At 38.7% G+C, this 57671-nt stretch carries 53 protein-coding genes (1 of these 53 running past the window's edge); 28 read left to right on the top strand and 25 right to left on the bottom strand.

The annotated features are described in order from the left end of the window. The 15 genes from EG2_RS13365 to EG2_RS13300 form a co-directional block, all read right to left on the bottom strand. A protein-coding gene (locus EG2_RS13365) for an LPXTG cell wall anchor domain-containing protein (protein WP_060815096.1) crosses the window boundary here: on the bottom strand, positions 1 to 243 show its 5' portion. It extends 33 nt beyond the left edge of the window; the window shows 243 of its 276 coding nt (coding positions 1-243); its start codon is at positions 241 to 243; its stop codon lies off the left edge, out of view. Next, the gene (locus EG2_RS13360; protein WP_060815095.1) at positions 240 to 1997 is read right to left on the bottom strand and encodes a WxL domain-containing protein; all 1758 of its coding nucleotides are present in this window, start codon (positions 1995 to 1997) and stop codon (positions 240 to 242) included. The genes EG2_RS13365 and EG2_RS13360 overlap by 4 nt, the downstream gene beginning before the upstream one ends. Before the next feature lie 48 nt (positions 1998 to 2045). Continuing rightward, on the bottom strand, positions 2046 to 2786 hold the full coding sequence (locus EG2_RS13355) for a WxL domain-containing protein (protein WP_060815094.1): 741 nt from the start codon (positions 2784 to 2786) through the stop codon (positions 2046 to 2048). A 142-nt stretch (positions 2787 to 2928) separates the two neighbouring features. Continuing rightward, a complete protein-coding gene (locus EG2_RS13350; RefSeq protein ID WP_234981403.1) occupies positions 2929 to 3972 on the bottom strand; it encodes a DUF916 and DUF3324 domain-containing protein in 1044 nt (347 codons plus the stop codon). A gap of 518 nt (positions 3973 to 4490) precedes the next feature. Then, a complete protein-coding gene (locus EG2_RS13345) occupies positions 4491 to 6587 on the bottom strand; it encodes a BglG family transcription antiterminator (RefSeq protein WP_060815093.1) in 2097 nt (698 codons plus the stop codon). A gap of 20 nt (positions 6588 to 6607) precedes the next feature. Continuing rightward, on the bottom strand, positions 6608 to 7240 hold the full coding sequence (locus tag EG2_RS13340) for a beta/alpha barrel domain-containing protein (protein WP_060815092.1): 633 nt from the start codon (positions 7238 to 7240) through the stop codon (positions 6608 to 6610). After that, on the bottom strand, positions 7233 to 8126 hold the full coding sequence (gene dapA / locus EG2_RS13335) for a 4-hydroxy-tetrahydrodipicolinate synthase (protein ID WP_060815091.1): 894 nt from the start codon (positions 8124 to 8126) through the stop codon (positions 7233 to 7235). The genes EG2_RS13340 and dapA overlap by 8 nt, the downstream gene beginning before the upstream one ends. Continuing rightward, the gene (locus tag EG2_RS13330; protein ID WP_003127416.1) at positions 8123 to 8737 is read right to left on the bottom strand and encodes an SIS domain-containing protein; all 615 of its coding nucleotides are present in this window, start codon (positions 8735 to 8737) and stop codon (positions 8123 to 8125) included. Before EG2_RS13330 ends, dapA begins: the two co-directional genes overlap by 4 nt. A gap of 116 nt (positions 8738 to 8853) precedes the next feature. Continuing rightward, on the bottom strand, positions 8854 to 10116 hold the full coding sequence (locus EG2_RS13325) for a PTS ascorbate transporter subunit IIC (RefSeq protein WP_060815090.1): 1263 nt from the start codon (positions 10114 to 10116) through the stop codon (positions 8854 to 8856). 23 nt (positions 10117 to 10139) lie between these two features. Continuing rightward, positions 10140 to 10415: a PTS sugar transporter subunit IIB gene (locus EG2_RS13320; protein ID WP_005471675.1), complete on the bottom strand. Its 276-nt coding sequence runs from the start codon at positions 10413 to 10415 to the stop codon at positions 10140 to 10142. Then, positions 10408 to 10872 carry a PTS sugar transporter subunit IIA gene (locus EG2_RS13315; protein WP_060815089.1) on the bottom strand — a complete coding sequence of 155 codons (465 nt, stop codon included), beginning with the start codon at positions 10870 to 10872 and terminating at the stop codon, positions 10408 to 10410. Before EG2_RS13315 ends, EG2_RS13320 begins: the two co-directional genes overlap by 8 nt. Before the next feature lie 367 nt (positions 10873 to 11239). Further along, positions 11240 to 12496 (bottom strand): CapA family protein, encoded by a 1257-nt coding sequence (locus EG2_RS13310; protein WP_060815088.1) that lies wholly within the window; start codon positions 12494 to 12496, stop codon positions 11240 to 11242. Between the two features lie 299 nt (positions 12497 to 12795). Continuing rightward, a complete protein-coding gene (locus EG2_RS18515) occupies positions 12796 to 12927 on the bottom strand; it encodes a FeoB-associated Cys-rich membrane protein (protein ID WP_071870149.1) in 132 nt (43 codons plus the stop codon). Beyond that, positions 12924 to 15071, bottom strand: coding sequence for a ferrous iron transport protein B (gene feoB / locus EG2_RS13305; RefSeq protein WP_060815087.1), 2148 nt, complete (start codon positions 15069 to 15071; stop codon positions 12924 to 12926). Before feoB ends, EG2_RS18515 begins: the two co-directional genes overlap by 4 nt. Continuing rightward, the gene (locus EG2_RS13300; protein ID WP_003127410.1) at positions 15068 to 15535 is read right to left on the bottom strand and encodes a ferrous iron transport protein A; all 468 of its coding nucleotides are present in this window, start codon (positions 15533 to 15535) and stop codon (positions 15068 to 15070) included. Before EG2_RS13300 ends, feoB begins: the two co-directional genes overlap by 4 nt. Positions 15536 to 15892: 357 nt before the next feature. On the opposite strand from EG2_RS13300, the gene nrdH reads away from it, so the two are divergent. From nrdH to nrdF, 3 genes are all read left to right on the top strand, one after another. Beyond that, the gene (nrdH, locus tag EG2_RS13295) at positions 15893 to 16117 is read left to right on the top strand and encodes a glutaredoxin-like protein NrdH (RefSeq protein WP_003127409.1); all 225 of its coding nucleotides are present in this window, start codon (positions 15893 to 15895) and stop codon (positions 16115 to 16117) included. Positions 16118 to 16215: 98 nt separating this feature from the next. Further along, entirely contained in the window at positions 16216 to 18375 is a 2160-nt protein-coding gene (nrdE, locus tag EG2_RS13290; protein ID WP_003127407.1) for a class 1b ribonucleoside-diphosphate reductase subunit alpha, read from the top strand. 190 nt (positions 18376 to 18565) lie between these two features. Continuing rightward, a complete protein-coding gene (gene nrdF, locus EG2_RS13285) occupies positions 18566 to 19534 on the top strand; it encodes a class 1b ribonucleoside-diphosphate reductase subunit beta (RefSeq protein ID WP_003127406.1) in 969 nt (322 codons plus the stop codon). Between the two features lie 48 nt (positions 19535 to 19582). Here nrdF and EG2_RS13280 read toward each other — a convergent pair whose 3' ends face one another. The 6 genes from EG2_RS13280 to EG2_RS13255 form a co-directional block, all read right to left on the bottom strand. Next, positions 19583 to 20599 carry an alpha/beta hydrolase gene (locus EG2_RS13280; RefSeq protein WP_029487237.1) on the bottom strand — a complete coding sequence of 339 codons (1017 nt, stop codon included), beginning with the start codon at positions 20597 to 20599 and terminating at the stop codon, positions 19583 to 19585. 136 nt (positions 20600 to 20735) lie between these two features. Then, complete coding sequence (locus EG2_RS13275) at positions 20736 to 21452, bottom strand: MIP/aquaporin family protein (RefSeq protein ID WP_003127404.1); 717 nt, start codon at positions 21450 to 21452, stop codon at positions 20736 to 20738. Position 21453: 1 nt separating this feature from the next. After that, on the bottom strand, positions 21454 to 23274 hold the full coding sequence (gene glpO / locus EG2_RS13270) for a type 1 glycerol-3-phosphate oxidase (protein WP_003127403.1): 1821 nt from the start codon (positions 23272 to 23274) through the stop codon (positions 21454 to 21456). A 3-nt stretch (positions 23275 to 23277) separates the two neighbouring features. After that, positions 23278 to 24798, bottom strand: a complete 1521-nt coding sequence (glpK, locus tag EG2_RS13265; RefSeq protein WP_003127402.1) for a glycerol kinase GlpK — start codon at positions 24796 to 24798, stop codon at positions 23278 to 23280. Positions 24799 to 24936: 138 nt separating this feature from the next. Further along, positions 24937 to 26376: a helix-turn-helix domain-containing protein gene (locus tag EG2_RS13260; RefSeq protein WP_005471654.1), complete on the bottom strand. Its 1440-nt coding sequence runs from the start codon at positions 26374 to 26376 to the stop codon at positions 24937 to 24939. Continuing rightward, positions 26366 to 27676, bottom strand: coding sequence for an NAD(P)/FAD-dependent oxidoreductase (locus tag EG2_RS13255; protein ID WP_003127400.1), 1311 nt, complete (start codon positions 27674 to 27676; stop codon positions 26366 to 26368). The genes EG2_RS13260 and EG2_RS13255 overlap by 11 nt, the downstream gene beginning before the upstream one ends. A gap of 129 nt (positions 27677 to 27805) precedes the next feature. Between EG2_RS13255 and EG2_RS13250 the strand changes: the two genes are divergently transcribed. Next, a complete protein-coding gene (locus tag EG2_RS13250; RefSeq protein ID WP_003127399.1) occupies positions 27806 to 28603 on the top strand; it encodes a DUF92 domain-containing protein in 798 nt (265 codons plus the stop codon). A gap of 39 nt (positions 28604 to 28642) precedes the next feature. Here the strand turns inward: EG2_RS13250 and EG2_RS13245 are convergent, their stop codons facing one another. The 3 genes from EG2_RS13245 to EG2_RS13235 all read right to left on the bottom strand — a co-directional run bounded on the left by EG2_RS13245 (position 28643) and on the right by EG2_RS13235 (position 31019). Then, the gene (locus EG2_RS13245; protein WP_005471648.1) at positions 28643 to 29353 is read right to left on the bottom strand and encodes an MgtC/SapB family protein; all 711 of its coding nucleotides are present in this window, start codon (positions 29351 to 29353) and stop codon (positions 28643 to 28645) included. 227 nt (positions 29354 to 29580) lie between these two features. Beyond that, positions 29581 to 30282 (bottom strand): glucosamine-6-phosphate deaminase, encoded by a 702-nt coding sequence (nagB, locus tag EG2_RS13240; RefSeq protein WP_003127396.1) that lies wholly within the window; start codon positions 30280 to 30282, stop codon positions 29581 to 29583. Positions 30283 to 30404: 122 nt separating this feature from the next. Further along, the gene (locus tag EG2_RS13235; RefSeq protein ID WP_060815086.1) at positions 30405 to 31019 is read right to left on the bottom strand and encodes a LysM peptidoglycan-binding domain-containing protein; all 615 of its coding nucleotides are present in this window, start codon (positions 31017 to 31019) and stop codon (positions 30405 to 30407) included. 242 nt (positions 31020 to 31261) lie between these two features. On the opposite strand from EG2_RS13235, the gene EG2_RS13230 reads away from it, so the two are divergent. The 6 genes from EG2_RS13230 to dcm all read left to right on the top strand — a co-directional run bounded on the left by EG2_RS13230 (position 31262) and on the right by dcm (position 37633). Then, on the top strand, positions 31262 to 31648 hold the full coding sequence (locus EG2_RS13230) for a YxeA family protein (protein WP_005471644.1): 387 nt from the start codon (positions 31262 to 31264) through the stop codon (positions 31646 to 31648). A gap of 353 nt (positions 31649 to 32001) precedes the next feature. Then, on the top strand, positions 32002 to 32373 hold the full coding sequence (locus EG2_RS19725) for a hypothetical protein (RefSeq protein ID WP_060815085.1): 372 nt from the start codon (positions 32002 to 32004) through the stop codon (positions 32371 to 32373). A 438-nt stretch (positions 32374 to 32811) separates the two neighbouring features. Then, complete coding sequence (locus EG2_RS13220; RefSeq protein ID WP_029487242.1) at positions 32812 to 32994, top strand: hypothetical protein; 183 nt, start codon at positions 32812 to 32814, stop codon at positions 32992 to 32994. Positions 32995 to 33582: 588 nt separating this feature from the next. Then, complete coding sequence (locus tag EG2_RS13215; RefSeq protein ID WP_050762665.1) at positions 33583 to 34152, top strand: hypothetical protein; 570 nt, start codon at positions 33583 to 33585, stop codon at positions 34150 to 34152. Positions 34153 to 34298: 146 nt separating this feature from the next. Then, positions 34299 to 35450, top strand: coding sequence for a tyrosine-type recombinase/integrase (locus EG2_RS13210; RefSeq protein WP_060815084.1), 1152 nt, complete (start codon positions 34299 to 34301; stop codon positions 35448 to 35450). A gap of 824 nt (positions 35451 to 36274) precedes the next feature. Next, positions 36275 to 37633 carry a DNA (cytosine-5-)-methyltransferase gene (gene dcm / locus EG2_RS13205; RefSeq protein WP_010783152.1) on the top strand — a complete coding sequence of 453 codons (1359 nt, stop codon included), beginning with the start codon at positions 36275 to 36277 and terminating at the stop codon, positions 37631 to 37633. Between the two features lie 43 nt (positions 37634 to 37676). On the opposite strand, the gene EG2_RS13200 is transcribed toward dcm, so the two are convergent. Next, complete coding sequence (locus EG2_RS13200; protein ID WP_002405415.1) at positions 37677 to 38396, bottom strand: PmeII family type II restriction endonuclease; 720 nt, start codon at positions 38394 to 38396, stop codon at positions 37677 to 37679. 262 nt (positions 38397 to 38658) lie between these two features. On the opposite strand from EG2_RS13200, the gene EG2_RS13195 reads away from it, so the two are divergent. The 18 genes from EG2_RS13195 to EG2_RS13110 form a co-directional block, all read left to right on the top strand. Beyond that, complete coding sequence (locus EG2_RS13195) at positions 38659 to 40455, top strand: DUF4209 domain-containing protein (RefSeq protein ID WP_002405416.1); 1797 nt, start codon at positions 38659 to 38661, stop codon at positions 40453 to 40455. Positions 40456 to 40545: 90 nt separating this feature from the next. After that, on the top strand, positions 40546 to 41625 hold the full coding sequence (locus EG2_RS13190) for a DNA cytosine methyltransferase (protein ID WP_172461411.1): 1080 nt from the start codon (positions 40546 to 40548) through the stop codon (positions 41623 to 41625). Positions 41626 to 41694: 69 nt separating this feature from the next. Continuing rightward, on the top strand, positions 41695 to 41844 hold the full coding sequence (locus tag EG2_RS19175; RefSeq protein WP_002405418.1) for a hypothetical protein: 150 nt from the start codon (positions 41695 to 41697) through the stop codon (positions 41842 to 41844). A 2-nt stretch (positions 41845 to 41846) separates the two neighbouring features. After that, positions 41847 to 42254: an antirestriction protein ArdA gene (locus EG2_RS18510; protein ID WP_002405419.1), complete on the top strand. Its 408-nt coding sequence runs from the start codon at positions 41847 to 41849 to the stop codon at positions 42252 to 42254. A gap of 147 nt (positions 42255 to 42401) precedes the next feature. Continuing rightward, on the top strand, positions 42402 to 42716 hold the full coding sequence (locus tag EG2_RS13180; protein WP_005228395.1) for a YdcP family protein: 315 nt from the start codon (positions 42402 to 42404) through the stop codon (positions 42714 to 42716). A 15-nt stretch (positions 42717 to 42731) separates the two neighbouring features. Beyond that, a complete protein-coding gene (locus EG2_RS13175; protein ID WP_060815083.1) occupies positions 42732 to 43097 on the top strand; it encodes a YdcP family protein in 366 nt (121 codons plus the stop codon). Positions 43098 to 43100: 3 nt separating this feature from the next. Further along, on the top strand, positions 43101 to 44477 hold the full coding sequence (locus EG2_RS13170; protein ID WP_002405423.1) for an FtsK/SpoIIIE domain-containing protein: 1377 nt from the start codon (positions 43101 to 43103) through the stop codon (positions 44475 to 44477). Then, entirely contained in the window at positions 44467 to 44751 is a 285-nt protein-coding gene (locus tag EG2_RS13165; RefSeq protein WP_002405424.1) for a hypothetical protein, read from the top strand. Before EG2_RS13170 ends, EG2_RS13165 begins: the two co-directional genes overlap by 11 nt. A gap of 68 nt (positions 44752 to 44819) precedes the next feature. Further along, the gene (locus EG2_RS13160) at positions 44820 to 45158 is read left to right on the top strand and encodes a hypothetical protein (protein WP_010774565.1); all 339 of its coding nucleotides are present in this window, start codon (positions 44820 to 44822) and stop codon (positions 45156 to 45158) included. Between the two features lie 424 nt (positions 45159 to 45582). Further along, positions 45583 to 46773 carry a MobT family relaxase gene (gene mobT / locus EG2_RS13150; RefSeq protein WP_060815082.1) on the top strand — a complete coding sequence of 397 codons (1191 nt, stop codon included), beginning with the start codon at positions 45583 to 45585 and terminating at the stop codon, positions 46771 to 46773. Between the two features lie 13 nt (positions 46774 to 46786). After that, positions 46787 to 47008, top strand: a complete 222-nt coding sequence (locus tag EG2_RS13145) for a hypothetical protein (RefSeq protein WP_002405428.1) — start codon at positions 46787 to 46789, stop codon at positions 47006 to 47008. Between the two features lie 16 nt (positions 47009 to 47024). Continuing rightward, a complete protein-coding gene (locus EG2_RS13140; RefSeq protein WP_002405429.1) occupies positions 47025 to 47525 on the top strand; it encodes an antirestriction protein ArdA in 501 nt (166 codons plus the stop codon). Between the two features lie 133 nt (positions 47526 to 47658). Beyond that, the gene (locus EG2_RS13135) at positions 47659 to 48468 is read left to right on the top strand and encodes a Hachiman antiphage defense system protein HamA (RefSeq protein ID WP_010774564.1); all 810 of its coding nucleotides are present in this window, start codon (positions 47659 to 47661) and stop codon (positions 48466 to 48468) included. Continuing rightward, positions 48458 to 51595 carry a DEAD/DEAH box helicase gene (locus tag EG2_RS13130; protein WP_005231832.1) on the top strand — a complete coding sequence of 1046 codons (3138 nt, stop codon included), beginning with the start codon at positions 48458 to 48460 and terminating at the stop codon, positions 51593 to 51595. Before EG2_RS13135 ends, EG2_RS13130 begins: the two co-directional genes overlap by 11 nt. Before the next feature lie 47 nt (positions 51596 to 51642). Beyond that, positions 51643 to 52035, top strand: a complete 393-nt coding sequence (locus EG2_RS13125; RefSeq protein WP_025188218.1) for a conjugal transfer protein — start codon at positions 51643 to 51645, stop codon at positions 52033 to 52035. Further along, positions 52019 to 54466: a conjugal transfer ATPase TcpF gene (tcpF, locus tag EG2_RS13120; RefSeq protein WP_010774562.1), complete on the top strand. Its 2448-nt coding sequence runs from the start codon at positions 52019 to 52021 to the stop codon at positions 54464 to 54466. Before EG2_RS13125 ends, tcpF begins: the two co-directional genes overlap by 17 nt. A 31-nt stretch (positions 54467 to 54497) precedes the next feature. Further along, positions 54498 to 56714 (top strand): CD3337/EF1877 family mobilome membrane protein, encoded by a 2217-nt coding sequence (locus EG2_RS13115; protein ID WP_002405434.1) that lies wholly within the window; start codon positions 54498 to 54500, stop codon positions 56712 to 56714. 10 nt (positions 56715 to 56724) lie between these two features. Further along, positions 56725 to 57671 (top strand): bifunctional lytic transglycosylase/C40 family peptidase (locus EG2_RS13110; RefSeq protein WP_060815101.1); only part of this gene is annotated, 947 nt, incomplete at its 3' end.

Raw genomic sequence — 57671 nt, 5'->3', positions numbered from 1 at the left:
TTTTAAGTACCACATCACAAAGACAATGACTACGCCTAGCATTCCTATATAAGAAAAGGTGCTTCCAGTTTGTGGGAGTGTTCTTGGATCATTCAGGTCTGGTTGGGTGGGTTCTTCCTCTTGGTAAAAGCTCACAACCGCACGATTCTCATTTGTTGTCGCATGTCCAATCACTGTGCTCCTTGAAAAGACGGGGATAAAAAAGCATAGACCGACCAAAAACACGACCACTCTCTTTCTCATCGAATGCCTCCTATCGTCGGATCCCCGACTAGTTCCCAAGTAATTGTTGCTTGATACTCTCCCTTGTCCACAGGTGTATTGGCAGGCAAATGAAGTGACACACCGGTTAATGTCTGGTCTTTTACTTCTCCAATTTGAATGATTGTTCTTCCGTATTCATCTCTTGTTCCTGATCCATCTCTTGCCGCAATCATTTGAGGGGTGGTTCCCAACAGGATAGTATTTTGGGGAATGGAAGTACCTGTATGAACAGATTCGATCACTTTCAACTCCTTCAAAGCAATGACTGCTTCTCTTAACTCCTGATTTCTTTCATTTATAAAAGGGCTCATCGACGCATAAAGGCTCCACTGGGCAGTATCACTGTAATCACTGACCATAATCGTTGGAGCAGACTCTCCTTGCGCTGGAATATTTTGTCTACGGCTCGTTTTTAGGACGTCGCCAAAATCAAAATTGCCATGAGCAATTCCCGCAAATTCCAGTCGTCCAAGTCCAACTGCAAAGGATACCTCGTACGTCATTGAAAAACGGTACCCATTTTCTTTTGTTTGTGTCACTTGTACAACTGCTTTGCCTTCTTTGCCTGGTAATAGTGCATCAGAACGGATCAAATCAAACGAAAGCTCTTCTTTTTCCTGTTCCGTAAATTCTTCATGGAAATTGAAAAATTCTGTCATTCTCTGAAGGATTTCTTCTGTTGAACCACTAGCTGCAAAAGTTAATTTATTCGTCGTTAATTGATTCACTCGCAACAATTGGAAGCCGCTTGGTGTCATCATATACAGAGCCTCTGGCCAGCCAATCGCCTCTCGAACAGGTTCTTCATTTCTCGTGACCCATGTATTGGCTCCATTGTAATTCTGATTGGCTACTGCGAACCTATTTACGCTTAATCCGATCACATCACCAAAGTCAATCGGACTATTGTTTAACACATTGTTCCAAGCTTGTACGACACTGCTTCTTGATTGGTTTACTGTAAAAAAAGGAAGCAGCGTTTGGTTGGTGTAATCGTTGCGATAAATCGTATAACGTGGTCTTGATGTAACTTGATTCGGCCAAGAATTGCCAAATCCTTCTGATGCAACAAGAGATGGTCCGTTATCATTGATATGAAGACTGATTACTCCAGTGCTAGCACTGATTGCTGCTTCTCGTGAAAATATCGAGTGGCCCCATATCACTTCCACCGGTACATTTATCTGAGTCGCTGCTTGTGTTTCTACATGTACGACGGTGATTGGAACTTGCAGATTTCCCAGGAAAGTGGTATTCGGTTGATTCAAAAGAGTAACTTTAAAGTCCTCACCTGCGACTTCATCTCCATTCAGCCTGACGTTTGTCACTAACTCATTCAGTCGTTCCTCGACAAATTTCCCACCTAGTCCTATCTTTTGAGGGACTGCTTCGGCTGTGAGCACAGTTTCGTCAGAATAACCGCTATGTTCACTTGGTTGAATCGTTTTAGACTCTTCCGTTCTGTCTGGAATCGTGCTTAATTCAGGATCAATGTTCTCTTCATCCAACCCTGAATCAAGCAAATCTAAGTTTCCCTCTGATTCATCAGCCGCATGATCTTCTGCATCTACAGGTTCAAAAAATTGATGTTCATCTGAATCAAGAGTGGAACTTTGGTCTTCTGCCCTTTGCCTCTCTGACGCATCAACGGTTTCCGCAAATAGGATTGTCGAGGGAAGCAAGTGCCCTGTAACGAGTAAACTTGCTATGGTGATAAGGACATTTCTTTTCATTTGATCGCGCCTTTCCCTTCAAATTAATCCAGAAGAATTTAGGGTGATTTATCCACCTATTCCTGTAGTCGGATCCGCAACCAGCTCCCAAACAATCGCAGTAGAATATTCAGTATTGTTTGCTGTGGTATTGGCTGGTATACGCAATACAACACCGTCAGTATGCCCTTCTCCATTTGATTGTCCTAATGCTAATGCCCAAGCACCTGACCCTTGCGCGGCATCTGCTGTGGCTAGTGTTTGTGCCGCTGCTCCGAGGACGATCTCATTTTGATTGACTATTGGTGTAGCAGCCGTTGCATTCACATAACGCAGCCCGGATAAAGTAATCGTTGCCCCAATCAATTCATGACCACTCGCATCTGCCAATTGATTCGGCTGTGATACTTGTAATTCCCATCCTAGCCGTTCACTTCCTCGGCGATCTTCTGTCGCGACAAAAGGCACACGCGAGACTTCTTCACCGTTTACCCACACATGATCGAGCCGCGCTTTTTGTTCAATCGCACGCGAGACATTTTGAATCTGACCAAAATCAAAGTTTGAAACATAGTTGATCCGTAAAAGTCCCGGATAAGGATTGGTTGGTTCTTCGGGAGTAACCTCATTTCCTGGATTCTCCGGGTCAGGAACGACTGGGTTTGAAGAGTCATTTTCCAAGATTTTCACTTTTCCTTCAGTCGTAATATTCGCTGCGTCATCATAAGTTGCCGCATCCCCCATTTTGCTACCCAATCCAAGACTAGCTGCTAAAAGTACAATTGATAATGTTCGTGTCGTTTTTTTCATTTTCTTTCCTCCGTTATCCTTTTGAAGTTCATTTTACAGGGTGTTCCTTCATAGTTTCACAAGATCCTGCTCATTCATTTCATTACGATTAAGCATTTTATGCTCTTTAATTTGCTGGATGACTCCGATAAGCCAGTCCTTTTTATATCATGGGTCGTTTTCTTCTCTTTTTTCTCCGAGTCCGTCTTCGAGTCCACCACATCACCAAAAGAACGAGGATCACGCCAATTCCGACAAATATCCCATATGACATGTAGGATGTCGTCCGCTCTAGATTGACCGCACTTTGATTTAATTGCCGGGCATCTGCATTCGTAATGGAAAAAGATTGTTCAAAGCGATACTCTTTTTCATCAGCTGTTACTTGCATCTTTAGAACATAATTCCCTGCTTCAATTGGCTGATTTCCAGCAGGGATGCCAAAGTTGAAATTAGAATTTGGTGCCATTCGCAACTCGTATGCGTCATATGTATAGATAGGGGTTCCACTTCCTTCTCTATAAATACTTGACTGAATAGACATGTTGCGAACAATCACAGCAGCTCTATTTTGTAGATTTGCTTCAATGTGATTCCGATAATTACGCTGACTCGCGGTCACCTCATTTAAAGACAATTCATTTTCAACTGCTGACCCGCCTACTCGATTTAAAAGAATGCCTACCGTATAGGCGACTTCATGAGTCACAGTTTGTTCACTCTGCTGATTCTTTTTTTCAGTAAAACGAATGCCTCCAAGGATATCCCCTTCCCATTCTTCTTGTGGTAAGGAGATAATCAGTGTTGTGAGTACCGAAGAACCTGCAGGAATCAGGAGTTCACTCTCTTCAATTGCGACCAGTTGATCCATTCGATGAATGAGAGAAGCATCATACGATTCTTCCCCTAAATAACTGGGGATTCCATTTTGATTCGTAGAAGCTGGATTTACGGTCACATTCACGCTGATTTCTTCTTCAGAAAGGTTATACACTCGAATTGAAACAGTGCGTTGCTTTCCTGGCTCGTCAATGATATGGTAATAGCCATTCTCATTCACATTTCCATTCTCATCTAGTGGTTGGATTGAGAACGTATTGACGTTTTCTGCAAAAACTTCTTTTTGGAAGAGACCAATAGTCAATAGCGCCAAAACTGCTATCATGACAAATCGTCTAATTTTTTTTCTTAAATTGTTGTTTTCCACCACACCCCTCCTCAGTCTAATCTTTTGATAGTATAACTTGACGGTAAAGGCTGTCCCAAATTCATATCGACCTTCATTATGACTAAAAAAAGGATTGAATCTAAAAAAAAGCAAGAGCAATCAATAATACGCAATGATTGCTCTCGCTCTTTTTATATGAAAAATGTTAATTTAATTATTAAAAATGCTCCTTCTGGATGTTATAAGCGGGTTTACTGCATGATTCAGCGGAATAACTTAAATAGTGCCTCATTCAATAAGGATAGGATTCCCATGTCCTTATTAGATGTAAATAACCTACCTCAAGCGTATACGTCTGATTAAAAGCACGATCGATTTATTGCATGATCTCTCATCAAGTAACCTAAATGCTCTTTGACTGTTCAGTGGTATTATCTTATCTACATCTTCGTGTGTCAGTTGTAGTGGAAAGAGTCACAAATAACACTGATTATTGAAGCAACCCAATAAGTTAGATTTTGGGGGGTTGATCACTCTGGTGTAGTTATTCAGTCCAATTACATCGGAACCATATGCTTATTTTTCAAGAGAAAAGATGCGATCCAGTCAAAGATTTGTTGAGGATCGGCTTCTTGTTCGAGTAAGTTGAAAAAACTTTCTTGTTCCAACAAAGCGACGAGCTCGGCAATGGCAGATAGATGTTTGCTGTGATCAATTGCTGAGAGGGTGAAGATGTATTTAATCGACGCTTTTTTGTTGATTATCACTGGTTCTTGTAAGACTGTGATGCCTAGGCCTAGCTTTAACGCGCCTTCTTCTGGCCGTGCGTGAGGCAATGCTACTTGATCCATGATAATGAAAAAAGGTCCTTCTTTGCGAACGTTTTGGATGATCGTATCAATATAACCACGTGAGATCACTTGATCCTTGATCAGTGGCGTTGCTGCCAAATAGAATGCCTCTTCCCAAGAGCGTACTTTTATATTAGTCAAAATGTACTGTGGGTTAAGCATATCAATCAACGCAACGGGCTTTCTCTCCTCGCCTAGGGTTGCTGAATAAGCTGGATTGACTTCTCTTCTGGTAAGGAGCAATTGCAATTCTTTCTTCAAACTTTTATCGTCTTCGATTGTCGCATGCTTTTTGATAACAGCCATAAGTTCTTCCACCCCAATCAGAGAAATAGCTTCGCTGGGCTGATGGTAAACTTCTTGAATCAATTGGTTTCTTTCTTCATTGGTCATTATTGGATTTACCACATAAACTGGCTTTTTCAGTGTATAAAGACTGACATTGGGTACCGTAGTAAAGATCAGGTCACATTCAGGGCGCTCAAGCAATAGTTCTTTGGTCTCAATGGGTCCAATAAAAATAATGTCCGGAAAGATCATTTTTAATTCATTATAGATCATGGCAGAGCTGCCGATTCCATTCGGACAAACAATCACACCAATTTTTTGATTGACTTGATATTCATCAAAGTCATTAATCAAAGAAGCAAAGTGAATGGTTAAAAAAGAGATTTCATCTTCTGGGATTCCGCGTTCAAAAAGATTTCCGATGGGACGTAATGTTTCTTGAACAATCTGATACAAATCTTCATATTCTTTAATAATCTTTTTATGTAAGGGATTGATGATCGGCAATTGAAAAAACAAGCGATAATAGGCTGGTCGAAAGTGACTATACAATTGATTGATGACCTTTTGCTGGTCTTTAAAGCGGATACCAGACAACAGTTCAAAGCGTTTGATGATGCGCTCGACCAATTCATGAATAATCGAAAAATCCGCTGATGGGTAGGTAGTATCCCCTAGCGCCATCCCCAGCAGCCACCCACAGACATACAATTGGGCTGATTTATTTGTGATGGAAAATTCTGCTAATAATTCTTTTGCAAACAAATATTCTTTCATCTGAAAAAATGTTTGGTAATTATAGGTTTCATAAAAAACTAACCACTGCTTGTTTAAGCGAGGAAGCATCATCGTAAATAAATAAGAAAACTCATTCAAGCGATTTTCTACTAACTCTAACGAAAAAGTTTTTAGTTTTTCCCTTGCAGCAGCTTCAATCTGCGAGAAGCCATCAATTTTTTCATTGACCAAGAAATAGTGATAGACAAACTCCTCCTGATTATCCCCAAAATCATGAAACATCATCTTCATAAAAAAATTGCGCAGATTTTCTTCATTCCCCATCAACCCATAGCCGTTTTTTCGCGTATAACCAATGGTGATCATTGACAGAGCCAGTTCTTTTTCTAATTTTTTTATATCTGCCATAAAGGTGGTCTTGCCGACACGCAGCGCAGATAAGAAATGATTCACAGAGAGATAGTCTGATTCATAATAAAACAACATCAGAAAAATATATTTTTTCCGTTCTTCACTATTCATCTCATACTGAGTATAAACAGCACTGTTTAGGAAATCATTCAGAAAAAAAGCTTTTGCTTTTGGTGCTAATTGAATAAAATAAGGATCTGATCGAATCAACGGTTGTTTGTTGGCTTTTAATAGTTCATTGATTTTTCTAATTGCATAATCCAGTTGATTTTTTGACAGAGAAAAGAAGCGCATCATCTCCTCTTGCTCCATCAATGGTTTTTGAATCATTTTCTGTATCAGCTGTAATGTGCGTTGATCGATCATGATCCTCACTCCCCTCTTTGTTAATCCATAAATGTGTCAATCTCCTTGCGCAAACGTGTCGCATTCTTCGCGATTTCTGCTTGCGAGCCTTTTGTCAATAATGTTCCAACTCCCATACATTCTACACCAGCATTCAACCACTCTGTAACATTTGTCAAAGAAACGCCACCTGAAGATAAGATCGGGACAAACGGCAATGGTGTTTTGATCGTTGAGACGATCCCAGGCCCATGTAAAGAAGACGTTGGAAATGCTTTGATCATATCCGCCCCTGCTTCAAGAGCTTCTAAAACCTCAGAAATCGAGCTACAGCCTGGCATATAGCTGATCTGATAGCGATTGCTTATCTGTGCGACTTCCTTGGAAAAAGCTGGTGAGATAATGAATTCAGCATCATGTATAATCGCATCCCGGGCGGTTTCGCTATCCAATACGGTTCCAGCACCGACAACGATTTCATCTTGATAGATTTCCTTTAACTGCTTGATGATTTCTCCGGCATTGTTATTCGTATAACTGATTTCCAAGCAAGTTATACCACCGGCTTTACAGCCTTCAACAATTTCAACGGCTCGTTCCACTGTTTCGACCCGTACGATGGCCATGATTTTTTCTTTATGGATCCGGTTGAGGATCGCGAGCTTCTTATTCATTGAATCCCTCCACTTTTCGATATTCCGCTAAAACTTGATGAATCTCTGGATAGTCCTGTTCACCTACTGGCAGCACCGGCAGCTTAGGATCACCAACAGGAATCCCCATCCAACCTACGCTGTATTTGAGGACACTGGGTACTGTACCGAACTTTAAGATACGGCGAAAGTCTTCAATACTTAATTGATAGTTTCTTGCCTGCTGGATCTTCCCCATTTTAAATGCGTGATAAATAGATAAGTCAGTTGTCGTTAAGACATTTGAAGTCGCTGCGACTGCCCCATCAGCTCCACATTCCAATGCTTGCAAGATCAAAGAGTCAGAACCTACTAAAATAGAAAAGTCATCTCGTCCATTCAAGTTGAGATAGCTTTTGAGGTTTTCAATATCCCCGCTGCTATCTTTGATACCAATAATAGTGGGTATTTTCAGCAATGCTTTAAAAATGGTTTCATTGATCGAAATGCCAGTATTCTTAGGAATGTTGTAGAGAATCAATGGGAGCTTTGTCTTTGCAGCAATCATTTTGTAATGTTGGATCACTTCTTGATCCGTAAGCTTGATCAAATAAGGAGTGATAATGGAAGCCGCTGTGACTCCAATGGTTTGAAATTCATTCACTAAATCAATGACAGCTTCTGTCGAAATCCCGCCTGCTCCTGCAAATACTGGTACCCGACCTGCAGTCTCTTCCACAACGATCGTTGCCAATTCGAGCTTTTCAGCATGAGACAATGCATAAAACTCCCCGTTGGTCCCTAAAATAAATAACCCATGGATCCCTTTCGCAATCAATTGATTGACTAGCCTTCTAGTGGCTGCTCGATCGATTCCCTGCTCGTCTAAAGGAGTGACCATGGCTGTAATGATTCCTTCGATCTTCATTCTTCGACACTTCTTTCTTGCATGATAGCACTCCCTAAGCTTCCTCCAGGATGCCAGGCATAATAATCATCAATATCAATGGCAGCTTCTTGCTGCAGTAAAATCGACAAGCTTTGTAAAACGATGATTTCTGCCAATATCGAGATTCGTGGGGGCTTGTTCAACGGATCTCCTTCATTCGTGATGCCAGCAAACAAGAAGGCATCGGAATGTTTTTGCAGCCATGAGTCGATACCTCCACTCACTCCGATGACTTTTATTCCTAAAGCTTTCAGAGTAAGAAGCGATTTTTTCAATTCTTCTGTTTCGCCGCTATTGGAAATAGCAATCACGACATCCCCTTTTTCGGCTTGTCCGGCAGAGCCGTGGATCGTTTCAGTTCCATCTAAAAAATAGGTAGGAGTGCCTGTGGAAGAAAGCAAAGCTGCTATATATTCCGCAACATGACTTGGCTTACCGATGCCAGTCACATGCACACGCCCCTTCTTTTTTTTTGCAGCAACGATCAGTTCAGCTGCATCGATCAACTGTTGTTGATTGATCTCATTCAAATAAGCTGTAAGCTCATCTTTGGTTGTTTGCAAAAAATAAGCTAAATTCGTTGTTTCCATAGAAAATCCTTTCTGTCACTGATTCGTTTTCACTGAATCTTTGCACACTTTGAGCTAGTTCTTTTTGCGTGCAAAGATTCAGAAGTTCAGCTGATGACAAATGTCTTAGCGATCGATTACTGACCAAACAAACTTAATAGTTTATCTAATAAGATTCCCATGACGTTGTAGTCGATATTTGGGAATGTCGATCCCTCGATGCCTAAGCTACCATACACCGGGTAAAGAACTGTTGGTAAAAAGGCGAGTAACAGCCCGATGACAAAGGACCCTGCAATCGCTCCCCGCCAACCGCCAGTAGAGTTTCCAAAAACGCCGGCTGTTCCTCCGGAGAAAAAACAAATATGGGCTGCTGGAATGATCACGACTGGAAACTTGAAGACTACCATAACCAGCACCCCCAATAAGCCAGCGACATAAGAGGATAAGAACCCTACAATGACTGCTGTTGGTGCAAACGGGAAAACAGTTGGCACATCCAATGCCGGACGAGAATTTGGAATGAATTTTTCCGAGATCGAAACAAATGCCGCCGTAATTTCGGACAAGAACATGCGAACACCAGTCATCAAGATCGACATCCCCGCAGTAAAGGTAAATGCCTGCACGAAAGGAAAGACCAGCCAATGAGTCGTTCCTGCTAATTCTTGAGTGACATCTCGCCCCGCTTTCAATGCGGAGATATAGAATAGCACTAGCATAACTGCCGCAACGCCCATCAAGAAGTCTCTAAAAAAGGATAACCATTTCGGAAAATTGATGTGTTCCGTTGTTTTATCTTTGTGTTTACCAAATAGCATCCCAATGTAACCAGACAATGCATACCCCACCATGTTAAAGTGTCCAATGGCGGTCTCATCACTGCCAGTAATGCGCCGCATAAATGGTTGGCACAGCTGAGGTAACGCAGCAGAGAAAAAGCCGAGTAATGTTCCGCCAATTAATATCGCTGGAATATCAGCAAACTGATGAGCCTTTAGAATCAATGACAACACACAAGCGAAAAACAAACTATGTCCTGTGGTAAAGAAAATATTTTTAAATGGTGTGATTCGAGCAATGACTAAGTTCATCAAAAAGCCGAGAATCAATGTACAACTGGTCACAAATGCAAATTCTGTTTGGGCTAGTGCAGTGGCGGCCTCTGGCGATGCAACGACCCCTACGATGTTGAACCCTTTTTGGAATAGGGTATTGAAATTCTGTAGTGCGCCAGTCATGATCGAACCGCCGGAACTGAATACTAAGAAACCGATGATGGTTTTAAAGGTTCCAGTCAACACTTCGGTCATTGATTTTTTTTGGGCCAATAACCCAATCATTGCAACTAAACCTAAAAGTACGGCTGGCGTACTAAGAAAACTGATAATTAAATCCATGAGCGTTTCTCCTTCATTGATTTTTAGACTAATGCGGCTGCGATTTTTTCTTTGATTTCTTTCTTATCAACGATGTTGTTGATCCCAATAATGGTTTGCTGTAAATTTTTTTCTCTTAATTCATTGGCAACATCTGTCAAAGTAATGATCAAATCTCCCGTAAAGCCGGAGACAGCATCTAAAGACGCATGTTCCACCTCGATTGGAAAGTCGTTTTCCCGGATGACTTCATTCACTTTGATTTTTAACATCAGACTTGAGCCTACGCCTGCTCGACAGGCAATCAATGCTTTATGCATAGTTATTCTCTCCTTCAAATTTTTTTAGAAATGCGATTAGCTCTTTTTTTTCGGTCATCCTTCCTAATAATTCCAGAAAGTCTTTGTTGCCCAGCAACTCAGCCAGTTCGGATAACAATGAAATATGGGATTCATTGTCTGGTGCGCTAAGAGGAAACAAAAACTTGACGGGGTCATTTGATTCATGACCAGAAATGACGGGTCGTTCTAATCGAGTGAATCCTAATGCTAATTTCTTTGCACCCTTCTCTATGGGTGCATGAGGCAGCGCAATTTGTTTCGTAATAACAATGTAAGGCCCAATCTCATGATAAATGGAAAGGATGGATGAAATGTATTCATTCTCGATGACATCGGCAGTCAATAGCGGCTGTGCGGATGCTTTGATTGCTTCGTCAAAATTTTCTACTGAGATATCCAATTGGATATAGTCTTCTTTTAATAATTCGCTTAACAAAGTTAACCACCTCTCGTACAAAGAATTCTCGAGTCTTCTTGTATGCGTTTACTATAAGCAATATCACTGGTACCGGCAATAGTGATTGCGTTCATCTCTTCTAGAAAAAAGCTTGAAAAACTGAACTGTAGCCAATGAAATTTGCTGAATTTTGCTGTTTTACCAACTTACAACAGCTATCCCTCTCTCAGTTTTTGTCATTCTGTTCAACTTATAGGTGCCATTACTAGAAAAATTGGACTAAATGCTTCTTAAGATCTGCTGCACATTGATCTAAACACTGAATAAAACAGAAAAAAGCAGACATCTTGATTCAAAAGATGTCTGCTTAATACATGTCATAGGTTAGTGAGACAGATTCAGCTGCTTATTTCCATTTTAAATTTAGCAGCTCCATCATTTCATGATACGCGGTTTCGATTCGCTGGCGTTTGTCTTCGGGTACTTTATCCGCATACTTCCCCCCAGGAAGATATTCTTCTGCCAGTACAACTTGAAAATCATAGGCTTCGGTAGTGCCAAACTCTGGATCGTCATATCTACGATCAGGGATCGGCTCTTTAGAGACCCATGTTGGATGCAGCTTGATATCACTCAAAAATGTACGATCACCTTCTTTTGTGAGCTCGACTTCTGGAATGACCCCTCGCTCGGTCCAATAGTTGTTGACTGTTTCGTAGCGTTGATTGGATAGCAAATTTCCCATTGAATAGAGAATAAATTTTTTCTCGCCGTCTTTTTCGATGATTTCTGTTGGTTCAGCGACATGTGGATGACCGCCAAAAATGATGTCCGCTCCGAGGTCGATCATTTGTCGATAAATCTTCTGCTGTTCTTCTGTAGGTTCTAAGGAATATTCTACACCGAGTTGCGGCATAACAACGGTGATGTCGGCTACTTTCTCTGCCTCTTTGATTTCAGCTGCTACTTTTTCCATGGATAAATCTTTTAAATAGGTCGTATATTCTTCCGGTGCCAAGCTAGCTTCATTGCCATTGAATCCGTAAGCATAAGCCAGCATCGCTACTTTGATGCCATTGGCTTCTTTGACGAATATCCCTTGATCATTTACATTGATACCAATCGGCTCCAATCCAATCTCCTGAAAAGCATTAGCAGTCGTTTTAAGCCCTTCGATTCCAGTATCCAAAATATGATTATGGGCTAGATCAATCACATCAAAACCAGCTGCTTTGATACTTTCTACTACATTCGGAGGCGCATTAAAGGTAGGATAACCGCCTAGTTCTTTGTTGGGATTGATGGTGCCTTCAAAGTCACCAAAAGCAATATCGGCAGAAGCGATCAACGGTTGCACCTGCTCAAAGTCATTGTCAAAATCATAGCGTTTCCCATCAAATGCACTCATATAAACTGGTCTGTGATAGAGCATATCGCCACTTGCTGTCAGAGTAATTTTCGACGATTGAGAGGCCGTTGTTGTTTCTTGGCTGGAAGTAGAAAGTGACACTTGGTTATCTGGGGAGCTTGTTGACGAATCAGTCCCAGTACGCATGGTGTGAATCAGCCAATAACTAACGGCAATCGTAACAAGCAGTAAACTTATGCTCAATGCCCATAGAAGCTGTCTTTTCCGTTGTTCAATCCTTCGTTGTTGCCTCATTGCTGCTCTCCGCCTTCCCAATATTAGCCTTCTTTGTCAACATTTTCTCATTACCTATCACGTTATGCATTGCACGGTTTCTTGCTTTTCTGCTTTGAATGAGCTAAAATCGCTAATTTCCTTTCGATAAAAGAACTATATATAGCAAATAAATATTATATATATAATTAATCATACTAAAGAAACAGTTCTTTTGATAGCCTTTTCTCATAAAAAGAGCAGCTAGGCATTTCTGCCTAACTGCTTTACTCATACTCGCTAGTTACCTAATAAAACTGGCGTTAGATTCATGGATGATTTTAGATTTTCTCTTCATGCTTTACCGGACAGCTTTGGTGGCAATCAGAACAACTGCCTTTTTTGACCATTCGATAAAGCACTTTTCCTGCATAGCCAAAGATCACTAGACTTAAAAGAATCGTTGCAATCATTTTTCGCCTCCTACTACTTCTCCGACTACTTGTAATAGTGGTGAATTTTTTTGTTGGGGTCTCTTTATCAGAGCAAACAGCAACAAACCAAGAACAATCAACGCTGCCAAGGTTCCTACTGTCAGTTGCCCTCCTTCAAAGAAGATATGCCCGAATTGGTAAACAATCAGACTTGCACAATAAGCCAGTCCACACTGGTAACTAATAGCCAACCAAGTCCACTTGCTATCCCCCATTTCACGATGGATCGCGCCGATGGCCGCAAAACAAGGGGCACACAATAAGTTAAAAATCAAAAAGGAGTAGGCGGCTACTGGGGTGTAATCGCCTCGCAGCACTTGCCAGATCTCTGTACCGGTTTCAGAAACCCCACTTTGGCCGTACAAAATCCCAAAAGTCCCGATGACATTTTCTTTTGCCACCAATCCTGTAATGGTCGCCACGGCACCTCGCCAAGTGCCCCAGCCTAGTGGCGCAAAAATCGGTGCTAACAAACGGCCGAAAAAGGCTAAGATGCTTTCTTCTTCCCCCACTCGATCAAAGGTAAAGTTGTAGCTAGAAGTAAACCAGATAAAGATACATGCAACGAAGATGATCGTTCCGGCTTTTTTGATGAAAGCTACGGCCCGATCAATCGCACTTTTCAACACGGTTCCTAGTTGCGGCAAATGATAGGCAGGCAATTCCATGATAAAAGGCGCTGGATCGCCGGCAAAGAGAGCGGTCTTTTTCAATGCAATGCCTGATAAAACAATGGCTCCCATCCCAATGAAGTAAGCCGATGGTGCGACCCATGAGCTTTCGGGAAAGAACGCCCCGGAAATCAGTGCAATGATTGGCAGTTTGGCAGAACAAGGCATAAAAGTCGTAACCATAACGGTCAAACGACGATCTTTTTCATTTTCGATGGTTCGGCTCGCCATGACTCCTGGAACCCCACAGCCAGTAGCGATCAGCATCGGAATGAAGGATTTCCCAGATAAGCCAAACTTCCGGAACAAACGATCCATCACAAAAGCGATTCGTGCCATGTAGCCACAATCTTCTAATAAAGCCAAACAAAAAAAGAGCACAAAAATTTGAGGGACAAATCCAAGGACAGCCCCGACACCTGCCACGATCCCATCTTGGATCAATTCCTGCAGCCATTGTGCCACCTGCCATTGGTTCATCAACTGCTGCAGAATATCCGGGACTAAGCTGCCAAACAGGACATCATTGACCCAGTCGGTGCCCATCGTACCGATCGATTGGATGGATAAGAAGTAGATTCCCCACATGAAAAGGGCAAAAATCGGTAGTGCCAGTAGGCGGTGGGTCAACACACGGTCGATTTTGTCGCTTAAGGACAAGCGGTACTCTTCTTCCTTGACTGTTGCTAAAGCTAACAATTGTTGAATGAATCCATACCGTTCGTTTACTATAATTGCATCGCTTTGCTCATCAAAAATCATTTCCGTGATTTTAATGATTTCCGCTAATTCTTTTTCATCGCTCGGAGTCAAAGCGACTTGTTGACGAATCAATTCGTCACCTTCAAACAGCTTGACAGCAATCCAGCGTCGTTTGCTCTCGGGAATTTCAGTTGGCAATAGACCAATGATCTCTGCTAAAGCCGCCTCTAAACGTGAATCGTAGATGACGCTTGACTGACCATTTCCTGCTCTTTTCTTTGCAGCATCGATCAGCTTATTCAGTCCCTGTTGTTTCAAGGCACTGATTCCCACAACCGGTACGCCTAAGCCATAGGCTAGCTTCTCAAAGTTGATCTGGATCCCTTTGCGCTTTAAAAGATCGATCATATTGATTCCCACTATTGTAGGCAGACCCATTTCCAACAATTGTAAAGTGAGGTAGAGATTCCGCTCCAAGTTCGTTCCATCAACGATATCTAAAACCGCATCGATGGGGGCTTCTGCCAAATAATTTCTCGAGATCACTTCTTCAGGAGTATAAGGAGACAATGAATAGATACCCGGCAAATCCTGGATCGTGATTTCTTTGGCTTTACGGAGCTTTCCTGATTTTCGTTCGACTGTCACTCCCGGCCAGTTCCCAACGGTTTGCTTGGCCCCCGTCAGTTGGTTGAAGGTGCTAGTTTTGCCGCTATTGGGATTGCCGACTAATGCGAATTGATAGGTCATTCCTCTACTCCTTTTTCAACAAAGACGAAAGCTGCTTCTTGTTTTCTCAGCGACAATTCATACCCTCTTAAGCGAATCTCGATCGGATCACCTAGTGGCGCTAGTTTCACGATATGAATCGGCACATTCTTGGTGATCCCCATATCCATCAATCGCCGCCGCAAAGCACCAGTCGTTGCAATTTTTACCACCTTGCCCTGCTCTCCTACATGTAATTGATCTAGAGAAGTCAAAACCGTCTGCTGTTGTCTTTCGGACACGTCAATCTGCTCCATGACGCTGGCATCCAATGCGATCCGGTTGTCCCGATGCAAGATGATGCCGCTTTTACAGTTTTTTTGAACCATGAGAATGTCAACGCCTACCCGAAGACCCAAATCATTTAAATGCGCCGTGACGTTCTTTGGTGTCGTGATCGCTTCGATTTGGTATATTCTGGAAGCCTCTGTTTGCGCCATTTTCATGATTTCTTCCTCCTCTTGTGAAAGATTCCTATTATTTATTCGTTCAATTGAGAATGATTATCATTATAATAGAGCGATTTAGGACTAAAGTCAATCTGTTTCACAGAGGAACTTGAAAGTTCGTTCACAATTCGATTTTTTTTTACTCACATCCATTGCATATTCTCGGATCTTTTTGGCTATAAATCGCGATTTTCTAGGAAAAATCAGCTTTTTTTGGCTGTATAAAAACTGGCTAAACACTATAAATTGTGTATGTAATTTTCACAAGCACTAGATATAGTGTTTTTCCGTTGACTTTCTCCAAGACTTATTTATACTAGATTTATAACTACTACTGACTCGGAGGAAATCATTATGAATATTAAACTATTTTCAAAAAACAACTGTATGCAATGTAAAATGGCAAAACGCTTTTTAAGCGATAATCATATTTCTTTTGAAGAAATCAATATTGACAACCAGCCTGAAGCAATTGAGTTTTTGAAAGAACAAGGATTCCAAAGCGTTCCGATCATCACTTCTGATGCACAAACAATCATTGGCTTCCGTCCGGATCAATTACGTCAATTGGCCAGCTAAGCAGTAACTTAACCAATGTGTTTTTGGAGGATTTGTCAGTCGTCAAGACCTGCAGATCCTTTTTTATACGATCAAAACAAGGAAAGAGGTTGCTTTTTATGAGCTTGAAAGAAATCAAAGATGTAAGCTATTTTAAATTGAACAATGAAATCAACCGCCCCGTTGATGGACAGATCCCTCTACACAAAGATAAAGAAGCCCTGGCGGCTTTTTTCAAAGAAAATGTTGAGCCAAATACGATGACTTTCGATTCAGTCACTGACAAAATCGATTACTTGATTGAACATGACTACTTAGAAGAAGCTTTCATTCGTAAGTATCGTCCTGCGTTTATCGAAGAACTTTATCAGTTTCTGTCGGAACAGCATTTTACCTTCAAGTCCTTCATGGCAGCGTACAAATTTTATTCTCAATATGCATTGAAAACTAATGATGGAACAGCCTATTTGGAAAGCTATGAGGACCGTGTAGCATTCAATGCCCTCTATTTTGCAGATGGAGATGAAGAATTAGCTTTGGCTTTGGCTGATGAAATGATCTATCAGCGTTATCAGCCGGCAACACCTTCTTTTTTGAATGCTGGCCGCAAACGTCGAGGCGAATTGGTTTCTTGTTTCCTGATCCAGTTGACCGACGATATGAACGCAATCGGTCGGGGGATCAATTCCGCATTGCAACTTTCTCGAATCGGCGGCGGCGTGGGAATCACGTTGTCTAACCTACGGGAAGCTGGTGCGCCAATCAAAGGCTACGAAGGCGCTGCCAGTGGTGTGATGCCGGTCATGAAATTGTTCGAAGATAGCTTTAGCTACTCCAATCAACTCGGGCAGCGGCAAGGTGCTGGTGTCGTTTATCTCAACGTGTTCCATCCAGACATCATCAGTTTCCTATCTGCCAAAAAAGAAAATGCGGATGAAAAAATCCGGGTCAAGACTCTTTCTCTTGGTGTGATCGTTCCTGATAAATTCTATGAATTGACCCGTAAAAATGAAGACATGTATTTATTCAGCCCATATAGTGTCGAAAAAGAATACGGTATTCCGTTCTCTTACATCGACATCACAAAAGAATACGACAATTTAGTCATGAATCCTAACATTCGTAAAACAAAAATCAAAGCTCGGGACCTTGAAAATGAAATTTCGAAATTGCAGCAAGAATCTGGCTATCCTTACATCATCAATATTGATACCGCCAATCGTTCCAACCCAATCGATGGCAAAATCATTATGAGTAACCTTTGTTCAGAGATCCTGCAAGTTCAAGAACCTTCTGTAATCAACGGCAAACAAGAATATGAAGTGCTTGGCACCGACATTAGTTGCAATCTTGGTTCAACAAACATCGTCAATTTGATGGACAGTCCTGATTTTGGAAAATCCGTCCGTGCCATGACTCGCGCATTGACTTTTGTTACAGATGCTTCTGACATCGACGTTGTTCCTTCTATTCAAAATGGAAATGCGTTGAACCATACGATTGGTTTAGGTGCAATGGGCTTGCATACCTATTTTGCGAAGAATCAAATGGAATATGGTTCTCCTGAATCATTAGAATTCACAGACTTATACTTTATGTTGCTCAACTACTGGACACTTGTAGAAAGCAATAACATCGCCAAAGAACGGGGCGAAGTGTTCCATAACTTTGAGAAATCAGCTTATGCGGATGGCAGCTATTTCACAGACTATATCACAGGGGATTACCAACCAAAATCAGACAAAATCAAAGCGTTGTTCGACGGTGTCTTTATTCCTTCTGGAGAAGATTGGGCCGCATTGGCAGAAGCAGTCAAAAAAGACGGCTTGTACCACCAAAACCGTTTAGCCGTTGCGCCAAATGGTTCTATCTCTTATATCAATGATACAAGTGCGAGTATCCATCCAATCACACGAATGATCGAAGAACGGCAAGAAAAGAAAATTGGGAAGATTTACTATCCTGCACCTTACTTGAGCAATGATACGATTGGTTACTATCGCTCAGCCTATGATATGGATATGCGTAAAGTTATCGATGTTTATGCAACTGCACAAAAACACGTGGATCAAGGAATGAGTATGACCCTCTTCATGCGCTCAGATATTCCAGAAGGGCTCTATGAATGGAAAGAAACCAGTAAACAGACAACCCGTGACTTGAACATTCTGCGTCATTATGCGTTCCATAAAGGGATCAAATCGATTTATTATGTACGGACCTTTACGGATGACGCAGAAGAAATCGGCAGCAATCAATGCGAAAGCTGTGTGATTTAATCACGCACGCTAAGCTAAGCACTGACTAAGAACAAAAAAACTACCTGATTGAATCAAATGTCTTCACCAAAGCATGATCGAGATGGATTAGAGATCCTCCCGAAAGGTTGAAGGCATTTGCGACTGACAATCAGGTAGGCTCCTTTTGTTCTTGTCTCTGGTATCAAGACTACTATTGGAGGAACCTAAGATGGGCAAAACTTATTATGAAGCAATCAACTGGAATGCGATTGAAGACATCATCGATAAATCAACTTGGGAAAAGCTGACAGAACAATTCTGGCTAGATACGCGTATTCCATTATCCAATGATTTAGATGATTGGCGGACACTTTCAGATCTAGAAAAAACAACGGTTGGTTATGTATTTGGCGGGCTAACACTGCTCGATACGGTTCAATCAGAAAGCGGAATGGATCAGCTGCGTAAAGACGTACGCACGCCCCATGAAGAAGCTGTTTTGAACAATATTCAATTCATGGAATCTGTCCATGCCAAAAGTTATTCTTCTATCTTTAGCACATTGAATACAAAAGCCGAGATCGATGAAATCTTTGAATGGACCAATACGAATCCCTATCTGCAAAAAAAAGCAGAACGTATCAATGAGATCTATAAGAACGGGACTCCCCTTGAAAAGAAAATTGCGAGTGTTTTTCTAGAAACGTTTCTTTTTTATTCCGGTTTTTATACACCGCTCTATTATTTAGGCAATAATAAATTGGCTAACGTTGCAGAGATCATTAAACTGATTATCCGTGATGAATCGGTACATGGAACGTATATCGGCTACAAATTCCAATTAGGTTTCAATGAGCTTCCTGAAGAAGAACAACAGCGTTTGAAGGACTGGATGTACGATTTGTTGTATGAATTGTATGAAAATGAAGAACGGTACACCGAAGAATTGTATGACGCGATCGGCTGGACGGAAGAAGTCAAAACCTTCTTGCGCTACAATGCAAACAAAGCATTGATGAACTTAGGCCAAGATCCCCTGTTTCCAGATACGGCCAATGATGTCAATCCGATCGTAATGAATGGTATCTCTACCGGAACCAGCAATCACGATTTCTTCTCTCAAGTGGGGAATGGCTATCTATTAGGAACGGTAGAAGCAATGAAAGATGATGACTATTTCATCGGTCTAGGAGATTAAAAAAAGTTGACCTTTTATTAGGTCAACTTTTTTTCGCGTTTTGAAGCCTTACAGCATCACATTTTTAAGGAAGTCGAGGGTTTCATCCAAACATTTCTTTGATTCTTCTAGCGAATAATCAAATTGGTATTCATGATTGACTGCCTCAGGAACATCTTTGTAAAAGAGAGATTTAACTGGCACATCTAGCTCTTGAAGCTTCTGATCAAAAGCGATTCCTTGATCCTGGAAAGAATAGGCATTGCCATCCGTGATATAGGTTGGCGGAAATTCTTTGGTCAATTTATTGACTAATGACACTTGCTGCAATTCCTTACTGTTTTTCCAATCTTTGGTTCCTAATAAAGACCACGCGACTGTTTTAACAAAGAATTTCATGAAGCGATCATCAGAAGTTTGATGAGCCATTTGCTTCAAGTCAACAGGTCCGCAATAAGAAATGAATCCTTTTATATCTCCTGATGGGATCACTTGCGTCATCTTCATATCTTTGGCGTAATCCGAATTGGTTTGGATCGCTAAGAATTGCCCAGCAATCTGTGAGCCGGCAGAGTCTCCACCAAAAATGACTTTTTTAAAGTCTAACATTGGATATTGCGCTGCCTCTTTCTTGATCGATTGATAGGCTTGATTGATTTGTTTGACTTGCCCTGGGTATTCTAGACTAGGAGCCCACTCATAGTTCAATGAAACCACTGCCACTTGTCCGCGATCTGCTAAGTAGGTCGCAAATTCTTTGGCCCCTTCCTTATCACCACCGACGTAACCACCACCATGCACCCAGAAAACAACTGGTACTTTCGAAGCACCTTGGGGATGATAGAGGTCAAATGTACTACGATCATAGTCAGAAGTATAGGTCAGATCATTTTTTACCGTCACATGAGGCAAACTTTTTTGATACGCGGTTTCATCTGTGATCTTCACCTCGTCATTAAACATTTTTCCAATCAGATAGGCCCCTGGACGAGGCGACACTTGAAAAGCAATCAGTACGACTAGTGCTAGTGTTACTAGAATACCGACAAGCCATAAACAAACACGCAAAATTTTTTTCACATACATGCTCCTTTGCTCTTTTTTCAGCTTCTTTATTTAACCACTTTCGCTGGAAGAATTCAATCAAACGAAGGAATTTATCAAAAAAAAGAAACGATAGCCATCTAGCAGATCGCTATCGTTTAAAAGATCAATGAGTCAATTAGAGCGGTAAAATCATGAATAGTCCGGCTGCCAATGCTGCACCGATAAAAGGTCCAATGATTGGTACAAACGCATATCCCCAGTCAGATGTTCCTTTATTTTTGATGGGCAAAATTTGATGGGCGATCCGCGGACCTAAATCTCGAGCTGGGTTGATGGCATATCCTGTCGGTCCGCCTAAAGAAAGACCGATCGCCAAAATCAAGATTCCGACTACGATTGGGTTCAAGCCATCCGTAAAGGTATTTGCACCAAATGCCAACAAGCCAAATACTAAAACAAACGTACCGATCACTTCGGTCATCGTATTCGCGGCTAAGTTACGAACGGCAGGTCCAGTGGCAAATGTCCCTAAAATAGCGCCTTGATCTTCTGTTTCATCCCATAACGGCAAGTAATTGAGCCAAACAAGAATTGCACCGACGATCCCGCCTGCTAACTGTGCTAACATGAAAGGTACCGCCAATCCCCAAGAAAAATTACCCGTCATTGCCATTCCCAACGTTACAGCAGGGTTCAAATGGGCAGGTCCCATGAAACCAGAGGCATAAACAGCAATCGTCACAGCTGTTGCCCAGCCTGTCGCGATCACGATCCAGCCGGAAGCTTCTGCTTTACTCTTTTTAAGGTTGACTGCCGCACAAACACCATCCCCCAGTAAAACTAAAATTGCCGTTCCCAGAAATTCACTAAAGATTTGTGTTGCATCACTCATATCATTCTCCTCCTTTTAAGGCACTCAAATCTGATTCCGCAATTACTTGATCCAATTCTTCGGCATACATTTGCTTGTCTGCAGCTGTCCATTCAAAATAATCCGCCATTGCATCGATCACACCAACTTTGATCTGATCCAACGTATCTCGCATAAAGAGAACATGATTGGTTCGTCGCAATAAATAATCCACAGGGGTCAGAACCAGTTCTTCTTGCAAGGCATAATTCAATGCCGTGCTTTCTTTTTCGTCCAGCCCCGCAAACGTGGTTTTATAGGTAAGGACTATCGGTAAGTTTGAACCGTAAAGATCGGCCAAGTATCGCGCATCTTCAGGGGAAAAACCGGCAGCTTCGGCGGTTTTCGCCAATTGCGCCAGTTCGTCCTCGACATTGGTCGGATCAATTTCGCCGCCAGACACCGGATAACGCGTGGAATCCACTAATTCAAACTGCTGCCCTTTTGCAGCCAGTAATTCATTGATTCGTTTGACGGCGCCTTCAGCCATTAACCGATAATCTGTAATCTTGCCCCCGGCCAGTGTCAACAGTCCGTCTTGAGACATTTCCAAGCTGCTGCCCCGAGAAACTTGTGAAGGATCCACACTGCTGGCTTCTAGACGTTCCTCTGCTTGTTTGATCGCCCTTTCGACTTGCGGGCGTTTGCGGTGATCGTCCAAATACGCTTCTACAGTTTGCACGATTTGATCAAAGCTTTCATCCGAAAGTTTGCTCTTAGCTCCGCCGTTGTAATCAGAACCGCCATTAGCCGTGATCAGCGGGCGTAACCCCGCCCAGCTAGCTTCAATATCATCCAGTTGGATCGCAGCTTCTGGAAAGCGATGGTTGATGATCTCTAAAAGATAATCGACGTCTTCTTGCGTAACAGTCGGATGGGAAAAATCGCCCGTGTAATCCGTATCTGTCGTACCAAAATACGTCTTGTTCTCCCTAGGAACCACAAAAACCATCCGACCATCATTCTTGCCAGTATCAAAATAAGTTGGCTGAGGTACTTTCAGCTTTTCACGATCCACCACTAAATGGACACCTTTGGTTGGGCGCATTTGCGGCGGTAAGTTATCATTGCTATCTAATTCTCTAACGATATCAGACCATGGTCCAGTGGTATTGATCACAACTTTCGCATGGATGGCGAATTGTTCTTTCGTTAATTGATCTTCTACTTGAACACCATTGATTTTTCCTTGTTCATCATGAAGCATACCGACAACTTTGGCTTTGCTGATCATTGCAGCACCATCTTGATGGGCCCGTTTGATATTTTCGATCACTAAACGGGCATCGTTGTTGCGGAAATCCAGATAGACTCCGCCTCCGGTCAAGTTCTCATGTTGCAGTTGCGGTTCTCGTTCCAATACTTCTTCTTTCGTCAACGTATAATTGGCATATTTACTATCTGTTACATTTGCCAGACGATCATACAAATCCATGGCAATCTTGACAGAAAAAAGATTGAAGGTTGCACCGGGCTCATCGTAGATAGGTAAAAGCATGGGATCTGGTTTAGGAATATGGGGAGCGATCTGTTGCACGATCGCTCGTTCCCTCACTGTATCTGCCACAACTTCGACATCAAATGTTTTCAAATAGCGGATGCCCCCATGAACCAGTTTCGTCGAACGAGAGGAGGTTCCTTCAGCAAAATCCTGCATTTCTACCAAAATCGTTTTCATGCCGGCAGCTGCCGTTTGCACGGCGACTCCAGCACCAGTGATTCCGCCACCAATGATCAATACATCATAGGTCGTATTTTTTGCTTCTGCTAGGGCGTGTTGCCGATCTTTATAAGAAAAAGTCATGGCTTACTCGCCTTCTTTCTTCACTTTGAATTTAAACATCTGAGTCGCTGCCACTGCTTGTTTCCATCCTTCATAAAGGTTCTCACGTTCATCAGCTGGCATTTCTGGTGTAAAGAGTTGACCATCTTCTGCCATTGCTTTCAATTCGTCGAGGTCTTTCCAGAAGCCGACGGCCAAGCCAGCTAAATAAGCCGCCCCCAGTGCTGTCGTTTCAAGATTGGCTGCCCGTTGTACTTCAATATCTAAGATATCTGCTTGGAATTGCATCAAAAGATCATTTTTAGCAGCCCCGCCATCCACTTTCAACAATGGGATATCGATCCCTGAATCTTTTTTCATGGTATCGATGACATCCTTCGATTGATAAGCGACAGCCTGCAAGGTCGCCCGCACGAAGTCTTCTTTCGTTGTCCCGCGGGTCAAGCCAAAAACTGCTCCCCGAGCATCAGAATCCCAATAAGGTGCACCTAATCCCGTAAAGGCTGGTACGACATAGACTTCATTGTCGCCAGTCGCTTTTGCCGCTAATTCTTCAGATTGCGGAGACGTCTCGATCATACGTAAGCCATCCCGCAACCATTGGATCGCTGAGCCGGCAACAAAAATACTACCTTCCAATGCGTAGTATACTTTACCATTGATTCCATAGCCGATCGTGGTCAACAGATCATTGTCGGATAATTGTGGTTCCTCTCCGGTATTCATAACGATAAACGCCCCTGTACCGTACGTATTTTTGATCATGCCTTTTTCAAAAGCCATTTGCCCAAAGAGAGCAGCCTGTTGGTCCCCTGCCATCCCAGCAATCGGTACTTCACTGCCATAAAAATGATAGCTGCGAGTATGGCCGTAAACTTCGGAGTTGCTTTTGACTTCCGGCAACATGGATGCTGGAATATTTAACAAATCCAAAATTTCTTGATCCCATTCTAAACGATGGATGTTATAAAGCATGGTCCGACTCGCATTGGAGTAATCCGTCACATGGACTTGCCCATCTGTCAGTTTCCAGACAAGCCACGAATCAATGGTACCGAATAGTAGATCCCCATTCTCTGCTTTTTCTTGTGCACCTTCCACATTATCAAGCAGCCAGCGGATTTTCGTAGCAGAGAAGTAAGCATCGATCACTAACCCTGTCTTTTCATGGATCATGTCTGTATGTCCGTCGGCTTTCAATTGGTCAGCAATCGGAGAAGATTGGCGCGATTGCCAAACGATCGCATTGGCGATCGGTTGACCGGTATTTTTATCCCAAACAACTGTTGTTTCCCGTTGGTTGGTAATCCCGATTCCGGCGATTGCTTCAGGTCGAATCCCAGATTCGATAAAGGCTCCCGCGATAACTGATTGAACAGAGTTCCAGATTTCATTGGCATTGTGTTCTACCCAACCAGATTTTGGAAAATATTGGGGAAATTCCTTTTGCGAACTACCGACATTTTGTCCGTTGCGGTCAAAAATAATTGCTCTTGAGCTTGTAGTTCCTTGATCGATTGCCATAATATAGTTTTTCTCTGCCATGTTTCTCTCTCCTTTTAAATGGTTGATTTATTCTTTTGATACCGTTTTCTTACATTTATCTTACTCGAATTACCTGTAGTGATCTCGTCAACTTTTTAGAGATTTTCTAAGAAATTGACGAAATCTGGAAAAACGCCATTAGTTGAAGCGTTCGCGAATCATCTTTTTGATTTTTTCTCGATCGTAAGTCGTCCCTAACTCACTGATCCGATATGTAGGAATCGATGTTTCAATCGGATAATTCGTCAAGATCAGATCATAGTCTTGTTCTTTAGCATAGCGCTCAACGACGACCCCATTCAAATTTTTTAAGTACAGCAGCCACATATAAAAGACTGCCTCTTTGAAAAGTGCATCCATATTCAACGCGATGCCTACCCGAAATTCCCGATTGATTTGGTAATCAATGATCGTCAGGACACTCAAATATTTGACCATGGTCATCATATACAATGTATTTTCTTCTGATGCTTCCAGCTTCATTTCTTGTACAGCAGTATTCAATAAACGTTCACTGATCTGGCGAATATTACGACTTGAGAGTTTTGCTTCTAATTGCCAAATATTTTCTCGATCAAAAACTTCGACATCTCCTTTGAAAAAATACAAACGACTATGGATCTGAGAAAGATGAAAATAACAATTGGCTTCGATTTCTTGCGGGACAGCCGGTCGATACAAATGCAGGATATGTTCCAAGATCAGCGTATCGGTAAGTGCTGTCGGCGTAAATCGGGAGCGTTGCAGCATGTACTGGCGAAAATCTTGTTCAGAGAAAACGGAAAAGGAAAGCAAGAAAACAAAATGGAGCATCGCCTCTTCTTCACGAACTTCCAGTGCATAATGCCCAAAACTGCGAAAGACAAGTTCCCGCAGTTGCTGATACAATGGATCTTTCTCATAAAATGCCATGTTTTCCCGTAGTCTTTGAAACGATTGTCCGGGCGCTTTTAAACGATACTTCATGATCTTCAGCCACAAACTGACCCGTTGCTGTGCTTCCTCGGTAAAGGTCAGATTGAGCCCACGAGCGATCAGTCCCACAAATTTTGTATCAATCGGTAATGGCTGACTCTTGAAAGAATTTAAGTACCAAAGCAGCTGAAAATAAAAATAGCGAATCTGAGCTTCTTCCCCCATGAGTTTCCCCTGCCAAATCTCTAATCCGAATTCTGCCAACACTTGATTCAATTCTTTGATTTTGCGAAACAGGGAGGATTCACTAATCATTAATTTTTGCGCTAACGGAATCGTGGCGATTTCTTGATTGATCAATACATGTTCCAGCACTTGAAATTTGATCGACGAGTGGTAGAACACATATTCAATCTGATTCAACGAGAACTCTGGGCTCGTTTCTAGAACTAATGATGAACCTTGATAAAAAAGATGGCATTGATCAGAATAAGGAGCTAAATATAGAAATAACTCATCAACATATTTTTCTAAGGATGGTTTGCTGATCCTAAGGTAAGCAGCCATCTCATGAAGCTCTAGTTCACCTCCAACTAGAAGCAGCTTTTTCAGTAGCTGTAATTGCTTGGCTTCTTTTTTTTCTAATAATTGTTCAAATTTCATTGGCAGCACTTCCTAAAGCAATCGCATTGGACAGTTCAAAGACATCAGTAAAATGAGGATGAAAAAAGAAATCTTTTTGCGCTAACTCTGACAATGTGCTCTCCTTTTCAATGGCAAATGCCAGCAGGTTGATTTTTTCTAAGAGATTGTACTTTGACAGTAACTGAGCGCCCAATACTTGCCCGCTTGTCTTGGCAATGATCAGTTTCCCGTGGATCGGTGTGTCATCTACTAATGAAGCTTTAGCGGTAAATTTTTTGACGGTAATTTCTTGTTCATAAAAGAAGCGATCTGATTCAGTCATTCCTGTACTAGCCAGATACCAGCCAAACAGATGGGTTCCCACTGTCCGTAAGCCGCCGCGAAAAGGTTCTTTTTTCTCTTGCAAATTATGCGCAGCAGCGATTCCGGAACGAACTGCATTGTTTACTAATGGCATATAAGCCGTATCCCGTGTAATTGGACTGTAGATCTGAATCAAGTCACCGACAGCAAAAATACCCTTTTCGGAAGTTTCCAAATAAGCATCCGTCCAAATCGTATGATCACTGTGCAAGCGCAGCTGCTGAAATGCTGGGTGCGGCCGCGGTCGGACATTGACGGTCGTCAATGCAAGCGCGCTGAGCAATGTCCGATTGGCGGTCTCCACTCGGAAGCCTGTTTCCGTGGATTCAATGGCAATGGTAGGTTCTGCCAGATAAAGCTGCAGATTTTTTATTTGTGCTAATTCATCTAAAAAAGGAGCCAGAAACGATTGATCAAAATATTTGAATAAAGGATACGTCATTGATTCCACTAGTTGGACTTGTTTTCCTAGCGTCGTTAATGTGTTGGCTGCTTCCATACCTGCTTGTCCAGCCCCAACGATCGTAATCGTTTCTGCCTGATCTAATTCCTGAATAAATTGCTTGGCAGCGCCGTAATCTTTATAGGTCAATGCGGCTTCATTCATCGGTAAGAGAATTTCTGATTCTTGTGCAGATCCTGCTGCTAAGATCAACCGATCATAAGCGATTCTGCGCTGATCTGTTTGAACGAAATGGTTCTTAGGATCAAGTTTCAACATTGTTTCTTGCAATGCTACTTGAATGTCCAACTGCTCAAGCTGTTCCTTGGAGCAAAAGAATGCGTCTTGCAACGAAGGAATCTTGCCTTCTAAATACAGGAGCATCCCGCTGGGAATAAACCCGATATGGGCTTTTTTTTCAATCAATACGATTTCAGATTCTGGATAGATTTTGCGTGCTTCGATGGCGCAGCTGATCCCTCCGAATGAACCGCCGATGATCACGATTTTCATACACTCACCTCTTAGTCTAAGCTTAAATGAAACGCTCTCATTTGACGAGCAAAATGCTGTCAGTAACGAAAAAAAGCTACATACAAGTTTGCTTTATGCTAAACTGATGAAAAAAGCGAGGTGGAAGCTGTGGTCTTTTTCTATCAATTTTTACTGGGACTGATCTGTAGTGCATTTGTAGCAGGATCCGCTTTTATTTTGCAGTGGTTGTCTTTATCCGGTGCTTTAGCAGCTGCCTTAAGTGGGACGATCATCATTGCTTTGGGACCTTGGTTCAGTATCTTTTTAGTTGGTTTCTTTTTTGCCAGCTCTGGGATCATCAATCACTTAAAGAAAAAAAACTCAGCCGATGATCTGGTGATCAAAGGTGCGCGCCGCGAAGCCATCCAAGTGCTGGCTAATTTATCGCCTAGTTTATTGGCATTGATCGGTTACGCCTCTTTCAACAATGAGAACTATCTCTGGGCATTTATTGTCGGGATCGCTAGCTGTACCGCCGACACTTGGGGATCAGAGATCGGTGTTTTGAGCAAAAAGGCACCCCGAAATCTCTTAACGGGAAAAAAATTACCTGCGGGTCTTTCTGGCGGTGTCAGCCTCCTAGGTACCATTGCTTCTTTTGCGGGCAGCGGCGGTATCGTTTTACTTCTGGCGATCTGTCTCTGGCTCAGCGGCCAACCGCTCTCTTTGACAGCATTGATTTGGGTACTCTTGTTAGGATTTAGCGGTAGTATAATCGATAGTTTATTGGGAGCAACGATTCAAGTACGTTACCAATGCACGGTTTGTCATCAATTTACCGAACAAAAAAGCCATCACCAGCAGCCAACGAAAAAAGTGCATGGCTATGCTTTGATCACAAATGAAGCAGTCAACTTTCTTAGCAATCTAGCGATTGTCGGGATCGCATGTTTCTTTCCTAACTAAAAAAGTACTGCCAAAGGTGTGACCTTTGGCAGTACTTTTTTAACTAACATCAACCAACCGCAGCTTAGTGATATTTTTATAAACTGATAATTCTTCGATAACATCAGAGAAACTCAGCCCCCACGGTAAGTTGATCGTATAAATATTGGTATAGATCCGATAGTCTTCCATGAACTTCACATCAAAGTTGACATCTTCGATCACGATTTTTCGATCAAGAAAATACTCTGTCAAAAATTCCTTTGTTTCCGCACGATGAATGTATTGAATCTCCAATTTTTTGGCTGTCGGGACTCGCACAATTCGCTTGATCACCGTCAGTGCAAAAAAGATCCCGGCAAAACTAGTAATCGAAATCGCATAAAATCCCATGCCGATCGCAATCCCTAAGCCAGCAATCGCCCATAATGAAGCAGCTGTCGTCAATCCAGTTACCGAGCGTTTTGTCACGATAATCGTCCCGGCACCCAAAAAACCAACCCCACTTACCACTTGTGCGATCAATCGAGCTTCATCTGAACGAATGACCCCTGCGAGATCTGGATGATTCAACGCATCACGCATCGCCCCACTAGCGATCTCTACTTGGATCAGTGCAATGACACATGCCCCCATACAGACTAAAATATGGGTCCGTAATCCCGCTGGCCGACTTTTGTACTGTCGCTCAAAACCGATAGCGCCTCCCATGACCATTGCTAAAACGAGTCTAAGAATAATTTCTGGAATCGATAAGACCATATCAACCATTGAAACACCCCTTTTCAACTATACCATCTATTTTTAAAAATGAAAAAAGGAAGGTCCAAATTCCGCAACCCATCTTTAAGCTGTATTCCATGAAAAATAAAAAAACCGAAGAATCATCGAAAATACCAACTTTTCATCCGACTGGATGAAATGGGGAAGTAGCTGGTTTTTCCGATGTTCATTCGGATTTTGTCGATTAGATTGGACGCTCTGCCAACTAATTGATGTTAAAGATTGGCTGCCGCTGCTTCATCCACGATGACTGTGACATCTGGATGATTTTGCAAAGCAGATGCAGGCAGATCCGTCGTTACCGGACCTTCAATCATCCCTTGGATTGCGTCCGCTTTAGCTGGTCCAAAGGCCATCAAAATAATTTTTTTACCTTTCAAAATTGAACCGATGCCCATTGAGATTGCAGTAGTGGGTACATCTTCTACCTTGTCAAAATAGCGTTTGTTGGCATTGATCGTTGATTCAGTCAAATCAACGACTGATGTTGTGCCATCAAAAGATGCCCCAGGTTCATTGAAGCCAATGTGACCGTTCTGACCAATTCCTAAGATTTGGATGTCAACTGGATGTTCCGCGATCACTTCATCGTATCGTTTGCATTCCGCTTGCAAATCTTCGGCTTTTCCATTCGGTACAAAGGTTTCCTTGAATGGTTTTTTGTCAAATAAATGAGCATTCATAAAGTGGCGATAACTTTGATCATCTTCGCCGCCAAGTCCGACATATTCATCTAAATTAACAGAAGTCATGTTTGAAAAATCGACATCGCTAGCTGTCATCTCTGCATACAATGTTTCTGGCGTACTGCCTGTCGCCAATCCAAGAACTTTAGCGCCGTTTTCAACGCCTTGCTGAATCAATTCAAATGCCTTTTTTCCACCTTCAGCTGCATCTTTCACGCGAATAATTTCCATGATACGCTCCTCATTTCATTTTGGTATAGTCCAATGATACCACACTCTCATTTTTTTGACAAGAATTAGTCTAGACCATAACAAAAAAACAGCTGCATATTTCATGCAGCTGTTTTTGCTGATTACCAGTTTGTGTAAACGTCGATTCCGCTGTGACCAACGCCTGTATCATAGACTTTGTAGGCACCCAAAGAAGATTGCCCTGTTGAGCCTTTGGCTTGATTGTCACTAGCTACAACGATATAACCATCTGCATCACGGATCGTTCCGTCAGCGGCAACATGTCGGCCAGGAATATCTAAGCCGCCACCAGCTAATACTTTTTGTGAATAATAAGATTCTCTGACACCATTATAGTAATTGATACCGTCCACTGGATTCAAGACTCCTGAACCAGTACTTGGTGTACTTGCAGCGCTAGTGCTAGCAGCGTTTGATTGTGTAGCTGCCGGCGCAGTTTCAGTTTGCGCTTGCGCTGTTTCTGTCGTTTCTTGCGCGCGTGTCATCGGTTGTGCATCACTAAAAATCAGCAATGTTTCGCCATCAAAAATCAAATTAGGGTCTTGAATGGATTCATTCAATGCTAAAAGGTCATCCACTGTCGTACCATATTCAGTTGCTAATCCTGACAGTGTGTCTCCTGGAGCAACCACATGGGTTTGTTCCTCTGCAGATGCAACAGTGCCTCCGATAAATAAACCTAGTCCTGCAACAGCTGTGAATACAAATTTTTTCAAATGAAAAAACCTCTCTTTTTGTGTATTTGTACCTCTCCCCAGGCACAAATAAAAGATTAACATTACAATATTGCAAAATGATTTCAATTCTATTTTCTTCTATCACAATTCCTCGACAGAAAATTACAGCTATATTCTCATGTAAACAATCAAAAACTTACAATAGTGTTATCTTTTTCAATGAATTTTTTAAGCTAGTCCGTGTTATAGTCGTCTCAGCAAAAAAGAAATGAGGGTTAATTATGAAAAAAATGATGCTTGCTCTTCTTGTAGTCGCACTTGGTGTAGGAGGCTATTTTAGTTATAAATACTATTCTGAGACCTATCAAGGAGTCACTGCCTATGCACGCACACCAAAAGAAACACCTGAAAGGAAACAAACAGTAGACGGTTCAGGAAAAAAAATCGAAGGCTATTCTTCTTATAAATATACGTTTGAATTTGTTAAAGAAAATGGCGAAAGACAAGAAATGACCTATGAATTGTCTGGTGAAGATATCCAGCCTTATGCTCCTAACACACTAGTTAAAGCAGAGATCAGTCAAAAACGTATCATCTCCGGACCGAATGAGGTCGCTGAAAAAGATGTGCCAGCTGATGTATTAAAAAAATTAAATGCACAAAATTAACATTTTTCATTGATAAAATTGATTTTTTTCAAAAACCAAAAACTTCTGAACTCAAGAGTAACTGTCTTCTCCACTCTGCTTTCAGGAGTTTTTTTATTTATACATTGTTTTAATAATAATATCCAATCCCTCTTATAACCTTATTGTGACGGGGTTTATCAAGGTGCATTCCTCCGTGACAGAAAATCACCGCAATTTTTCTCAGTCTGTAAACCAAGATTTCATTTCTTAAGCAAAAACAATCATGCCTAATACTCGAACCATTGAAATAACAAATCCTACTGTTGACCTCTGAATAAATATTTGCTAAATTATTTTCTGCCTTTTGGTAATTTTTTTTTAGGAGTGTGAACGTGCCTTTTGTTGTATATTTTTTTCTTTCTTTATTAATCATTTATATCCCTTTTCCCACAGCACTTTTGTTCTTTCAACAGCTTGCCGAACAACATGCTACCATCACGGCTTTAAACAAACTATCATTACTTTTTTTTGTCCTACGCGATTATTACATCAGCTATCACCTACTAAAAAGATGCCAAGTAAAAGCGAGTAGTTATCTTATCTTGATTCTCATGAATCTTGGTGAATTACTCGTACATATCTACCTTTACCAGCGTTACGGAACTGTCAATTTAACGATTACCTTACTTTTTCAACTCTTTCTATTGTTCTGCATGTTTGTTTTTCCTTGCTTCAAAAAATTTAGATGTTACATATTTGAATAAACAAAGGTTTATTGATTACTTGATGAGTAGTGAAGAAACTTTTAGTTCCAGTAGTTTCTTCACTTTTTTGTTTTAACAGTTGTTTGAAAAAATTGGCCTTCTTGATTGCCGAGGAATAATCGAAAAAAAGAGTTCGATAACTTGTGGGACTGAATTATCTTTTACTAATAGGCCTAAAACCCTATATATTTTTAGAAAGTTATAATTTAAACTAATCTAAAAAGGATGTGTGAATATGTTAAAAGTATTAGTCTTTTGCATAGCCGTAGCTATAATCATTGCCCTGTATTCGAATAAAAATCGCTCGAAGAAATAGAAGTTCTTTCTATTTCTTTTTTATTTCGTCGGATAGTGAAATTATTTATTTCGACTTTCTTTGGTATTATTTTTTCACATTGAAAATAAAGTATGATATGCTGTTCGAAAGGAGTGAGCACTTTGAAAAGAAAAACTAGTTTCTACCTTTACCTGCTAGCCGCTTGTGTAAACTTTATAGCAGCTTTTTTATTTTTAGCTTCAATTGGTGCCATTCCAAAAATTGCAGGGCTTTTATTTTTTGCGAGCTTTTGTGTCCACCTAATACGAGCAATTAAACTTAAAAAATCTGAAAAGCAAAACTGATTCTGATTTCATCTCGTTAGTTGCCTGATTTGGTGAATAACTGATTAAGTATCAATTTTTTTTGATATTATTTATTTATCATAGTATTCTTTTTATAGAGGTGATTAGATGAAAAAGAATAGTGCTTGGTTAAAACCTTGGAAAATTATGTTGATTGTTCTCGCTTCTTTTGCTGGTTCCTTTATTGCAAAAATGGTCTTTTCTTTATTTTTTGTACACATGTAATAACTTTGATCCGCCCATAATCCTTACTAAAAGAGCGATTTCTTTTAGTAAGGACGTTATTTATTCCTACAGTTCCTAGTGTGTGGAAAGAAGAATGAAAGCACGAAGATATGGTATAGAGATACTTGTATCTCTATACCATATCTTCTAGAATGTGCGTTGAACGTATGGAATAATAAATACGGAACAAAACACTTTCATCATAATTATATTTTTACTTTTGACAGCGAATCTATTTTCGTTGAACCCATGAAAATATTTTGCTAAAAAAAGAAAGCTCTTAGAAGCTCCAACTTCTAAAAGCCCTAACCTCATTTCTGAGACAGTACAAATATATTATATCAAAGAATCGAGGAAATAAAAATGGCAAAAAGAGTTAGAGGCGAAGATGGTAAATTGTATAAGGTAAAAAAACCCTTTTACAAAAAGGTATGGTTCTGGATTTTAGTGGTAATTCTAGTTGCTGCAGTTGGCGGATCTCTTGGGGGTAATTCTAAAGATAAAAACTCTGCTGAGAAAACATCTACCAGCTCAAAAGAAGCAACTTCGACATCAGATAAAACATCAGAAAAAGCTTCATCAGAAAGCCAAGCTCCAAAAGAAGAGAGCAAAAGCGCTGATGAACAATATCAAGCTATTCTAGACGAATACACTCAAAAAATTAAAGAAGCAGCACCGAAGTTAGTTGATGAATACAATGCTGAATATCCTAATAATCAAAACGGAGTAGAAGGTTTAGCAGAATTGTCAAACGACAAAATAAGTGAGTTGGCTGAAATTTCCAATGAAGGAATACAGGAAATGGCAAATGTTCATTTGACTAGCGGATCTGGGAAATATGAAGATTACGAAGATTGGGCTACGAAATTGACCGATGTCTATATGGAACAAGCAGAATTAATTACTGATGCATATATGACTTCTGCACAATAAAAAAACACGCCCCACCGACCAAAGCGAGAGCGTGCTAAAACCAAATAAACCTAATGCTTATTTGCTATACCCAATTATACCAAATTGAAAGGAGTGATGCCACTCGTTCGACATGCTGGCGGACAAGAAAGGACGATAATATATTTATGGCGAAAATAAAGAAATATAAAAAGAAGAATGGTGAAATTGCCTATAAATTTCATGTTTACCTTGGTAAAGACCCATTAACTGGTAAAGAAATAAAAACTAATCGTAGTGGTTTTAAAACAAGACAAGCGGCAAATCTTGCTTTATCTCGATTGCTTCTAAAATCAAAAAGCGCTGATTTTATTTTTGATAGTAACCTTCACTTTGAAAAAGTAGCAGAAATGTGGTTAGAACAGTATAAGAATACTGTGAAAGCAAGTACACTTACTGCTCAAAAATTTGCTCTAAAGAAGCATATCATACCTCATTTCGGAAAAATTCCGATCAACAAGATAACTATCCCTTATTGTCAGTCTAAAGTAAATCATTGGTTCAGCTATTACAAAAAGTTCAATAATTTGATTATGATTACTTCTCAAATCTTTCAGTATGCTATTAGTGTACGCTTGCTTACTAATAACCCAATGAATGGTGTAATTCGACCCAAAAGACAAATGGACATTGATCAAGAGGATTATGCAGCGCCCTACTACAGCCAAAAACAATTGATTACTTTTCTAGATAAAGCAAAAAAACAGTTGCCTTTTTCTGAATTCCTGATGTTTAGAATTCTAGCATTTACCGGACTTAGGAAAGGTGAGCTACATGCCTTACGTTGGAAAGATATAAGTTTTGGTCGAGGAACCTTGTCTGTTAAACAGACGGTTGCTACTGCTGATGGTTGGAAATTAATTTTTCAAACCCCTAAGACAAGAAAAAGTGTCAGAGAGTTATCTTTAGATGATGAGACACTCAAACTTTTGAAACGTTGGAAATTACAGCAAAAAGAGCTTTTCTTCAAACTAGGGATAAAACATGATAATGAAGAACAATTACTTTTTACCTCAGAAGAAAACAAAGTTTTATATCTTGATTTTTTAAATCATCGACTAACGAAAATTCTTAAAGATAATAACTTAGAATATATGACAGTTCATGGATTTCGTCACACTCATTGCAGTCTCCTACTTGAATCTGGCGTACCTATCAAAGAAGTTCAAGAGCGCATGGGGCATACAGATATAAAAACAACAATGAATGTATATGCTCATGTAACTGATAAAAAGCGGGAAGAGACAGGTAATCGCTTTGCACAATTCATGACGAACTAAGTTTAAATAATATCGCAACAAGAAACGCAACATGCGCAAAAAAAGAGATGTCTCCAGTGAAGGAAAACATCTCTAAATCGTTGATAAACCAACGTTCTAACCTTGTTAGAATTATTCCGCAGCGTTCGCGTCTTTGAGACCGTATTGGATGTTTCAATGATTCCTAGTGAAACCTAGTTAAAATTATCGGATTTTTGAGATTTACAAGAACTTCTGATGTATTTTTGTACTACTTAAAAGAGAGGGTCAAAAGGATGGTCAAGGACAAAAAAAAGAAAACATCCTATGCTCAGGATACTCTCTAAAAACTGATAAATCAGCGCTTTTCTTATTCTGCAGCGTTTGTGTCTTTGAGACCATACTCAATATTGATATGATTTCTGGTAGTCTTTAATCGAACTTTATTTCTTTGTTCGTTCACTAACACACTCTGATGCGTCCCCTTTCATACGACTAAGGAAGGTCAAAAGGATGGTCATTTTTATGACTAAAAAACTTCGCCAGTATATTAAGGAATATTGTTTTATCAGTATGTTTAATAAGTGAATGGTACTTCCAAAAATCAAAAGGTTTTAGACACTTCCAAAGTTGAGGTGTCTTTTTTGAATAAACATAGGAATTCTGTTAAATACGAAAAAGAACTAACCCTCATAAAAGAAAAATTCAAAAAATAAGTTAATTAGAATTACATCTTTTGATACTACAATAAAAATCATTCTTCTAAAAAATATTATTTAATTATTGCGTATATTTGTATTGACTAGAAAAACATGGTTCGCTATAATTGGGTTGTTCAAAATATTTTAAACAAGGAGGAGGGTACTTTGATTATTGATAAAGAAATAGTTCTATCAGCCATGAAACAAAAGAATATAAAAACCCAAACAGAACTAGCGGAACGACTACAAATGAGTAAAAGTCAATTGTCTCAAATGTTATCCGAAGGTTTTTCTCCTTTAAAAACTAATGTTGTCAAACTCACTAATGAGTTAGGACTATCCTATGCAGAAATACTTAAAGAAGAATTGAGTGATACAATGACTACAACTATAGTAAAAAAACATGCAACTAATAATAAACAGCTAGAATTATTTAACGATGATTCATTAGACAGATTTAAATACAAGCTAGATGAGTTTATTGATATTCAAAATACTACTCCAAAACGCGATTACACGCTTGTAGAAACATTTGCTGGTGCAGGAGGTCTATCCTTAGGTTTGGAAAAAGCTGGATTCAATTCTGTTGCAGATATTGAAATAGACTCTACAGCATGTAGTACTTTAAAATTAAATCGCCCTAATTGGAATGTGATTGAAGGAGATATTAATACTATTGCTCAAAATGGTATCTTTAATCATGATCAGTTTACTTTTAGAGGAGAACTAGACGTATTGTCTGGCGGTTATCCTTGTCAAAGTTTTAGTTATGCTGGCTTACGTCAAGGACTGAATGATACTAGAGGTACTCTATTTCATCCTTATTCACAATTATTAGTACAACTGCAACCTAAAATGTTTATAGCAGAAAATGTAAAAGGTCTTTTGAATCATGATAATGGCCGTACATTAGAAACTATGATAGAAATTTTCGAGGATTCAGGTTACCAAGTATTTTGGAATATACTGAATGCTTGGAATTATGGAGTTGCACAAAAAAGAGAGCGGATTGTCATTATTGGCATTAGAAACGACCTTTTTGAACAACAACAATATTCTTTTAAATTTCCTAAAGAATATACCTATCAACCTGTTCTAAGGGATGTATTAAAAGATGTTCCGAAAAGTGAAGGTGCTTCTTATCCAGCGTCTAAAATAGAAGTCCTTAACTTAGTCCCTCCTGGAGGATGTTGGGTTAACTTGCCTGAAAATGTTGCTAAAAGTTACATGGGTGCATCCTATCATTCTGGTGGTGGTCGAAGAGGAATGGCTAGACGCTTATCTTGGAATGAGCCTTCTCTAACGTTAACTACATCACCCGCGCAGAAACAAACAGAACGTTGCCATCCTGATGAAACTCGTCCATTTACTGTTCGAGAATATGCAAGAATACAAAGTTTCCCAGATGATTGGGAGTTTGCTGGAAGCACAAACAATCAATATAAACAAATTGGAAATGCTGTCCCGGTAAATCTTGCGGAAGCTATTGGAAAATCTGTAGTAAATTATCTGAATCAATTTTAAAATATCAAAAACTAGTACACTAAAAAGGTACTAGTTTTTTTAACTACTCTTCAATTCCTTCAATATTTTTTAGTTGTTCAGCCAAAGCTTTGATTGTTTCGTCAAGAAGCTCAGTACTATCAAATTCATTAGCTATATCTCCAATACCATCAGTTAGCTTTTGATAAAAATCTTCATCTCCTGTTAAATGATACCAAAAATCTTTTCCAGCTAAGACTGTATAGTCCTCTGCTAACGTTCTATAAAACGCACTTAATTCGCTGTCTTCGCCATAAAAAACACCTACGACACAATCCATATTTGCAATAGGAATATTATTAGTACGAGCTAAATTAATCGCTGATTTAAAATGATTTTGAATTGTAGTCACATCATCATAATTAATTGTTTGAGGGCCAGCTTTAATTTGACAGTATTTTTTTCTTCCATCTATTTTATCAATAAATTCTATGTCCATTCCAGTCGTAGTAGAGCCATATCCTTCCAGAGTTTTATTGATAAATTTTTGAAGGTTGGAACCGAATGAAGTATTAATTGAAGTACCTAAAACTCTTGGATATATTAATGCCTTCGAAACACTTTCAGGATCATCGTTCCCTGTTAAATAATTTGCTAAATACTTGTTCAGAAATGGATTCACGTTAAAGTTGTTTATGTTTTTTAACTTTTCTGTATTTTTAATATGATTCTTAGCAATTACTTCTCTAAAAAAGTCTTTCGCCTTTTCAATGATTTCATCATTGTTTTGTGCTTTTTCAGTCATTTTCTTCACCTCGTTATTTTCTTATAATTTGAGTATACCCTTTTGGTTATTTCATGTATAGGTTTCCATGTGCATAAATATAGTAAAACACTCTTTCATTCTTGTCAGTTATACATTCTAATAAATGATTAACTATCTTTTTGAATCTCTTTTATTCACTTGCTTCATCCAGTTAAAAATTATTTTTTATATACTTATATTCCTTCATAGCATTTGAGAGGGTATAATTAAATTTAAAATTAGGTATATCGGAGATAACTAGATGACGAAATTTATAGATAAAATTAATGAACTAGAAAGAATAGAAATTACCAAGTATTATACAGAATTTAGAGATGGTTTTAAAGAAATCCATGATTGGGCAAAATCGGAAGGATTTTTAAATGAAGCAAAATTAGCAAAATATGAAATTGATATTTGTTCACTTATCGAAAAAAAACCAATTCTTTCGAATAATAAAAGCGACACTAGATTTGTCCCCGAATACAGTATTACAGGCATTGGAAATGTTCCTGAAATTACAGCTTTCACTGATGAACAATTTTTATATTATGAAAGAAGAATGATTGAAACTGATAATATTTTTTTAAAAGTAAGATATTCAGATTTTCTTTTTGAGTATGGGAGTGAAAAAGTAACGAGAAAAAAATATCAAATTTCACAATTTTTACTTGCATCACTTGTAGAAAGTTGTAGAAAATATCAGACTGTACATGAGGATAGTAATTTTATTTTATCTATATCAAGATTAGTTGAGGTTTCGCTTTCTATGAATAATAAAAAATACCTGCAACAAGCTATTCAACTAATACATTCACAATTAATTGAATCGAGGGATATAGATAATTCGATATGGGCTTGTAATCTTTCTCAATTAGTAAGAATCATTTTAGATTCTAAATTTAAAGGTTACATTTCAGAAGAACTTTACACCTGTACATTAACAATATTGACAAATCTTAAAAACAAATGTTTTGAAAATCATGAGTATCATTTTTATAGATTATTTATTGAGGAATCTATAGCTCTTGGAAAGTTTGAGGCATACAATACAGAACAAATACAAAACCTCCGTCTGGATATTGGAAAAAGCTATGAATTAGAGGCTGAGTATCAAGGCGGGAGACAACAAAAAAGCTCATTAACAAAAGCTTTTAACTTAGAACAAGCACTTGAATACTATAAGAATATGGGAGAAACAGAAAAAATTAATGACTTAAAAGTTTTAATAAAGCAAACTTATGAAACATATCAACAAAGTGATGAAATGGCAACAATAAAAATTCCTTTTACAATTCCTACAGACTATATCGATAATTGTATTTCACCTTATATTATTTCTAACATTCATGAATCTCTTGATAAGCTTGCAAAAAGTGACGAATTTATTCCAAATGTCAGTATAATTAAGCAGCAACAATCACTTCAAGAAGCAGATAATAATTTTTTTAATCTTGTCTCAAAAAGTATAATTCATGGTGGAAACAAAATCGTAAACGCAGAAACTAAAGAAGAGTCAAAAAAGTTCATTTTCATTACTAGTTATGTACAAGAATTGACACTAAATTTAGAGATTTTTTTAAAGGCTATTTTTGAAAAATTGATAGAAGAACATAGCCTTTCTGCCGATCATCTTATGGAAAAATTTGATTCATGGAAAATGCTTGATGAGAGAAACTACCCTCTTGTAAAAGCAGGAATTGAAAATTTTTTTAAAGAAGACTATGTTAGCTCTATTCATATTTTAGTTCCTCAATTTGAATCTACATTTAGACGGTTTCTTGCTAAATTGGGATTCGCAACTACATCACTCAAAAAAGATATGGTTCAGTATGAAATAACATTTAACGAATTTTTAGTTAAAGATTACATTAAAACTTTTCTAGGAGAGGATATTCATACTTTAATTCAAATAATTATGGTTGAACCAATGGGTCTTAATCTACGAAATGAAATTGCACATGGTCTAATTAAACAATCTGACATTACGAAATCAAAATGTATCTTAGTTATTTATCTATTTTTAATTTTAACAAGATACGATGATAATAAAGAGTAATCTTTTTATATTTCACCCTTATAATCAAATAGAAATCACAACATTTTTTTGGACACTTCATATTGGGGTGTCTTTTTTATTTACAAGGAGATGATAAGAATAACAAATCTTACTTTAGGAAGCCTCTTTGACGGTATCGGTGTCTTCCCTCTTGCCGCTCAAAAACAGGGCATTACACTATCATGGGCAGGTGAAATCGAAAAAGCACCGATTCGTATTACAAAGAAACAGTTTCCCCATATGATTCATTTAGGAGATTTAACCAAACTACATGGTGGAAAAATTCCACCGGTTGATATTGTCACGTTTGGATCCCCTTGTCAGAACCTCTCAACCATTGGAAATCGTGAAGGATTAGCTGGCAAAAAATCCAATTTATTTTATGAAGCTATCAGAATTATTGAAGAAATGAGGGATGCCACCAATGGAAAGTATCCAACTCTCGCTATTTGGGAAAACGTCATGGGAGCTTTTTCATCGAATGACCGGATGGATTTTAAGGCCGTCTTGGAAGCCTTCGTTCAAGCCGAAGTTCCAATTCCTCCCTCTCGTCAATGGGCAAATGCCGGTATGGTGCGAGGGAGAAATGTTGATGTGTGTTGGCGAGTCCTTGATAGTCAATATTGGGGTGTCCCCCAACGACGCCGAAGAATCTTTCTCGTCGCAGATTTTAGAGACTTCCGTGCCAGAGAAATATTATTTGACACCCAAGGAATGCAGTCGCATCTTGAAACTTGCGACCAGAACAGGTTGTCGTCCCCCAAAGACAATCGAAGCCTTACTACTAAAGCAGGGCGGCAACTATTCCTCTATCCCTTCCAAGAGCGCCGAATGCGTACGTATGCAAAAGAAAAAAATACCAAAGGATTCGTCTCCAGTTTCGGACAATCAACTGACCCTTTTCCCACTCTCTTAGCAGGTACTGTTGATACCTTTGCTTATTGGCAAGAAGGATTTGAAACTGAAGGGTTTGTTCGGAAGCTCATTCCACTTGAATGTGAGCGAATCATGGGTTTGCCTGAAAATTGGACACAATATGGATTTGATAATCAATTAATCAGTGACTCTGCCCGATACAAAGCACTAGGAAACTCTATCGTTGTTCCCTGTGCGGAATTTATTTTGTCGAATGTCGCAAAGGTCTATGGTAAAGGAGAATCGTATGGTTAAACACGCGAACGCTTAAACGCTGCCCAACAATTATTATGTACCAATTCAATCAATCAGTTGTCTGCGGCGATGCATAACTTCCAATTTTTACAACATATTGACGGCCGAGAAGTGCGTGGACGTCAAGCAATCGCAGAACAATTGATGGAAGTCGAAGAATACCTACTGATTGTTAAAAATCAAATACAAACTATTCGGAATTTATACAAGGAGAAATAAAAATGGATAACACAATTCAAGTATACGTCACCAACCTTAGTCGATTTGAGTATGACGGACTAATTATTGCCGCTTGGTTCACCCTACCTGTTTCTTTGGATGAACTAAGAGAAAAGCTACAATTGGAAACAGATGAAAGTTATGAAATTGAAGATTGGGAAGCCCCTTTCCGATTAACAGACGATGGGGATATTCTCACACTCAATCGTTTAGCGCTTTTAATCGAGGAAAACTGTCATTATGACTTATTTCCTTATTTAGATGAATTGATTGACTTAGATGTCTTTGAATCTCATGAGGATGGCTTAAAGCGATTAAATCATTTCGAGCACTTTGAAGAAAAGCCAACTGATCCAGATATTTTGGAAGATACCTTTGAGTTATCCGATGGCACCTATTTTACCATTTAAAGCAGTTTGACTAATCCAATAGTTGAGCTGCTTTTTTGTTTGGAAAGGAAGTGTATCAATGAGGAAAATCTCACGTTCCCCGCCGATCACAACAACAATTTTTAAGCTTATTTCAATACAAAATTTTGAATGAAAAGAGGAAAAACAATGGAATTAAAACACGTAGTACCGATTATGAAAGACACATTTGGACACTTAGAATTTGCGGGCGAAGGAAATGTTGAACAACGACGCATCAATGGTCGTTTAGCTACTGTTTCTCGTAGCTATAACCTATATTCAGATATACAACGTGCTGATGATATTGAGGTGATTTTACCTCATACAGCCGGAGAAAAATTCTTTGAAGTGGAAGAATCGGTCAAATTGATTAACCCACGCATTATCGCAGAAGGTTATAAGATTGGCGAACGAGGATTCACGAATTACATTTTACATGCAGACGATATGGTCAAAGCCTAAAGGAGGAAAATACACATGAGATTAGCACAAGGAATTATTATCGACAAAGAAAAAACGTTTGGACGGTTGAAATTTTCTGCACTACGTCGGGAAGTTTTTCTAAACAATGAAGATGGCAGTGTATCAACTGAAGTCAAAGAACGAACCTATGATTTAAAATCACGTGAACAAGTACGAATGATTCAAGTCAGTATTCCCGCTTCAATTCCATTACGAGAATTTGATTACAATGCTGAAGTGGAATTAATCAACCCAATCGCAGACACCGTAGCCAATGCGACTTATCGTGGGGCGGATGTTGATTGGTACATTAAGGCCGATGATTTGGTTCTAAAGAATAAAACCACACCGAAAATTGAGCCAAAGAATAAACAGGGATAGCCCATGAAACTCTTACAAAGAAAAGGAAAACGAATCAGACCAAGCGATAAACACTTGGTCTTTCAGTTTTTCTTTGGTGCTATATTAAGTTGTTGGTTACTTGCATTTTTTCCCTTTCATCTGGCTTTTTTCAGTCGAACTACTTGGCAACTAGAGGAATTTAAACAACACTTTTTCAGTCCCTATGGTAGTCTATCACTCGTCTTCTCACTTCTTACTGTTGGTTTTCTCCTCTATTTACTGTATCGGTATGGGTTCGATTATTACAAGAGTTTAACCCATCGTCAAAAACTCGCTCGAATGATTCTAGAAAACGGATGGTTAGAAACAAAACAAGTGGAAGAATTTCAACTCTTTGAAGATTCCCCTGCTAAAAAGAAAGAAAAAATCAGCTACTTTGCTAAGTTCTACTATCGAATGCACAACGGACTGATTGTTATTACTGTTGAAATCACATTAGGTAAATACCAAGATCAATTGTTACGCTTAGAGAAGAAATTGGAATCAGGCTTGTACTGTGAGCTAGTCGATAAAGAACTCAAAGACTCTTTTGTGGAATACACCCTACTCTATGACACGATTGCCAATCGAGTTTCAATTGAAGAGGTTTCTGTGAAAGATGGGGCTATGCAATTGATGAAAAATTTGGCGTGGGCTTTCGATTCTTTGCCTCATATGTTGATTGCAGGTGGAACCGGTGGTGGGAAAACGTATTTCATTCTTACGATTATTGAGTCCCTTCTTCAAACCAACGCCAAGCTGTTTATCCTTGATCCCAAAAATGCCGATTTAGCGGACTTAGGAACAGTGATGGATAATGTCTATTACCAAAAAGAAGAAATATCTGCATGTATCGATGATTTTTATGCTCGCATGATGGCGCGTAGTCTCGATATGAAGAAAATGCCTCATTATAAAACAGGCGAAAATTACGCTTATCTAAACCTAGAACCAAACTTCCTTATTTTTGATGAGTATGTGGCGTATATGGAAATGTTGAGTGCTAAAGAAAATATGGCAGTCATGAATAAATTAAAACAAATCGTCATGTTAGGTCGGCAAGCGGGATTCTTTATTATCTTGGCTTGTCAGCGACCGGATGCAAAATACTTACAAGATGGGATTCGTGATCAGTTTAATTTTCGTGTGGCACTTGGGCGTATGAGTGAGCTTGGGTATTCCATGATGTTTGGAGATGTCGATAAAGATTTCTTTTTAAAACAAATTAAAGGCCGAGGATATGTAGATGTTGGAACCAATGTCATTAGCGAATTCTACACACCACTTGTTCCTAAAGGACATGATTTTTTAGAAACGATTGGTGCCTTGTGTCACTCGAAACCATTAGTAAAAAAGGAGGAATCTGAAGATGGAGTTTGATGATTGCATTTATCGTTTGTATGAACTTTCAAGAACTGAGAATGAAGAATTACAACAACGTTTTCACTCTCTAGCTTCTGATGTCAGTAAAAATGGGATTACTGGTTTAGTCCCTATCGAAGAAGGCGGCATTACAGATGGCGTTCCACTCACTGTGGTTCTATCTATCTTACAATCAGGGTTAGAACTAGCCACCTCTCCTTTTGACCGGACAAAAATTGAAGCCTTGTATAATGACTTACTTTCAGAAGGTATCGATGGCTATACGAAATAGCACGGATAGAAGCGGAATTTTTAAACAAACTGCGGTATAGTTAATGTAACAAGATGGGAGGAATTGCCATGTCTCACTTTACCCGTACTGTTTTTACCAGTTTGCATCCAGCCTATTTGATCCGTCAGTATATCTTTAGTGGTATTGTCACTGCGTTTTTCTATTTTTCAAGTCCTGATACTGCCCCTACTTCATTTTATGTCTTTTTAGGATTAAACTTTCTTCTCTATCCATTTGCTATGTTTGTTTATGATTCGATTGTCTCTCTTTTAATGGGGAATAATGTGTGGATTACCAGTGGCATTTTTGCCTTCATTTGGGGCTTCATCAAAATTTTATTAATTTACTTCTTTAGTGTTTTGATTGCGCCAATTGGCATCCTTATTCTGTATTTTACAAATCGTTAGAGAATTAGATTATAAAGGTCTTCCATTCGTCCCGTAGAAAAGATGTGAAGGATCGAAGGAGCCTGTGACTGATACTTTATATCTTTTAGAGGGGAAACATGAGCGTAGTCGAATGTATAAAATCAAGAATATCAACAATTTCACTGCCCATTAGTGGAAAGAACAACGTAATAAACGGAACACAGACAGAAAAAGTCATGACGGCAGCGCATAAGTCATGGCTTTTTCTTATCTGGTGGGTGTGGCTTGCCACGCCCACCTTGATTAACCCCCCCATTCTAACAGGGGGGTAGAAATACAAAAATAATAAGCAATAAAGGCTTAGGAACTTTGATACAACAAACTTTCTATCGCTTTATGAGGTGTCAACTTTTTTTGAATAGTTGACATCTTTTTTGTTCACTCAAAAAAGAAAGGAGAAGTTGTGTTGATAAACCTCAAACAACAAGTATTAGAACTAAAAGAACGGAGAAAAAACTATGGTGTATCGCAAAATAAACTAGCTACTGCAGTTGGTATCTCAAGACAATACCTTAGTGAAATTGAAACAGAAAAAGTCGTTCCTTCCAGTGAGTTACTTTCAGAATTAGATGTTCTGCTCGAACGTTTCAATCCAGAGTTACCCTTGGAAATGCTATTCGACTATGTACGGATTCGATTTCCAACCACTAATCCAGAAGGAGTGATCGAGAATATCTTAAAACTAAAAATGAAGTATATGTTACATGAGGAATACGCTTTTTACTCGTATGAGGAACAATATGTTTTTGGTGATATCGCGGTCATGGTATCTCATGATATTGAAAAAGGTATTCTCGTAGAAATGAAAGGCAAAGGCTGTCGGCAATTTGAACATTTTTTGTTGGCACAACGAAGAACGTGGGTAGACTTCTTCCTAGATGTCTTTGCAGTAAATGGTGTTTATAAACGTTTGGATTTAGCGATTAACGATAAAGTCGGCTTATTAAATATTCCAGAACTCACGCGTAAATGTCAGAACGAAGAATGTATTTCTGTCTTTCGTAGCTTTAAAAATTATCGTTCAGGTGAATTGGTTCGCCAACATGAAAAAGCTGATATGGGTGATACGTTGTATATTGGTTCGCTAAAATCAGAAGTCTATTTTTGTATCTATCAAAAAGATTATGAGCAATATGTAAAACTTGGGATTCCATTAGAAGAGAATCCAGTCAAAAATCGTTTTGAGATTCGTTTGAAAAATGAACGTGCCTTACACGCAGTGATTGATTTATTAAACAATGGAAACGTTGGCGAAACGACCTTCTCCATTATCAACCGATATATTCGGTTTGTGGATAAAGATTCCAACAAACGTCGTAGTCAATGGAAAATTAATGCGGATTGGGCATTTTTCCTAGGAGAAAATCAGCGAAAACTAAAACTAACTTCAGAACCTGAACCCTATTCGTTTGACCGAACCTTGAATTGGTTGTCACGACAAGTCATTCCTACCTTAAAATTAGCAATGAAAATCGACAAACTCAATCAAACGAGTGTCATCCAAAATATGATTGATTATGCGGAATTATCGGATCGTCAGAAAAAGATTTTACAACAACAAACCCTTCCTGTAGAGGAAGTTATTATTAATTAAAGGAGAATGTGTGATGAACTTTGGACAAAATTTATATAATTGGTTTCTTTCCAATGCGGAATCATTAGTATTAATGGCAATTGTTGTGATTGGTGTGTATTTAGGTTTTAAAAGAGAATTTTCTAAATTGATTGGCTTCTTGATCATTGCCTTAATTGCGGTTGGCTTGGTATTTAATGCTGCTGGTGTAAAAGATGTCTTATTGAATCTTTTCAATCGTATTATCGGTGCTTAGAAGGGAATGAAACCAAATGGATATGCAAGTTTATATCTCCAACTTAGGAAAATACAACGAAGGCGAAATAGTCGGTGCTTGGTTCCAACCACCTATTGATATGGAAGAGGTCAAAGAAAAAATTGGATTGAATGATCAATACGAAGAATATGCAATTCATGATTATGAGTTGCCTTTTGAAATTGGTGAATACACACCCATTTCAGAAATTAATCGATTATGTGCCTTAATTGAAGAGATTGAGGACACAGAAATTTTGAAAGAATTAAAAGAAATTCAGAGCATGTGGTTTTCTAGTTTAGAAGACTTGATTGAACACAAAGACGATATTATCTGTTATTCAGATTGTGATTCAATGGAAGATGTAGCGACTTATTATGTGGAGGAAACAGGCCAACTTGGTGAAGTTCCTTCTAACCTTCAAAATTATATTGACTATCAATCACTTGGACGAGATATGGAGTTGGAAGGGAACTTTTTAGTTACGAGTAATGGGGTGTTTGAATATTTAGGATAGCATAGAAAAATCTAGCATACATCCTAATATTTACTAATCTTTTATATAAACAATTTCTTTCTGTTATAAAACAATTAATACCCTTTTAAAATTAATGATATAATGTTATTAATTTTAAAAGGGGTTGAGTTTTATGGATATTCCGAAATTCATTGATTACTTTATTCATGAAGAAATCGTTATCACTGACAAAGGAAAAGATATCTCTGTTATAAAAATTGAAATAAATGATGATCTGACCGTTTTCGAACAATGGGCAAGACATCTTAGAGAGCATTATTGTTCACTTGAAGAATTGGATGAACTAAGAGAAGGTACTGGTCTTTCTAGAGCTGAATTCCTTAGAGATATGAAGTTTCCCAATCCAAATTTTGGATTGGGTTCAGCAACAATGTCCGGTGATTTTTCAGAAATATTAATTGCAGATTACATTGAATACATCTTGAATTATATAGTTCCAAGAGTACGCTACAGACAAAAATTCAATCGAAATACTTCCACACAAGGAAGTGACTTAATTGGGTACAAAGTAGAGTCTATTGAAACTAATAGTATCAATGATGAAATGTTAATTGTTGAAGTAAAAGCTAGAAATAGTGAATCAAATCCAGAAGCAACTCTACAAAATGCTGTAGATCATTCTGCAAAAGACCTTGTTAGAATAGCTGAATCTTTAAATGCCTCTTACAGAATGTTAAAGAACTATAATGAAGAGGAAGGTATGCGTTTAGTAAGAAGATTTCAAAATCCTACAGACAGACCTCATAAGAGAACTTTTGCTGCAGCAGCTGTTAGTTCGGATAAAGCTTTTTCTAGAGAGTTATTAAAAGAAATCGATACTTCAGAACATCCTAGTCCAGATGTTCAGTTAATAGCTGTACACTCTCCTAAATTTTTAGAATTTATTAAACAAATGTATGTGAGGGCTGCCAATGTTAATTGAAAATAATTCAAAATATTACTTAAAAAAAGTTCAAGCAAAATCAAAAATGTTTGAATACAATGTTCCTCTTGAAGAGCATATCCAAGTAGAATATATGGCACAAGAATTAATAGTCCTTGCAATAGCGACAATTGGTGATGCATCTAATTTTATTTGGGATAATAGATATACTGAATTTTCTTCAAAATTAAATAATGAACTATTTGAAAATTTAAATTTCACATCAATTTACTTTGATTCACTACTTACTTCAGAGATTGGTGAAGCAAGTTATAATGATTATTTTGGATTATTAGGGGCAATTTCTTTCTATCTTTCGGATGCACTTGGAAGTACAAAAGTAATGATAAACAAGATAGATTGGGCAATGGATTTAGAAATTAATGAAATTGATACTTTTCTTTTATATCTATTAGCAGACAGATTGGACGAATTAAAGGGGTACGAGTTTTCCAGTCAATATGGTAATCTCTTCTATTATCTAATATATGACTTATCTCAATTTTACTTAGATGGTACACCCATTGATTTTGAAAAATTAAATGACTTAAAACAAGAAATATATCTATCTCAAAATCCACGAGAGATTCTTTTTGGAGATTCATTATTGGCAGTTTTTATTAAAAAGTATAAAAATTCTGCTTTGAATCTTTTGCCCAATTATTCTGATACGACAATACAAGATTGGGAAGATTTATTGTTAAACAATCATACAATAAAAGAATTGTGGCCTAGTCAAATTTTGCTAGGAGAAAAGAATATTTTTAAAGGTAAATCTGGAGTCATTCAAATGCCTACGAGTTCTGGCAAAACAACTTCAATTGGTTTAATAATTAGATCAGCTTTTATTACCCATCGAACAAAACTTGCCGTTGTTGTGGCTCCATTTAAAGCTCTCTGCAAAGAAATAACTCTAAATTTAATAGAATTCTTTTCAAATGATGAGGTAATCATAAACGAACTGTCGGATATTGCAGAAAAAGATGATATTGCGTTCTTTGATAATGATATCGCTACAAACACATTGATTATACTCACTCCTGAAAAATTACTGTTCTTAATTAGAAATAATAGTGAAATTTTGGAAGAACTTAACTTGATTATTTTTGATGAAGCTCACTTATTCGATGATAGCTCGCGAGGTACTAATTATGAATTGCTTGTTTCAACAATCAGATATTACTTAAATGAATCTTCACAAAAAATACTGATCTCAGCGGTTATTGCGAATAGTGAAGTAATCAATGAATGGTTAAATGGTACTGATGGAGAAGTTATTTCTAACAACAATATTATTTCTTCCCAACGATCAATAGCAATAGGTGATTGGATGGGACAAACTGGACAGTTATATTTTCTAAATCAAGATAATCCTGACATAGATGATTTTTATGTCCCAAGAATTGTTGATATACGTGAAATAAATAGACTTGATAGAGAAAGAGCAAAAAGGTATTTTCCTGACGTGGATTTTCGTAAAAGAAAACTCAATAAACCTTACGATATGCAAATTTATTATGCATTAAAAATGGTTCACAATGGAGCAACAGCTATATTCTCTGGAACAAAAAAAACTGCTGATAAGACCATCGAAAGACTACTTGAACTTGAAGAAAGAGGACTAGATATATCAGCCTTTTCAAATGAAGTTAGTCAAAATGAGAATACAAAAATAGCAAGTCTTATTAATATGAACTTAGGAAGTGATACTGAATATTATATTTCAGCCTTGAAGGGCATATTTATTCATCATGGTAATATTCCTCTAGGAATTCGATTATCAGTTGAATATGCAATGTCGCAGAATTTAATCAATTTTGTAGTTTGTACTTCCACCTTAGCTCAAGGAGTGAATTTACCAATTAAATACCTTATTATTTCAAGTCTCTATCAAGGAAAAAGTCAAATGAAGGTTCGTGATTTTCACAATTTATTAGGTAGAGTGGGTAGAGCAGGTAAGCATATTGAAGGAACGGTTATATTATCAGAACCTTTTATTCATTCTAACAAATCAAATTGGAAATGGAACAGATACAAAAATATGCTAGATATTGATAATTCAGAAGACAGTGAGAGTAATTTATTAAAGCTTGTTAGGCCTATTATAATTGATAAATTCCCCCCTATTAATCTTTGGAATGTACTGCCACAAAAGTATACTAATCAAGAACAGTTTAATGATGTAATCAATAAGATAAAAACCGTAATTAGCAACTCAAATTTTCCGAATAAAATATCAGACTTCAACTTCGAATTAAAGATAATTTTAGATATTTTAAAAGATGTCGAAAACTATGTAATGTACTTTGTGAAATACTTTAAAGATTCAAATCCAAATTTTACTAATATGGTAACTCAGCAAACTTTAGGTTATCATTTGGCTAGCGATAGCGAAAAAGAAAAATTAGTTGAACTGTTTGAGGTAATTAAGACTTATTCTCTTTCTTTCACTGAAGCTGAACTATCTCTTTATTCAATATCCTCTTTAGGATTTGATAACTCTAAAGTCTTGTCTCAATGGATTTCAGAGAAAATTGAAAACATTACTCAAGCAAGGTCAGAATTTGAATTGATTGACATAATCTTTCCTCAGTTAATATTATTCTCAGAAAATAATATTATAAATAGGATTGATGATACTTCTATTTTTACTCAGATATGTGAATTATGGACTCAAGGACAAAGCTATTCTGATATTTTAAACTATTGTCAAAGCAATCAATTCCAAATTAGTAAGCGTAATCAGCTAGTTCCGCTCATATTACAAGATATCATTGAAATATGTGATAACATACTAGCTTACAGCACTATATTACCTCTAAATGGAGTTGCAACATTTATGGAAAATTCCGAAAATGATTCAACACTTCATTTGATTAAAAGTCTACAAAAGAAAATACGTTATGGACTTCCTAGCAATCTATCAATAAATATTTTCGAGCTTGGTTTTTCTGATCGAGTAATTGCTCAAATTTTGGCTCGAATTATTGAAAATTCTTCTTCTTTTACAATTACTTCAATTAGTAAAAGGATAACTAAAGAATTACTTAGACAAAATAAACGAGAGATTGAAGAAGCACTAAAAGTTTTTCCTCAATATTTTCTGGATATATTGAGAAAAATATAAACTATTGAGAGCACCTTTATAGGTGTTCTTTTTTGGAGGTGTTTAAACTGAAAAAACTAAAAAGCTATACCAGTATTTGGTCCGTTGAAAAAGTGATTTATGCCATCAACGACTTTAAACTTCCCTTTCCAATTAGTTTTAGTCAGATGGCTTGGTTTGTTTGTAGTCTGTTTACGGTGATTCTACTGGCTGATATCCCTCCTCTTTCATTGATTGAGGGGGCGTTATTGAAATATGTCGGCATTCCTGTTGGCTTGACTTGGTTCATGAGTCAAAAGACGTTCGATGGGAAGAAACCCTATCGTTTTATTCAAACCGTTGTCACTTATGCCTTCCGTCCCAAACGAACCTATGCTGGAAAAAAAGTAACCTTTGAAAAAGAGAAAATGGATGAAACTGCCACAATTGTAAGGAGTGAATACATTGAATTATCCGATTAAATACATTGAAAACAACCTCGTATTCAATCACGAAGGCGAATGTTTTGCCTATTTTGAATTGTTGCCCTATAACTATTCCTTTTTGACCCCTGAACAGAAACTTCAAGTCCACACGAATTTTCGACAACTCATTGCACAAAATCGTGAAGGTAAGATTCATGCCTTACAAATAAGTACCGAACGATCGATTCGTTCGATTCAAGAAAAAAGTAAAGAAACGGTCACTGGTCGGTTGAAAGACATTGCTTTTCAGCGGATTGATGAACAAACCGAAGCGTTAGTAAACATGATTGGTGACAATCAAGTGGACTATCGCTTTTTTATTGGCTTTAAATTACTGGTCAATGAAGAGGAAGTTTCCTTAAAGAATTTGAAAAAATCTGCCAAAAATACACTCACTACATTTTTTAGAGAAGTGAATCAAAAATGGATGGGTGATTTTGTCGTGATGCCACAAGATGAGGTCCGTCGTTACACAAAAATGGCTGACCTCTTACAAGCAAAGATTGAACGACGTTTCCATATCAGACCCTTAGATAAAAATGATTTTGGCTATTTGATTGAACATCTGTATGGCAAAGAAACAAGTTCTTTTGAGGAATACGAATTCCCTTTACCTCTCAAAAAATTGAAACACCAAACACTCGTAAAACGATATGATTTACTGAAACCCACTCGTTCCTTGATTGAAGAAAACCAACGCTATTTGAAAATTCAAAATGAAGAAACGACGTCTTATGTTGCTTACTTTACGATTGATTCGATTGTGGGCGAATTGGATTTTCCTTCCAATGAGATTTTCTATTACCAGCAACAACAATTCGACTTCCCCATTGATACCAATATGAACATTGAAATTGTTGCCAATAAAAAAGCCTTGTCTACTGTTCGGAACAAGAAAAAAGAACTCAAAGACTTGGACGATCATGCGTGGAATAGTGACAATGAAACAGGAAACAACGTTTTGGAAGCCTTAGAAGATGTCAATGAGTTAGAAGCTGAATTAGACCAGACCAAAGAAGCCATGTACAAACTAAGCTATGTTATTCGAGTGGCAGCTTCTTCCTATGAAGAATTAAAACGTCGTTGCAATGAGATCAAAGATTTCTATGACGATTGGAGTATTAAATTGGTTCGTCCCTTTGGCGATATGTTGGGCTTACATTATGAATTTCTTCCTTCAAGCAAACGATACATCAACGACTATGTGCAATATGTGACTTCTGACTTTCTAGCTGGCTTAGGTTTTGGTGCTTCCCAAATGTTAGGAGAAACAGAAGGAATTTACATTGGCTACAACATCGAGACTGGAAAAAATGTGTATCTTAAACCTAGTTTAGCTAGTCAAGGTGTCAAAGGTTCGGTGACGAATGCTCTGGCTTCGGCTTTTCTTGGTTCTTTAGGTGGTGGAAAATCCTTCTCTAATAACTTGTTGGTGTATTACTCGGTTTTATTTGGGGCACAAGCGTTAATTGTTGATCCAAAGGCCGAACGTGGCAATTGGAAAGAAACCTTGCCAGACATGGCCGATGAAATTAATATTGTCAATTTAACCAGTGAAGAGAAAAATCAAGGCTTGCTTGATCCCTATGTTCTCATGAAACGGAAGAAAGACGCTGAAAGTTTAGCGATTGATATTCTCACTTTTCTAACTGGAATTTCTAGTCGAGATGGGGAACGTTTCCCTCTTTTACGAAAAGCGATTCGATCCGTCACTCAAAAAGAGATTCGTGGTTTGTGGTTAGTCATTGATGAATTACGAGAAGATGACAACCCACTATCGCATTCGATTGCGGATCACATTGAAAGTTTTACCGATTATGACTTTGCCCATTTACTATTTAGTGATGGGACAACGGAAAACTCGATTAGTTTAGAGAAACAGTTAAATATTATTCAAGTGGCAGATTTGGTTTTACCAGACGCCCAATCTAATTTTTCAGATTACACCACTCTTGAATTATTGAGTGTGGCTATGTTAATTGTCATTTCGACTTTTGCTTTGGATTTCATTCATTCTGATCGAACCAAATTTAAAATTGTGGATTTGGACGAAGCGTGGTCGTTTTTACAAGTAGCTCAAGGAAAAACCTTGTCGAATCGCTTAGTTCGTGCAGGACGTGCAATGAATGCGGGTGTTTATTTTGTCACGCAAAATGCGGACGACTTAATCGATGAAAAATTGAAAAACAATATTGGCTTAAAGTTTGCCTTTCGTTCAACGGATAGTCAGGAAATCAAAAAAACATTGACTTTCTTTGGTGTGGATCCCAACGACGAGGACAATCAAAAACGGTTGCGAGAATTAGAAAATGGCCAATGCTTGATTCAAGATTTATATGGGCGTGTTGGTACAATTCAAGTCCATCCAGTCTTTGAAGATTTATTCCATGCCTTTGATACTCGTCCCCCCGTCCATCAAGAAGAGTGAGGTGTATACATTGAAACCAAAATTGAAAAAAATGCTAGGTGTCATTCTTCTAATTGGAGGAATGACTTTTTTATTTCTCTTACTTTTTGGTACTGTCGCTCAGGCGATTGGACTAGTTGATGATACCGTGGACGTACAAAATTTGTATTCACAATATCCTTTGTCTCATTATCAATTGGATTTCTACGTTGATACCGATTGGGACTGGTTGCCTTGGAATTGGAAAGATGGCATTGGCAATCAAGTGCAATATGGCTTATATGCTATGTCTGATTTTATTTGGACCATTAGTTTGTACCTCTCCAATGCGACGGGTTACTTGATCAAACAAGCTTACAAACTGGATTTCATCTCAGACACAGCGAATCAAATTGGTGAAAATATTCAAATATTAGCAGGCATATCAGAAAATGGCTTTTCGACTTCTGGCTTTTATGTTGGCTTTCTGTTGTTGTTTATTCTGATTGTAGGGGCCTATGTTGCCTATGTCGGCTTGCTCAAACGAGAGACATCCAAAGCAATTCAAGCAGTCACGAATTTTCTTGTGGTGTTTGTTTTGTCGGCCGGCTTTATTGCTTTTGCCCCTTCGTACATTCAACGAATTAATGAATTTTCTGCCGATATTTCGCAAGCCAGTTTGGATTTAGGGGGGCAAATTATTTTTCCTCATTCCTCTTCACAAGGAACAGATAGTGTAGACAGTATTCGAGATACCTTGTTTTCGGTACAAGTCGAACAACCTTGGCTTTTACTACAATTTGATAACTCTAATAAAGAAGAAATTGGCGAAAGTCGGGTCAATGACCTGTTGGCAATCAATCCTGATACCAATAATGGGAAAGATCGTGAGGAAGCAGTAAAAAATGAAATTGAAGAACACGACAACCAACAACTAACCTTAACAAAAACGGTCAATCGATTAGGGACGGTTAGTTTTTTAGTCTTGTTTAACATTGGGATTTCCATTTTCGTTTTCTTATTGACTGGCATTATGATTTTCAGTCAAATTCTGTTTATTCTCTATGCAATGTTCTTGCCTATTATTTTCTTGTTGGCTATGTTGCCAACCTTTAGTGGCATGGGAAAAGCGGCATTGATGAAACTCTTTAATACCATTATGTTGCGAGCTGGAATCACGTTGATTATTACGGTGGCGTTTAGTTTATCCACCATGTTGTATAGCCTAACCACCAGTTATCCCTTTTTCCTAGTTGCCTTTTTACAGATTGTGACTTTTGCGGGTATCTACTTAAAGATGGGCGATATTATGAGTTTGTTTAATCTTCAAGCCAACGATTCCCAACAAATTAGTCGAGGGGTTATGAGACGACCAAAACAATATATGCACCGAGGAGCACGACGACTTCAACGAACCATTAGTCGAACCATGATCGGTGGTTCTCTTGGGTATTTGGCAGGCAAAACCAAAGGAAGAAAAAATGCCAAGCAACTTCCTTCAATTGCAGGTACAACGCCTTCCAATGCTCGTGCGTCTGTCCCTTCCAATCAACAAAAAAATGATCGCACACAACGACCAACCACTCGAAGTTATCAGACTGGGCAACAAATTGGGAAAGTCTTGGATAGTAAAAATCGAGCGAGCAATTTTGTGGCTCAAAAGAAACAACAAGTCAAAGAGTTACCTAAAACAGTTACAGGGAATCTTCATCAAACCATTTCTGATTTTAAACAAGGGATGTCAGATGAACGAACGGAATCAGTAACAAGTAAAAACAGACCGGTTGTACAATCTCGAAAAACAAAACAAGAAAAAAAGCGAGGAACAACAAATCCTACGACTGACAAAAACCATCAACGACCAGCTGTTGATTCGGTTCAAGCAGTGAATAAGATACAACAAGCAAGTACGTCAAACAAACGAATAGATTCAGTATCGAGAAAAAATAGACCGGTTATTCAATCTCGAAAAACAAATCGAGAAATGAAACCAATTCGTTCTACTGTTACTCGTCCACCTGTACAACACAGACCATCGAATAAGATCCAAACAGTATCGCAAGAAGTACCACAAGGACAGACAGCTTCCAAAGTACAAGAGCGAATAACCAAACAAAGGAACCGCTCGATAAAACAACAACCTTCTATCAAGCAACAAGCTCCTATTTCTCGCAAGCAACCAACAAGGTACATGACAAATCAGAAACAAACAACGTCAACTGTCCGTTATTCTCAAAATAACCGTCAAAAGAAAAATGTCCGTTTCACACGTCCAATGAAAAGAAAGTAGGTCAATCGCTATGAAATGGAAACTAAAAATAATGGTGGCTTTAACGCTCTTTCTGTCCTTCTTTGGCTTATTATCTTTTGTGGCAATTTTTGTGGCAGATGAACCTCAAGGTAATTCTTCTGATTCCATTGTTATTCAAGGAAGTGGTTTGTCTGTTTCACCAGAGGTCCTAAAGTATCGCTCCTTAGTAGAAAAATACGCAAAACAAGAGAATATTGAGGACTATATCCATATTCTCTTAGCGATTATTCAAGTTGAAAGTGGCGGCACTCTAAAAGATGTCATGCAATCGTCAGAATCAAAAGGCTTACCTCCAAATACGATTACTGATCCCGAAGAATCAATAAAACAAGGTGTTTCTTATTTTGCAGGACTGGTACGTTCTGCGGAATCGTTAGGTGTTGACCAACAAAGCGTGATCCAAGCGTACAATTACGGTGGGAGCTTTTTAAATTATGTCGCGAAGAATGGGAAAACTTATTCCTTTGAGTTAGCGGAAAGCTTTTCTAATGAACAAGCCAAAGGTCAACGAGTGACTTATAAAAATGCACTTTCTATTCCTAAAAATGGCGGCTGGCGTTATAACTATGGCAATATGTTTTATGTGCTATTAGTTATCCAATATTTAGAGACAGCTTCGCAAAAGTTTGATAATCAAACCGTTCAGATAATTATGGATGAAGCGTTGAAATATCAAGGCTATCCCTATGTTTTTGGCGGTTCCAATCCAAATACCTCTTTTGACTGTAGCGGCATTACCCAATGGACCTTTCAGAAAGCTGGCATCATTTTGCCTCGTACTGCCCAAGCACAATACGAGGTGATGGATCATTTGCCTTTGTCACAAGCTGAACCAGGAGATTTAATTTTCTTTCACTCGACCTATGCAACTGCCGATTATGTGACACATGTCGGCATTTATGTAGGAGATATGAGAATGTACCACGCTGGTGATCG

It is taken from the genome of Enterococcus gallinarum NBRC 100675 (genome assembly GCF_001544275.1).
GTDB classification, from domain to species: domain Bacteria; phylum Bacillota; class Bacilli; order Lactobacillales; family Enterococcaceae; genus Enterococcus_D; species Enterococcus_D gallinarum.
The sequence above is the reverse complement of the archived record's forward strand: the minus strand, read 5'-3'. Positions and strand labels throughout refer to the sequence as shown.

What these genes read in the sequence shown, in the direction of transcription:
- nrdE (WP_003127407.1), top strand. Translation starts at nt 16,216, where the DNA reads ATGAGCTTGAAAGAAATCAAAGATGTAAGCTATTTTAAATTGAACAAT.
- feoB (WP_060815087.1), bottom strand. Translation starts at nt 15,071, where the DNA reads ATGACCTATCAATTCGCATTAGTCGGCAATCCCAATAGCGGCAAAACT.
- EG2_RS13200 (WP_002405415.1), bottom strand. Translation starts at nt 38,396, where the DNA reads ATGACTGAAAAAGCACAAAACAATGATGAAATCATTGAAAAGGCGAAA.
- glpK (WP_003127402.1), bottom strand. Translation starts at nt 24,798, where the DNA reads ATGGCAGAGAAAAACTATATTATGGCAATCGATCAAGGAACTACAAGC.
- EG2_RS13145 (WP_002405428.1), top strand. Translation starts at nt 46,787, where the DNA reads ATGAACTTTGGACAAAATTTATATAATTGGTTTCTTTCCAATGCGGAA.
- EG2_RS13130 (WP_005231832.1), top strand. Translation starts at nt 48,458, where the DNA reads ATGTTAATTGAAAATAATTCAAAATATTACTTAAAAAAAGTTCAAGCA.
- EG2_RS13230 (WP_005471644.1), top strand. Translation starts at nt 31,262, where the DNA reads ATGAAAAAAATGATGCTTGCTCTTCTTGTAGTCGCACTTGGTGTAGGA.
- EG2_RS18515 (WP_071870149.1), bottom strand. Translation starts at nt 12,927, where the DNA reads ATGATTGCAACGATTCTTTTAAGTCTAGTGATCTTTGGCTATGCAGGA.
- dapA (WP_060815091.1), bottom strand. Translation starts at nt 8,126, where the DNA reads ATGAAGATCGAAGGAATCATTACAGCCATGGTCACTCCTTTAGACGAG.
- EG2_RS13215 (WP_050762665.1), top strand. Translation starts at nt 33,583, where the DNA reads ATGGCAAAAAGAGTTAGAGGCGAAGATGGTAAATTGTATAAGGTAAAA.
- nrdH (WP_003127409.1), top strand. Translation starts at nt 15,893, where the DNA reads ATGAATATTAAACTATTTTCAAAAAACAACTGTATGCAATGTAAAATG.
- nrdF (WP_003127406.1), top strand. Translation starts at nt 18,566, where the DNA reads ATGGGCAAAACTTATTATGAAGCAATCAACTGGAATGCGATTGAAGAC.
- EG2_RS13330 (WP_003127416.1), bottom strand. Translation starts at nt 8,737, where the DNA reads ATGGAAACAACGAATTTAGCTTATTTTTTGCAAACAACCAAAGATGAG.
- EG2_RS13280 (WP_029487237.1), bottom strand. Translation starts at nt 20,599, where the DNA reads ATGTATGTGAAAAAAATTTTGCGTGTTTGTTTATGGCTTGTCGGTATT.
- EG2_RS13140 (WP_002405429.1), top strand. Translation starts at nt 47,025, where the DNA reads ATGGATATGCAAGTTTATATCTCCAACTTAGGAAAATACAACGAAGGC.
- EG2_RS13195 (WP_002405416.1), top strand. Translation starts at nt 38,659, where the DNA reads ATGACGAAATTTATAGATAAAATTAATGAACTAGAAAGAATAGAAATT.
- EG2_RS13325 (WP_060815090.1), bottom strand. Translation starts at nt 10,116, where the DNA reads ATGGATTTAATTATCAGTTTTCTTAGTACGCCAGCCGTACTTTTAGGT.
- EG2_RS13135 (WP_010774564.1), top strand. Translation starts at nt 47,659, where the DNA reads ATGGATATTCCGAAATTCATTGATTACTTTATTCATGAAGAAATCGTT.
- EG2_RS13260 (WP_005471654.1), bottom strand. Translation starts at nt 26,376, where the DNA reads ATGAAATTTGAACAATTATTAGAAAAAAAAGAAGCCAAGCAATTACAG.
- EG2_RS13340 (WP_060815092.1), bottom strand. Translation starts at nt 7,240, where the DNA reads ATGAATAAGAAGCTCGCGATCCTCAACCGGATCCATAAAGAAAAAATC.
- EG2_RS13320 (WP_005471675.1), bottom strand. Translation starts at nt 10,415, where the DNA reads ATGCATAAAGCATTGATTGCCTGTCGAGCAGGCGTAGGCTCAAGTCTG.
- EG2_RS13245 (WP_005471648.1), bottom strand. Translation starts at nt 29,353, where the DNA reads ATGGTTGATATGGTCTTATCGATTCCAGAAATTATTCTTAGACTCGTT.
- EG2_RS13180 (WP_005228395.1), top strand. Translation starts at nt 42,402, where the DNA reads ATGGAATTAAAACACGTAGTACCGATTATGAAAGACACATTTGGACAC.
- EG2_RS13255 (WP_003127400.1), bottom strand. Translation starts at nt 27,676, where the DNA reads ATGAAAATCGTGATCATCGGCGGTTCATTCGGAGGGATCAGCTGCGCC.
- EG2_RS13355 (WP_060815094.1), bottom strand. Translation starts at nt 2,786, where the DNA reads ATGAAAAAAACGACACGAACATTATCAATTGTACTTTTAGCAGCTAGT.
- EG2_RS13210 (WP_060815084.1), top strand. Translation starts at nt 34,299, where the DNA reads ATGGCGAAAATAAAGAAATATAAAAAGAAGAATGGTGAAATTGCCTAT.
- glpO (WP_003127403.1), bottom strand. Translation starts at nt 23,274, where the DNA reads ATGACTTTTTCTTATAAAGATCGGCAACACGCCCTAGCAGAAGCAAAA.
- EG2_RS13165 (WP_002405424.1), top strand. Translation starts at nt 44,467, where the DNA reads ATGGAGTTTGATGATTGCATTTATCGTTTGTATGAACTTTCAAGAACT.
- EG2_RS13115 (WP_002405434.1), top strand. Translation starts at nt 54,498, where the DNA reads ATGCTAGGTGTCATTCTTCTAATTGGAGGAATGACTTTTTTATTTCTC.
- EG2_RS13310 (WP_060815088.1), bottom strand. Translation starts at nt 12,496, where the DNA reads ATGAGGCAACAACGAAGGATTGAACAACGGAAAAGACAGCTTCTATGG.
- EG2_RS13175 (WP_060815083.1), top strand. Translation starts at nt 42,732, where the DNA reads ATGAGATTAGCACAAGGAATTATTATCGACAAAGAAAAAACGTTTGGA.
- EG2_RS13170 (WP_002405423.1), top strand. Translation starts at nt 43,101, where the DNA reads ATGAAACTCTTACAAAGAAAAGGAAAACGAATCAGACCAAGCGATAAA.
- EG2_RS13345 (WP_060815093.1), bottom strand. Translation starts at nt 6,587, where the DNA reads ATGATCGATCAACGCACATTACAGCTGATACAGAAAATGATTCAAAAA.
- EG2_RS13300 (WP_003127410.1), bottom strand. Translation starts at nt 15,535, where the DNA reads ATGAAAATGGCGCAAACAGAGGCTTCCAGAATATACCAAATCGAAGCG.
- EG2_RS13190 (WP_172461411.1), top strand. Translation starts at nt 40,546, where the DNA reads ATGATAAGAATAACAAATCTTACTTTAGGAAGCCTCTTTGACGGTATC.
- EG2_RS13160 (WP_010774565.1), top strand. Translation starts at nt 44,820, where the DNA reads ATGTCTCACTTTACCCGTACTGTTTTTACCAGTTTGCATCCAGCCTAT.
- EG2_RS19175 (WP_002405418.1), top strand. Translation starts at nt 41,695, where the DNA reads ATGCATAACTTCCAATTTTTACAACATATTGACGGCCGAGAAGTGCGT.
- EG2_RS18510 (WP_002405419.1), top strand. Translation starts at nt 41,847, where the DNA reads ATGGATAACACAATTCAAGTATACGTCACCAACCTTAGTCGATTTGAG.
- nagB (WP_003127396.1), bottom strand. Translation starts at nt 30,282, where the DNA reads ATGGAAATTATTCGCGTGAAAGATGCAGCTGAAGGTGGAAAAAAGGCA.
- EG2_RS13360 (WP_060815095.1), bottom strand. Translation starts at nt 1,997, where the DNA reads ATGAAAAGAAATGTCCTTATCACCATAGCAAGTTTACTCGTTACAGGG.
- EG2_RS13275 (WP_003127404.1), bottom strand. Translation starts at nt 21,452, where the DNA reads ATGAGTGATGCAACACAAATCTTTAGTGAATTTCTGGGAACGGCAATT.